The sequence below is a fragment of the Chachezhania antarctica genome (assembly GCF_003646465.1).
In the GTDB taxonomy this organism is placed as follows: Bacteria; Pseudomonadota; Alphaproteobacteria; order Rhodobacterales; family Rhodobacteraceae; genus Chachezhania; species Chachezhania antarctica.
On sequence record NZ_QZEX01000017.1, the window covers coordinates 1 to 57671 of the forward strand.

A 57671-nucleotide genomic window follows, 5' to 3' on the forward strand; every position below is an offset into this window, starting at 1 on the left:
CTGTTCAGCCGCCACGACCTGGCCCAGATCTCGGTCTCGGTGGCGTTGCCCTATCTTGCCTACATTGTCGCGGAACAGGGCGCGGGCGCGTCCGGGGTGATCGCCGTGGTCGCCGCCGGGCTGACGGTGAACCTGACGGCGCCCGTGCGCCTTCCCCCGCAATCCTGGGCGAACCTGCGGGAAATCTGGGACGTGCTGGCCCATTGGGCCGGGGCGCTGATCTTCATTCTCGCGGCACTCCTGATCCCGAGGATGCTGGAAGAGATCCGCATCGGCGATTTCGTCCTTGTGGGAGTCGTGATCCTTTCGGCCGTCGTCGCCAGGGCCGCGATCCTGTTCGTGCTGATGCCCCTCATGTCGGCGTTGAAGCTGTCGCCGGTCGTCGAACGGCCCTACCGGGCGGCCATCCTGTGGGGCGGGCTCAGGGGGGCGGTGACGCTGGCGCTGGCCCTTACCGTGACCGAAAGCGTGCGCGTGCCGTCGGATATCCAGCGGCTGGTCGGTATCCTTGCCACCGGGTTCACCCTGTTCACGCTGCTGGTGCAGGGCACGACGCTGCGCTGGGTGATCGGGCGGCTGGGGCTCGACCGGCTCTCGCCCATCGACGAGGCGCTGTCGCGGCAGGTGGTGGCCGTCGCGCTGCAGACCGTGCGCGAGGACGTGGCCCGCACGACCGAGAACTACGACCTGAACCACGACATCGTCCGGTCCGAGGCCAAGCGTTTCGGGGAGCGGCTGGATACGGCGGTGAAGACAGCGGAAGAGAACGCCGGTATTCTTGACCGCGATCGCATCGCCCTGGGCCTGATCGCGCTGGCCGGTCACGAACGCGACACGATCATGGCCCGGATGCGGGAACGGACGATTTCCGCCCGGATGGCGGAACGGGTCCTGTCGGATGCGGACCGGCTGATCGAAGGCGCCCGGACGCAGGGCCGCAGCGGCTACCAGAGGGTGGCCCGACAAAGCATTGCCTATGGCTGGCATTTCCGTTTCGCCGTTCTGCTGCACGGCCGCCTGGGCCTGTCCGGCCCGCTGGCGCGGATGACGGCCGACCGGTTCGAACTGCTGCTGTCGCAACGCCTGATCATGCGCGATCTGGGGACCTTCATCGACGGTCGCATCCGGCGCATTCATGGCCGTCGGGTGGCCGAGCTGCTGCACGAACTCCTGTCGCGGCGGATCGAGGCGGTCGAAACCGCGCTGGAAGGGCTGCGGCTGCAATACCCGGGATATGCCGAAGTGCTGGAACGCCGATTCATCCGCCGCACCGCGCTTCGGATGGAAGAACGCGAATACGTGGCCATGCGCGAGGACGGCCTGATCGGCGCCGAGGTCTACATGGCGCTCATCCAGGACCTGGCCAAGCGACGCACCGCGGCCGAGGATCGCCCGCGCCTCGACGTCGCCGTTCAGCGGCACGCCTTCGTCCGGCAGTTCCCGCTGTTCGCCGATCTCGACAGCGGTGCCTACAAGCGGCTGGGGCGGTCTTTCATGACCCAGTATGTCGATGCAGGCGAAGTCATCATTCGCAAGGACAGCCCGGCCAAGAGCGTCTTCTTCATCGCGCCCACCACGCTTCTGGTGCTGGACGAGGAACGGTTCCGGCGGCTGCTGACCCGCAGCGTGGCCCTGCGCGACGCGGTTCTGGCAAGTGCCGAGAAGCGCGGCATAGATCCCGAAGGCCTTCTGCCAAGCGACGCTGCCTGACCCGGCACGCCGGATCTTCGCATCCGCATATTTTTGCCGCGATTGCCCGGAAGTTCGAAATCGTCGGGCCACCCTATCGCAATTGCGATGTCTTGCTGTCGCTGCACATCGTACTGGGGCAATGTGCAGCGTCGACCGGACAGGTGGTGACGCACCGCGGGCACTTCGCAGGCCCGCGGCGCCGGATCATTCAGCCCTTGCCCAGAACCTGCGTCACGGCCCGGGCTGTCTTGTCGGCGACCTCGTCGGCCTCGGCGCGGGTCAGGCAGAACGGCGGGGCGAAGCCCAGGATGTCGCCTTGCGGCATCGCCCGGCCAATCACGCCGTGTTCCAGCAGCGCGGCGGCGATGCGGGGTCCGACCTTTTCGGAGGCATCGAAGAACCGGCGCGTATCGCGGTCGGCCACGAATTCGACGGCGGCCATCAGCCCCGCGCCGCGGACTTCGCCGACGTTGGAGTGCGACCCCAGATGGTCGGCCAGCGCTTTCTGGAAATAGGCGCCCGTCTCGCCCGCCGCCTGAACAAGGTTCAGATCGTCGATCAGTTTCAGGTTTGCGACCCCGGCCGCGGCGCCGATGGGGTGGGCGGAGTATGTCCAGCCATGGCCGATGGGCCCATTTTCGTCGGTGCCCTGTTCCAGAACCTTCCACATCTTGTCCGAAACGATCGATCCGGACAGCGGCGCATAGGCCGATGTCAGGCCCTTGGCGATGGTGATCAGGTCGGGCTTCAGGTTGTAATGCTCGGATCCGAACATGATGCCCAGACGGCCGAAACCTGTCACGACCTCGTCCGCGATCAGCAGGATGTCGTGCTTTTCAAGGATCTCCTGGATCGCTTCCCAGTAGCCTGCGGGCGGCGGGACGATCCCGCCGGTGCCCAGCACCGGTTCGCCAATGAAGGCCGCGATGGTATCGGCGCCTTCGCGTTCGATCAGCGCTTCAAGCTCGGCCGCGCAATGGGCGGTGAACTGGGCCTCCGACATCGCCACGTCGTCGCGACGGAAGTAATACGGCGCCTCGGTATGGATCACCTGGCTCAGCGGCAGGTCGAATTTCTTGTGAAACAGCTCCAGTCCCGTCAGCGAGCCCGTCACAAGGCCCGACCCGTGATAGCCCCGCCAGCGCGAGATGATCTTCTTCTTCTCCGGACGACCCAGGATGTTGTTGTAGTACCAGACCAGCTTTACGTTGGTTTCGTTGGCATCCGATCCCGACTGACCGAAATAGACCTTCGACATGTGATCGGGCGCGCGGTCCAGGATCATCTTCGACAGCGTGATCGAGGCTTCGGTGCCGTGCCCCACATAGGCGTGGTAATAGGCCAGCTCGTGCGCCTGTTTGGCGATGGCCTCGGCAATCTCCGTCCGGCCATAGCCCACGTTCACGCAGTAGAGCCCGGCGAAGGCATCCAGCAGGCGGGTGCCGTCGCGGTCTTCGATGTGGCTGCCCGATCCCTTCTTGATCACGCGATGGGGGGCTTCGCCGCGGGCGAATTGGCCCAGATGGGTCGAGGGATGGAAGAAATTCTCCCGGTCCCATTGTTCCAGCATGTCGTTCTTCAGCATCTTGTTCAGTCCTTTTGTATCGGTCCGGCGCGATCAACCCCAGTCGCGGCAGACGTATTTGATGTCGGTAAAGGCCTCGAGCCCCTGGCGCGCGCCTTCGCGGCCCAGCCCGGATTGCTTGACGCCGCCGAAGGGAATCGGCGCGCCGGTGACCTTGGTGCGGTTGACGGCCACCATCCCGAATTGCAGCGCGCGGGTCATGCGGTAGATCCGGCGCGGGTCGTGGCTGTGCAGGTAGGCGACCAGCCCGTATTCGGTCTCGTTGGCCCGCGCGATGACCTCGTCTTCCGTGTCGAAGGCGGTGAGCGGGGCGATGGGCCCGAAGGTTTCTTCGGACATGATCGCCGCACTGTCGGGCACGTCGGCCAGCACCGTCGGGCGGAAGAAAAGCGGGCCCAGCCCCTCATCGACCGAGCCGCCGGTCAGGAGCTTGGCGCCCTTGGCAACGGCGTCTTCGACCTGCTGGGTCTGCTTGTCGATCGCCTTTTCGTTGATCAGCGGCCCGATATCCGGGTCCTCGCGGCCATTGCCCAGGGTCAGCGCTTCCACGGCTTTCGTGAACCGGTCGCAGAATTCCTCGTAGACGGGCCGGTGGATGTAGAAACGGTTGGCGCCAAGGCAATCCTGCCCCGACGTGGCGAATTTTGCCTTCACAGCCTCGGCCACCGCGCGGTCCATGTTGGCGCCCGAGAACACGATGAACGGCGCGTGGCCGCCCAGTTCCAGCACCAGACGTTTGACCGTGTCCGCCGACTGGCGATAGAGAACCCGCCCGATTTCGGTCGACCCGGTGAAGGACAGCGCCCGCACGCGTGCATCCGACGTCCATTCCCCCACGATGGTGGCGGCGTCTCCTATGACGGTGCTCATCACACCGGCGGGAAACTCGGCCCGGCGGGCAAGTTCGGCCAGCGCCAGCGCGGACAGGGGCGTTTCGGCGGAGGGATGGATCACCGCGGTGCAGCCTGCGGCCAGTGCGGCGGCGGCCTTGCGGGTGATCATCGCGACGGGGAAGTTCCACGGCGTGATCAGCGCGGCCACGCCCACGGGTTCGCGCCACAGCTCCATCTCGGCGTCCGGCAGGTGGCTGGTGACGCCTTCGATGTTCGGGCGCAGCGCTTCTTCGGCGTAGAACTGCACGAAGCTGGCGGCATAGTCGATTTCGCCCCGCGCCTCGCCGATGGGTTTGCCCTGTTCGGCGACCATGATCCGGGCAAGATCCTCCTTCGCCGCGACGATCAGATCGTGCCAGCGGTGGAGCAGCGCCGCGCGGTTCTGCGGCAGCATCGTGGACCAGCCAGGAAACGCTGCGTGCGCGGCATCGACGGCAGCCCGCGCGCCGGTGGCATCGCTGAGCGTGACCCGCGCGACAAGCGCGCCGGACGCCGGATCGCGCACGGCCAGACGCCCCTGCCCGGCGAAATCGCCGGCCTCGCGCAGAAGCGCTGCATCGGTGATCCAGGATTCGAGTGTCTTGGGCATGTCGGTCATTGTCGCGGTCTCCCTTCGAGCGCGACTGTCCCATGACCGGGGCAGAGATTTTGCCTTTTCCCACGCCTGCGGGTAGAGAGACTCTCTTTTCTGGCGGGCCGGGACAGAGTTTTCGTCTGCCTGATCGGATCAGCCGTTCAGCAGGCCAAGGGCGGGCGGGACGCTCTTGATCGGCTTGGTGACAATGTAGCTGTAATAGCGGCGGACCCCGGCGCGGCTTTCCAGCAGGTTGTCCATAAGCTCCTGAAATGCGGCGACATCCTGTATCACGACCTGCATTAGGTAATCGTAGCCGCCGCCGATGGCCCAGCATCCGGTCACCGCGTCCAGCGGCGCGACGGTGCGTTCGAACAGCTGGAAATTCTCGGCCCGATGGCTGTCGAGTTCGACGGTGACGAAGACCTGCACATGAGCGCCGATCCCGTCCAGGTCCAGTTCGGCCCGGTAACCGCGGATCAGCCCGGCCTGTTCCAGCCGCTTCATCCGTTCCCAGCACGGCGTGGGCGACAGGTTCACCCGCGCCGCCAGCTCTGTCTTGCTGATGCGGCCTTCACGGCTGAGCGTGGCAAGGATCGCAATGTCCCTGTCGTCGAGGCGGGTCTGCTCCATGTTCCGCTTGTTCCGCCCGTGGCGGGCTTTGTCAACGTCTGGACATGCCCGGCGCGGTAGGGGACGGTTTCCCGCATGTCCCACTGGCCGCTTTCGAAATCCGATATTGTCCGCCCCGCCTATCGCAGCCTGGCGCAGGGCATTGCCGGGGCCATCAGCGCGGGCAGCCTGCGCCCGGGGCAACGGCTTCCGACCCACCGTGAGCTGGCGTTCCAGATGGACGTTTCGGTCCAGACCGTCAGCCGCGCCTACGAGGAACTGATCCGCGCGGGGCTGGTCACGGGCGAGGTCGGGCGCGGCACCTTCGTTCAGATCAGAACGCATGAATACGACATCATGCCCTGGCACACGGCCACCACCCGCCGCGCGGCGACGGACCTGGCGATGATGACGCCGGTGGAACTGCCCGAAATGGCCGAGGCGTGGAGCGCCGCGCTCCACCGCATTGCCGACCGGATGCCGGGGCACATGCTCCACGCGTTGAGCCCCGAGCAGACGGAGGGGCGCTATGCCGACATGGCGGCGACATGGCTGGCACGGTGCGGCCTGGTGGTCAGCCGGCGGCACGTGCTGGTGACCAACGGCGTGACGCCGGCGACGTTCACCGCGCTCGCAGCCGTGACCAATCCGGGCGACGTGATCGCCACCGACCCGTTCACCAGCCACATGCTGTTGCCCGCCGCGCAGCACCTGCATCTTGGCCTCAGGGCCATCGCGGGGGACGACCGTGGCATGATCCCCGAAGCGTTGAGCGACGCGGTGCGGGAATCGTCCGCCCCGATCAAGGCGGTGTTCCTGTTGCCCGCCGGCGGCGGGCCCACCGCGCGCTTCATGGACCGCGACCGGCGCGAGGCCCTGGCGCATGCCGCCGATGCGGCCGGCCTGCGCATCATGGAATGCGATCCGCTGGGGCCGCTTCCCGCCCGCCGTCCGCCGCCCGTGGCCAGCTTTGTCCCGGGATCGGCCTTCTATTTCACCAGCATGACCAAATGTCTGTCCGCGGGCTTGCGGCTGGGGTTTCTTGTAGTGCCCGATGACATGGTCGAACTGACGGTGAACCGGCATCAGTCGGTGTCGTGGATGGCAACGCCGATCGTGGCCGAGATCGCGGCGGACTGGCTGGAAACCGGCACCGCAGACACGATCCTTGCCGCGCACCGGATCGAACTGTCGGCCCGCAACCGCACCGCGCAGCGGATACTTCCGCGATCTTCGGGCGGGCTGCACGGCCTGCACCGCTGGCTACCCCTGCCCGCCGGCACCGACGAGGCGGAATTCGTGGCCGGACTGCTGGATCACGATATCGCGTTGGCGCCCGGCAGCAGCTTTGCCGTGGACACTCGCGATCCGGCAATCCGGATAAGCCTGACCCGGACAGGACGTGGCAATCTGGAGAGCAGCCTGAAAACGATTGCCTCGTTTCTGCCGTCCTGATGCGGGGCCACCCGCACAATCCCCGGCAGAGCGGGCATACGATTGTCATGATTTAATATAAGCATTGACTCCCCAATGCCTACCCGAAACCTTTTGGCAGAGTGCCGCGGGTCAGCCAGCCCGCGGCCGCATTCAGGCTTCTGCGCGGGTCGAACCGCTGCGGGGCAAACGATCAGGGAGCATCACATGACTTACGGAAAACTGGCGGCAACCGGCGCTCTGGCGCTGTTGATGAGCTCGGGTGCCGTCATGGCCGACACATGGCGCTATGCGTTCGAAGAGGCGCTGGAAGAAGTGCAGGGCAAGTTCGCCCAGAAATTCAAGGAAGAGGTCGAGGCCAATTCCGACCACCAGATCCAGCTGTTCCCGTTCGGCACGCTGGGCGAATCCGACAGCATCCTGGAACAGACCCAATCGGGCATCCTTCAGTTCGTCGATCAGTCGCCGGGCTTCACCGGGGCGCTGATCCCCGAAGCGCAGGTGTTCTTCGTGCCGTACCTGCTGCCGCAGGATGAAGAAACGCTCGCCACCTTCTTCGAGGAATCCAAGGCGATCAACGAACTGTTCCCGCCGCTTTATGCCGAACAGGGGCTGGAGCTGCTGACCATGTTCCCCGAGGGCGAGGTCATGATGACCACGACCGAACCTGTGTCGGGCCCGGCCGATCTTGACGAGGTCAAGTTCCGGGTCATGACCAACCCGCTGCTGGTGGAAAGCTACAAGTCCTTCGGCGCAACCCCCACCCCGCTGCCATGGGGCGAGGTCTATGGCGCGCTGCAGACCGGCATCATCCAGGGGCAGGAAAACCCGGCCTTCTTCATCGAGTCGACGAAGATGTACGAGGTGACCGACCACATCACCCGCGCCGGCCATAACAACTTCACCACCGCCGTCATGGCCAACAAGGATTTCTATGACGGGCTGTCGGACGAAGACAAGACCGTTGTGAACAACGCCATCGACGCGGCCTTCGACTACATCATCGATTACCAGTCGGGCCTGACCGAAGAGTCCCTTGCCAAGATCAAGGAAGCCAAGCCTTCGATGACGATCACCACGCTCAGCGAGGAAGAGCGCCAGCCGTTCATGGCGACCGCGGATTCGGTCGAACAGGAATACCTTGAGATCGGCGGCGATCAGGCCAAGGCGATCCTCGACCAGCTGAAGGCGGATCTGAAGGCTGTCGGCGCCAACTGATCCGGCCCGGCGGACTACACCCGGGCGCGGCACCGATTTGCGCCGCGCCCTCCCCTACCCCAGGCCCATGGGCCCGGCCGTCGGACCGGAGCGGCCCGTCGGCACCAATTCGACCCCAAACCAGTTTTCAGGAACGCCGCAATGAAGCCAGACGAAGACCCCGACGCCAAGGTGGACCCGGCGGTCCTGGCCGCGGCGAGAACGCCGGCCGTCGACGAGGACGATATCGACGATTCAGCCTATGTGTCCGGTCTGCCGGGCATTCTTGGCGTGATCGATGTCGGCATCGCCCGGATCGAGGCCCTGCTGCTGGCCATCGGTGTTCTGGCGATGGCGATCAACACGATGGCGAATGTCATCGGGCGCTTCGTGGTCGGGCAAAGCCTGTTCTTTTCGGAAGAGGTCAACCGCGCGCTGATCATCCTGATCACCTTCGCGGGTATCTCCTACGCCGCGCGCCACGGTCGCCACATCCGGATGTCGGCGTTCTTCGATGCCATCGCCCCGCCCATGCGCAAGGTGCTGATGATCATCATCGCCGTGGTCACCGCGGCCGCGATGTTCCTGCTGACATGGTATTCGGTCGATTACCTCATCGCGCAGGCCTCTCGCGGGCGGCTGCTTCCGGCGCTTCAGATCCCGGTCTGGTGGATCATCGTCTGGGCGCCGCTCGGGTTCTTCCTGACCGGCCTGCAATACGCGCTGACGGCTATCAAGAACCTGATCCACAAGGATATCTGGCTCTCGACAAGTACGCTCGAAGGCTATGACGACACCGCAGAAGAGGAAGTGTGACGAATGGCCATCGGTATCTTCTCTGTCATGATCGTTCTGCTTCTGCTGGGCTTCCCGATGATGGTGCCGCTGATCGCGGGATCGCTGATCGGGTTCGTGGCCCTGTTCGGCGGGTTCGGCCAGCTTGACACCATGGTGCAGCAGATCCTTGGCGGCATTCAGCCCGCCAGCCTGATCGCCGTGCCCATGTTCATCTTCGCCGCCGACATCATGACGCGCGGCCAGTCCGCCAACCGGCTGATCGACCTGGTGATGACCTTCGTGGGCCACCTGAAGGGCGGGCTTGCAGTTTCGACCGCCACCGCCTGCACCCTTTTCGGCGCCGTTTCCGGTTCGACCCAGGCGACCGTGGTCGCCGTCGGCGGCCCGCTGCGCCCGCGGATGCTGAAGGCCGGGTACAAGGACAGTTTCGTGCTGGCGCTGATCGTGAATTCCTCCGACATCGCCTTCCTGATCCCGCCCTCGATCGGGATGATCATCTATGGCGTCGTCTCGGGCACCTCGATCTCCGAACTGTTCATCGCCGGCATCGGGCCGGGACTGCTGATCCTGATCCTGTTCTCGATCTATTCCTACATCTACGCGACGCGGAACAACGTGCCGACAGAACCGAAATCCAGCTGGCGCGAACGGGCCTCGGCCGTGCGCCGTGCGCTGTGGCCGCTGGGTTTTCCCGTGATCATCGTCGGCGGGATCTACGGCGGGATCTTTTCGCCCACCGAAGCGGCGGCGGCCTGCGTGCTCTATGCGCTGCTGCTGGAAATGGTCGTTTTCCGCGAGATGAGCTTCAAGCAGCTATATGCCACCGCCAAGTCGACAGGCCTGATCACGGCCGTGGTCTTCATACTTGTCGGCGCCGGGGCCGCGTTTTCCTACGTGATCAGCTTCGCGCAGATCCCGCAGCAGGTGCTGGGCGCAATCGGGATCGACCAGATGGGGCCATACGGCGTGCTGTTCACGATCTCGATCGCGTTCTTCGTGGGCTGCATGTTCGTGGACCCGATTGTCGTGATCCTGATCTTCGTCCCGATCTTTGCCCCTGTCGTTCAGGCGGTGGGGCTGGACCCGGTGCTGGTCGGGACGATCATCACCCTGCAGGTGGCCATCGGCAGCGCCACCCCACCCTTCGGATGCGACATCTTCACGGCCATCGCGGTGTTCAAACGGCCCTATGCCGAAGTCGTGCGCGGCACACCGCCCTTCATCTTCATGCTGCTCACCGTGGCAGTGTTGTTGATCTTCTTTCCGCAGATCGCGCTGTTCCTGCGTGACCTGGCATTCAACAAGTAAGGAGGTCGCCCGATGTACACCAAGATCCTGCTGGCCTACGACGGGTCGCAGGGCGCCGACAAGGCGCTCGAAACCGCGACATCTCTGTGCAAGCTGACCGGCGCCGAACTGGCCGTGCTGACGGTCTATCGTCACCATTCGGTGCTTGAGGCGTCCCTGTCGATGGTGCGCGGGGCCGGCGAAAAGGCCGGCAGCCTGGACGACGCGATGCGCTCGGCCTCCCGCGAAGCCGCTGAACACGCCAAGAAATGGGCGATTGAACAGGGGGTTGCTTCGGTCCATGCTTACATCAAGGGCGGGCAACCGTCGCGGACCATCGTAACCTTCGCCAAGGACCACGGGTGCGATCTGATCGTGATCGGATCGCGCGGCTTGGGGGCTTCGGAAAGCTACATGCTGGGCTCTGTCAGCCACAAGGTGACCAGTATCTCGATGGTCCCGATCCTGGTGGTCTGACGCGGCGCAATGGTCCGCGTGCAGGTCCCGTCCCGTGCCGAATCGATCGCCGCCGCGATTGCTGCCCAAGGGCCCCACCAGAAGAGATCGGAAGGTCCACATGAACAACTTGCAACGAACGCCCGAGCGGTACACCACCGATGAATACCGCGAACGGCTGCAGCGTATCCGCGCCCGGATGGAGGCTCAGGGCCTCGACCTGCTGATCCTCAGCGACCCGTCGAACATGTCGTGGGTGTCGGGCTATGGCGGCTGGTCGTTCTATGTCCATCAATGCGTGATCGTGGGCCCGGTGGGCGATCCAATCTGGTTCGGCCGTGGGCAGGACGCGCAGGGCGCCTATCGCACGGTCTGGGTCAGCCGTGACAACGTCATCGGCTATCCCGACGAATACGTGCAGTCCACCGAACGCCACCCGATGGAATACCTGTGCGCCCGTCTGGCCGACATGGGCTGGGACAAGGGCACCATCGGTGTCGAGATGGACAATTACTGGTATTCCGCCCGCGCCCATGAACGGCTGGGCCACGGGATGCCCAACGCCAAGTTCAAGGATATCACGGGCTGCATCAACTGGCTCCGCGCGGTGAAGTCGGAAAAGGAACTGGAATACATGCGCCAGGCGGCGCGGATCGTCGAACGGATGCATTACCGCATCGCCGAAAAGGTCGATGTGGGCGTGCGCAAATGCGATCTGGTGGCCGAAATCTACGATGCCGGCCTGCGCTTCGACGAATGGCACCAGCATGGCGGCGACTATCCCGCCATCGTGCCGCTGCTGCCGTCGGGCCCCGATGCCGCCGCCCCGCACCTCACATGGGATGACCTGCCCATGAAGGCGAACGAAGGCACCTTCTTCGAGATCGCCGGCTGCTACCAGCGCTACCACGTGCCCCTGTCGCGCACGATCTTCCTTGGCACGCCCCCACAGGAGATGCTCGACGCCGAGGAGGCGGTCATCGAAGGCATGGACGCCGGGCTGGACGCCGCCCGCGCCGGAAATACCTGCCACGACATCGCCGACGCCTTTTTCACGTCGCTGGAAAAGCGCGGCATCATCAAGGACAACCGCTGCGGCTATTCCATCGGTCTCAGCTATCCGCCGGATTGGGGCGAGCGGACCATGTCGCTCCGCCGCGGTGACCGGACCGAGCTGAAACCGGGCATGACCTTTCATTTCATGACCGGGCTCTGGATGGAAAACTGGGGCTACGAGACGACGGAATCCGTCGTCATCACCGACGATGCCCCCGAAATCTTCTGCGACATCCCCCGAAAGATGCTGGTCAAGAGCTAGGCCCGGGCCGGGTTGATCGGGCGCGATACGTTATTGGCAAAGGCTGTCTGCCGCTGCTCTTTCCCGGGGTGACACGCCCGGGAAAGATGCACACTGTCCCGGACGGTCGCAGTGAAGGAACAGGCATGACGTTCGACCCCGATCTTGGCTACGCCTACCCTGCCCGCATCGGCGATCCGGTGCACGCCGTGGCCACGCCCGCGCTGATCGTCGATCTGGCCGCGTTCGAGCGCAACGCGGCCCGGATGCGCGACTTTGCGCAGGCCCGCGGCCTGCGCCTGCGGCCCCATGCCAAGACCCACAAGTCGGCCGATATCGCGCTGTACCAGATGGCCCATGGCGGGGCCTGCGGGATATGCTGTCAGAAGGTCTCGGAAGCCGAAGCACTGGTCGACGCCGGGGTGACAGACGTGCTGGTGTCGAACCAGGTGTGCGGCGCCGCGCGCGCCGACAGACTGGCGCGGCTGGCCGGTCGGGCGACAATCGCTGTCTGTGTCGACGATCCCGCGGGCGTCGCCGAACTGGCCGCGGCCGTGGCGCAGCATGGCACGGAACTGGCCGTTCTGGTCGAGGTCGACGTTGGCACCGGACGCTGCGGCGTGCCGCCGGGACAGGCGGCGGTTGACCTCGCCGATGCCATCGACGCAGAGCCGGGGCTGCGGTTCGAAGGCTTGCAGGCCTATCAGGGCGCGCTTCAGCACATCGCCGACCCTGCGGAGCGGCAGGCCGCCGCCGAAAGCGCAGCGCAGCTGACCAGGTTTGCGGTAGAAAGCCTGATGGCTGCCGGGTTCGCCTGCAACACCATCGGTGGCGCGGGCACCGGATCGTTCCGGATCGACGCCGCGCTGGGGATGGTGAACGAACTGCAATGCGGCTCCTATATCTTCATGGACGCCGATTACGACCGCATCCGGGAGGCCGACGGATCGCGCCCCGGCGGCATGGAGAACGCGCTGTTCGTCCTTGCCGGCATCATGAGCGCCCCGGTCCCCGGCCGGGCCGTCTGCGACGCGGGCCTGAAGGCCATCGCCTTCGATAGCGGCCCGCCCCGGATCGACAGGCCCGGCCTACGCTACACCCAGGCGTCCGACGAACACGGCGTGATAGACGACCCGGACGGCCAGCTGAAACGCGGCGACACGGTGCGCCTGGTGCCCGGCCATTGCGACCCGACCTGCAATCTTTACGACTGGCTGGTCGGCGTACGCGGCAACCGCGTCGAAACCCTGTGGCCGGTGACTGCGCGCGGGAAGCTGTATTGAGCCCCGGCCCCGTCGCAAGACGACAGGGCCGTCAATATAAGTGTTTTAAATCAATGCTTTGAAAGAAACGAAGCGCAGGAGAACCCGCGCTTCGATGCGCAGTTTCCAGGGCCGCGGCCACCTGCCCGTCTATCGGGCGCCTTCGACCCATTGTTCGTCGCGGGCGGTGCCCAGTTGGCGGGCCAGGTGTTTCTCGATCTCGTCGATGGGCATGTTGGTCAGGTTCTTGTCGACCTCGGCCACGACTTTCGAGCTGACCTCGGAATGGATCTCGCTCCGCAGGTTCCCCAGCACGCCGGGCGCCGCAACGATGACGATACTGTCGAACTTGTGCGATTGCGCATAGGTGTACAGAAGATTCGACAGGTCCGCGGCGAACCGTTCCTTTTCCAGCTCGTGCCAGTCGGCTTCGTCGACCGACGACCGCTGCACCTGCGGGCCGTCATTGAACCGACCCGGTTTCTCGGTGCCTTGCTCGTGGGTGGGCGGGTTGTCCTGCGTTTTCTTGCGGACGACCTCGAAATTGAAATCCATTTCGTCACCGTCGTTGCGCAGGAACATCGCCTTTTCGCTGTCGGTCACCAGAATCCATGTTCCAGCTTTGATCGGATGGTCCATTACTTCTCTCCTTCCTCCTCGTCGCTCTTGCGGACGCGTGTCGCGCCGCCGGGGCGTTCCTCGGAGCGTTTAAGTTCGTCCCGCGTGCCGACGTCGCGTGGCAGGCGGCCGCCCTCGCGGCCCTGGTGCGAGACCGTACCATCAGCGCCCAGATAGCCCTTTTCGTTGTCGGTTCCGCCTTCGGCGGCCTTGCGGGCATATGTCTTCTTCGTTGTCATCGGAGTGTGCTCCTATGGTTCGAGGGTGCGGGCGACACGGCGCCTTGCCGCCGCCCCGTCATGGGCAGCAGCGGAAGCCAGTGGCGGCGATGTGGCAGGGTGGCGTCAGATAACCTCCGGACGCTCTTCCGGCGCGGGTTTCTTCGGCTTCTCGCGGCGGGCGTCCCATTCGGGATCGTTACGCTTGATGTAGCGTGCCACCAGGTGTGAGGCCGGGATGCTCAGCACTGCACCAACCGCGGCCGCACCGACGATGGCCCACGGGCTGTAATAGCCAAGCGCCAGTACGATGATGACCAGCGCGCCGGGAATGCCGATGACGCCGGCGAGAAGGACGAAGGGTCCAAGGCGGTCCATGACATGTTCCTTTCTCTGCCTAATCGTGTCGAAGGGACAACGCTTTGAACGGCCGAACGTTCCGGATTGCGGCCACAGATGGCGATTCACCGCCGCGGACCGCCCTGCCCTGAACCCGCGGAACGTTCCCGTGCGGCGTGCGTTCACAAGGCTATGCCCACCCAAACGGAACAGCCCATGACCCCTGGACAGATGCCCCCCCTGCCCTTCCGAAACTGCGCGGAACGACCTTCATCATGATATCGGATCTGTCCCTCCCGCTTCTTCTTCTCCTTTTGAGCTTCAGCGGCGGTGTCATCCTGCTGGCAGGTACGCGCATGACGGCATTGGCCGACCGCATCGCCGACCGGACGGGCCTGGGCGAGGCGCTGATCGGCGGCCTGCTTCTGGGCGCGGCCACATCGCTTTCGGGCACTGTCGTGTCCGTCACCGCGGCGCTGGACGGCCGGGCGTCGCTCGCGTTTTCGAACGCCGTGGGCGGGATCGCGGCGCAGACGGCATTTCTGGCCATTGCCGATCTGCTCTATCGGCGTGCGAACCTTGAACATGCGGCGGCCGAGCTTGCCAATGTGTTTCAGGCGGGGCTGCTGATGCTGATGCTTACCCTGCCCTTCCTTGCCTGGACATCGCCGGAAGCAACCCTGTTCGCAATTCACCCCGTCTCGGTCCTGCTGTTCGCGATCTACGTCGTGGGCATGTATTCATCGCACCGCGTGCGCGAGGAGCCGATGTGGGAGCCCGTCGATACCGCCGAGACGGATCTGGACGAGCCCGACCCCGAGGACCCCGACCCGCGATCCACCTTGAAGCTGTTCGGTGTCTTCGCGCTGTTGCTGGTGCTGATGGGCGTGTCCGGCTGGGTCATCGCCGAAACCGCCGGCACGCTGGCCGACCGATACGACCTGCGGACGGCGCTTGTCGGGGCGTTGATGACGGCGGTCATCACCTCCATGCCGGAACTGGTGACCACGCTCGCCGCTGTCCGGCAGGGATCGCTGCAGCTTGCCGTGGGCGGTATCATCGGGGGCAACACCTTCGACGTCCTGTTCTTGACGATCTCCGACATCGCCTACCGGCCCGGGTCGCTCTTCCATGCTGCTGGGTCCGAGGATTACTTCTGGCTCGCCGTTGGACTGGCGATGACGGCAGTCCTGATGCTGGGCCTCATCTTCCGTCAGCGACAAGGCCCTGGGCAGATCGGGTTTGAAAGCCTGACGATCCTGCTGATCTACGGCGCGTCCGTGGCCATCCAGGCGCTCGCCTGACTACAGGGTCTTGTCCTCGACGATCTTCAGCAGACGGTTGATGGCCAGTGCCGGCACGGTCGCGATCAAGGCCAGCGCCCACAACCCCAGACCGCAGCACAGGCCGACGGAGGCGGCCAGCCATAGGCTTGCGCCCGTTGTCAGGCCCTTGATCTCTCCCTTCGCGAAGACGATCAGGCCGGCGGCCAGAAAGGCCACGCCGCCGGTTACGGCTTCGATCACGCGGATGGGATCCATGCGGACGCTGTCGGGAAGTTCCCCGGTGCGTTGGACAAGTTCCAGCATCAGCAGGCAGTAGACGGTCGAGGCGAGGCCGACGAGCATATGCGTGCGCAACCCGGCGGGGTGGTTCTTGGTTTCCCGTTCCAATCCGATCAGGCCGCACAAGAGGAGGGCGCCGCCGACCCGGATCAGAAGGACTTCGACCGGCCAGTAGCCGACCGACATGAATTCCGACCGTATTTGCTCCAGCATTCTCGTTCTCCCCGGGTTGTTCTGGCTAACCAAATCAATGTTCGCGGCCCGCCTTAGGTTCCTTGCACGCGTTCACCACGGCAATTAACAGCTGTTAAGGCTGCATCCGGCCCCCCGCTTAACAGCTGTTAAGCCGCTCGATTGCGCAGGGCCATGACCATGGGCCCGCACGAGAACCCGCCGTTCGCAGCCTTTCGGCTGAGAGCCCGCAGGTACCCGCCGGGCGACTTGATCTCGCTGAACCGTTCCAGCATGGCCACCACGACGATTGCGGCCTGTTCCGGGCCCATCGCGCGTTGGGCGTCTTCCCAGGCCGATGGCGTGATGCCCATGGCGGGGCTGATCCTTGACGCTGTATTGAACAACTGATGCCAGTGCCGGATAGGGCCTTCGTGGAAATCCAGCGCGGTGGGACAGCAGGCTGTGATCATCTGAAGGGGCAGGCGGGGCGCCTTGTCCCTCTCCGGTGGATCATCCCGTCCTGTCATCTGAAAGACGTGTGCGTCGTCTGAAATACGCCGTGTCTCGTTGCAGGGTTCAAGATCAAGAGAGTCTTTGTTTGAATTATGATGGTGCTGCTCATCCTGACACGCAGTGGTGCTCGGATCGGCTGCGTGGGCGGTATCGACAAGGTCGCGGGCTTCGGTCAGTGCGGTATCGAGTTCACCGCGCAGCGCGTCCAGAGCATCCGTATCGAGCTTCCGGCGCAGCGCCCGGCCCGTCAGGGCGGCAAGGTCGGCGAACCGGTCCCAGATGGCGCGACCGGGCTGCATGTCGTGACCGTACTCTGCCACGGCAGCCAGATCCCGGCGCATCAGGCTGACCATCTCGCGCAAGCGGCGGAGGCGGGTTTCGGACGCGCGTGCATCATCGGCCGCGCGGAAGATCTCCTCCTGCCGGCGGGGCAGGGGGGACAGGTCGAACCCGTAGGCCACCCGGTCATCGCCGTCCCTGCGGCTGTAACGCTTGCCGTTGGGGCTGTCGCGGCGGATGATCAGGCCCGATGCGATCAGGCGCGACAGGTGCCGCCGCATCGTCGAACAGGCCATGCCGTTCAGCCGTTCGCACAGCGCCCGGTTGGACGGGAACACGATCATGCGCGCGGCGGCGCCCAGTTCGTCTTCGGGATGAAAGCTGAGAAGCCCCTGCAGGACCGTCAGTTCCCGTTCGGACAGGCCGAAGGCCGCCTGGGCCTTCGACAGCTCCCGGAACAGGGCCCACTTGTTGACCGGGCGCAGGGGGTCCTGCGTGTCGGGGATCGCCTGCAATTGCGCGCGCGAAATCGGTCGCCGAAACGACGAAAACGGGACGTACTCCATGTTCTTACATCACGAAGACAAAAATCGACCGGCCCGCGAATCGCTTTGCGCTTGCGGGGTAGGGGGCGGCTCGCTATTGTCAGAGGTGCGAAAACTGAGTTTTGTTGCGAGCTCGTCCCGTGACGAAACCTTGAAAAGGTCTCGTGAAGCGTGCTTCTCGGGGCCTTTTTTCTGCCTGTGCCGTGCCTCCTTACTGGTTTCTGCTCTTCCTCAATCTTCCGAACGCTTCCAGCGCTCGTGAAGCTCTGCGATCAGGGCCGGGGCATTGCTGTCCAGCCAGCTGACGAAATCCTTGTCTTGTGCCTCGAGATCCAGCCGAAGCCGTTTCCCCCGGCCGCTGGTCTTCACGCTGGCCGAACCGACGCCCGCGATCTGGGTTCCCGCGGGTTTCGGGGCCGAAGGCGTGGTAGGGTCGCTTTCCAGTGCAACGGCCAGCGCCGCCAGGAACGCGGATTCCGACGCCGCATCGGGCGGGCCATCGCTGCGGTCCCTGGCGTGCAGGGCCGCGCGGATGATGGGCCCGCGTCTGCCCTGGGTGGGCAGGGCGCGCTTCAGCTCCTCCCACCGGGGGCGGCCGATGCCGGGGGCGGCCCCGATCGCATGGATCAGGTCATCGCCAACGCCGCGGACGACGCCCAGCATCTGGGAGACACCGGCTTCGGTCAGGTTCAGCACCTCGGCCACCGCCTTGTTGCTGCGCTGGCCTTCGGGAAGGTGATCCTCCTCGACCAAGGCGGCCGCGACCAGGGCGCGTTCGATGAAGCTCAGATCCCGTCGCGCCTGGTTTTCCAGAAGCTGATCCTTCAGCGCCTGGTCGTCTTCCAGTTCGGTGACGATGGCGCGGACGTTGATGCCCAGTTGCCGGCAGGCTTCCAGCCGCCGCCGCCCGTAGACCAATGTGAACCGGTCACCATCTGCCGGGCGCAGCAGGATCGGAACTCGCTGCCCGTTCTGCCGGATCGAGGCTGTCAGATCGGTCACGTCGATCTGAAGCCGGTCTTCCATGCGGCCCGCAACGTCGATCAGGTCCGGCGAGACGTCGGAAATCCCGCCACGCAGGCGCCGGTTTTCCCGAACATCGGGCGCATTATAAAGCGTGCTCAGCGCGGGGTTTAGTTTTGCCTTCCGTGCCATGGCTATCCCCGTCCCCAAGTTGTCTGGATCAGGCCCGCGATCTCGTCATTCACGGCGTTCATGGATTCCAGCGCGCGGTCGAGCGTGGTGCGGGTGAAATCCCGTCGGTCGACCTCGTACAGCGTCTGTTTCGTCAGGCCAGCATCGGCAATGGCGGTGGATTCGACCATGTGATTGGTCAGCACCGACCGCCCGAACAGCCCGCGGATGAAGGCGATCATCTCTGTCTGCGGCGCATCGCCGACCTTGTACCGGGTCGGCAGGAATTTCAGCCATTCATAGCGCAGGTTCGCGCCCGCATCGCGGATCACGCCCAGAAGGTCGGAGGTCATCCTCAGGAACTGGCTCATCGACATCAGGTCGAGCATCTGCGGATGGACCGTCACCAGCACCCCGGTCGAGGCCGAGAGCGCCGACATGGTCAGGAACCCCAGTTGCGGCGGGCAATCGATCACGACGACGTCGTAATCATCCTCTACCACCGCCAGAGCATCGCGCACCCGGGCAAAGAAAGCCCGCGCGCCGCCGCTCTGGATCGCGGCGGGGGTTTCGTGTTCGAACTCCATCAGTTCAAGGTTGCCAGGGATCAGGTCGAGCCCGGTGATGTAGGTCTTCCGGATCACATCGCGGATCGACACCTGGTCGTCATAGCGCACTGCATCATAAAGCGTGCCGCCTTCCATCAGGTCGATTTCGGGCTGGATGCCGTGGAGCGCCGACATGGAGGCCTGCGGATCCAGGTCCACCGCCAGCACGCGATAGCCTTTCAGGGCAAGCCGCTGGGCAAGGTGCGCGGATGTCGTGGTCTTGCCCGATCCGCCCTTGAAGTTGACGACCGATATGACCTGAAGCGCATCGCCCGCGCGCCGCCCGGGGACGTAGGTGCCGGGTTTCTTGGTATTGGCCTCCAGCGCCTGCCGGATCTCCCAGATATCGGTCAGCTTGTACCGGCGGTGATTGCCGGCGGTCATCTCGACCTCGGGTATCTTGCCCTCGCGGTGCAGCTTGCGCAGGTAAGTGTGATCCACGCCCAGCAGTTCCGCGGCCTCGCCACTGGTCAGCCCGCGCATGGATTTCTTGGCGTCCGGGGGGAAATGTGCTTCCCTCTGGGCATGCAGGTTCGCCGCCAGAAGTTCGGCGTAGTACCCGATGGCCGTGTCGAGGTCCTGCTCTGCGTCGCTCATCTTCTGCCTGATCCGTGGGCGCGTTTTTTATCAAGTCATGCGCTAATTTTCGAGACTATTGCAGGCTGAGCGAGATTCGTGCAAGCGTTTTCCACAGGCAGGGCTTGTGTGCCGGCCTGACGGCATGCGCTAGCTACGGTGGTTCGGAAGGCTCTAGAGCCCCGCTGCCTTGGTCAGGTTCACCCGGAACCTGTCCCGCCGGCGCTGGTATCGGCGGGTCATTTCGGCCGAGGCATGGCCCAGTTGCTTCTGCACATAGCGTTCATCGACCTCGGCACTGCTGGCCAGACCTGCGCGCAACGAATGGCCCGAAAACAGCCCCAGCCGTTCCTTTTCCGGCAGATCCGCCCGAATGCCGGCATCCAGAACGGTCCGCTTGATCAGGCGCGCGACGTGTTTGTCGTTCAGCCGGGACTCCAGCGCGCGCTTGCCATCGCGCGAGGTGCGCACGAAGACAGGCCCGAAGTCGATCTTCGAGAAATCCAGCCATTGCTCCAGCGCATGCACCGGGCAGCTCTGGTCCGATGACCCGCGCCCGATCTCGACCTCGCGCCAGCCGGTCTTGGCGTTCAGGGTCAGCAGCGCGCCATCGTCCATGATCTCGATCCAGCCGCGCCCATCGGGCGTGTCGTCCCGCCGAAAGTCCAGCGCCACGATTTCCGACCGGCGCAGGCCGCCGGCATAGCCCAGAAGCAGCATCGCCCGGTCGCGCATGCCACGCAGGTCGAAGGGCAAGGTGGCGACCATGGCGAGGATATCGTTGGCCAGGATCGCCTCCTTCTGGGTCGGTGGGCGTGCGTGCTTGCGGCGGATCCCGGCCAGAACGCTGGAAATGTGCCTGTCCTTCCGGTCGAGCGTGTGGCCCCGTTGCGTGTAGTTCCAGCCCAGCCCCGACAGCCGCCGTTCTATGGTGCTGACGGTCAGGGCAGGGGCCCCGCTGTCAGGCGCCGCAAGGTCGGCGAGGTACAGCCCTATCATCTCGGGCACGGGCGGCAACGGTTCTGCCCCGCGCATCCGGCACCAGCGGGTGAAATGGGCCCAGTCCCTGCCATAGGCCTTCAGCGTGTTGTCCGACGCCGCCTGCCTTGCATAGTCGCGCGCCGTGTCCACAAGCCGGTCCAGCGTGCCGGAGCCGGGGACGTTATCGGGGAGGTCGATCATGGATCTTGTGTCCTGCTCTGTTGTGACCTATATGTTGGTCATCTTGTTGGGGTTGTTCATGCAGATCGCGATTGCCGAAGCCAAGGCCCAGTTTGCCGAACTGATCCGCCGCGCCGAAGCGGGCGAGGCGATCGAGCTGACGCGCTATGGTCGCCCCGTCGCGCGGATCGTGGCGGCGGAGCGACCGGTGGGCCGGTCGCTGATCGGCGCGATGGAAGGGGCCTTTGCCCTGCCCAAGGACATGGCGGACGGCGATGACGAAATCGCCCGCATGTTCGGGCAGAGCGCGGAGGACTAGGTGCGCGTCCTGCTCGACACCCATGTCCTGCTGTGGGCCGTACTGAACGACCCGCGCCTCACGGGAGCGCAGGCCCGCGCCATTTCCGAGGGCGAATTGTACCTGTCGGCCGCCAGCGTGTGGGAGATCGGGATCAAGCGCGCCATCGGCAAGCTCGACGTGCCGGCGGAACTGTTCGACGTCGCCGTCGACGCGGGCTGCCGGCCCCTGCCGATCTCGTGGACTCATGCCGAAGCGGCGGCGGCGCTGCCCGCCCACCACGCGGACCCGTTCGACCGGATGCTGATTGCGCAGGCGCGCTGCGAAGGGCTGCACCTGGCGAGCTCGGACAGGAAATTCGCGCCCTATGACGTCGAACTCGTCGCTTGACGCCGAGGGATCCGCTCCCCCGTACCACGATTTCCGGTGTTTTCTTGCGATGCAGGCCATGAATTTCATGGAATCACATACAGTCCGATAAGGCAATGTTATTGGACAGTGAAAAGCGTGCATGGGAGAGGCGGTTGGCGCTCTTTTGAATGGCTTCAAGCGCCGCTGCGCGCTAGTCTGGCTACATGACACACGCCGACACCAGCCTCTATCTCGATCCGCCCGACGCGACGGCGTCCGGGCCGTCTCTGGAAGACGCGGCCTTTCACGCCGCGACGATGCTGGAGCGCCTGAACGCCGCGCTGGACGACGCGGATGTGCCGCACGCGTTACTGCGGGACCGCATGGCCCTGCGCGCGGCGGAAGTCTGCGCCGGGTTTTCGGGCCGCCGGGAATCCGCGGCCGACCTGCGCGATGCGGTGCATCTGCTGCGGCCGGGGGATCAACCCGGCCCGGGGGGGGAGATCTTCATGAACTGGCGCCGCGCCGTGGAACGCCCGGTTTCAGTCAAGGCACTGGCCCGGGCCCTGCCCGGCACACCGCGGGAGCGCCTGGCCGTCTGTCTGGATGCGGGGCAGGGGACGCCCGTTGCCTGCGCGGCGATGGTGCTTGAGGCCGTTCTGGAGGACGATCCGCGCGCGGAAACGGTGGCGCTGATCCTGGCCGATGCGACGCTGGCGCGAGGGCTGGGCTGGCGGCATGCGATGCCGCTACTTGGCCTGGCGCTGAAACCGCGGGACCTGCGCAAGCGGGACGACGAGTTGCGGCTGGCCTGTTATCGCGCCGCCCGCGTATCGGCGCGGGACTGTATCCGGGCGGCCGCGGATCTGGCGCGTCGAGCCGAGCGGCTGCGCGCCGTGGCGCCCAAGCTGCGGACGAAGACATCGGACGAGGCGGTGGCGCTGTTCCTGTCCCGCGATGCCGTGGCGCCCGGGGCGCTTTCGGCCCTTATGTCGGACCGCTCGGCCCGCCGGTTCTGCGACCGTCTTGTGACGCTGGGCGTCGCGCACGAGCTGACGGGGCGCGATACGTTCAGGCTGTTCGGGCTCTGACATGGCGAAGGACAGCACCGATACCGACCTCGACCGCGAGCTGGCGGACCTGCCGGCGGACCTGCGCTGGCGCACGTGGATGCGCCGGGTGGAAGCGGTCCTGTTTGCCAGTTCGTCGCCCGTCCCGCGCGAGGCGCTGGCGCGTGTCGTGGGAGGCGGTGTTTCGGTCGATCTGCTGGTGGACGATCTTGCCGCCGAACTGGAAGACCGCGCGTTCGAAGTGGTTCACATCGGCAACGGCTGGATGCTGCGGACCCGGCCGGCCTATGGTCCGACCGTGCGCGCGGCGGCGGATGTGGGGGCGCAGACCCTCGATCTGTCGGAGTTCGACATCGCCGTGCTGGCGGCGATCGCCTATCACCAGCCGATCACGCGCGACGGGCTGAAGGACATCTTCGGCAAGGACATCAACCGCGACCTGATCGGACGGCTGAACGGGCAGGGGCTGATCGCCACCGGCCCGCGCAGCCCCCGGCGGGGCGCGCCTTACACGTTCGTCACCACGGACCAGTTCCTGGCTGTGTTCGGGATGGAGACCCTGCGCGACCTGCCGGACCGGGAGCAACTGGAAGACGCAGGCCTTGCGCCGCCTGTGGAGCCGTGACCGCTGCGGGACGCGGTCCAGCGCCGGACCGTGCCCGGGGCGGGCCCGCCCGCCCGCCCCGCCGGACCCCTGCGGGATCCGGCGGCCCGCCACCGGGCACCGGTCCTCGCCGCGGACGCGCCGATGGACGTTGACATCCATTCCGGGATAAAATTATTTCAGAAGATGAAATAACTTGGCGTCAGCCGCCACGGGGGAGCATCACGTGTATCTGGGGTTTGATCTTGGCACGTCCGGGCTGCGGGCCCTTCTCGTGGATGGTGACGGCGCGGTCATCGGGTCGGCGGAAGCCGCGTTCGACGTGTCCCATCCCCGTCCCGGGTGGTCGGAACAGGACCCGGCCCACTGGATCGCCGCGTGCGATAAAGCGATGGCAGCCCTCAAGGCCGCTCACCCGGCCGAGCTTGCGGCGTTGCGCGGCATCGGCCTGAGCGGTCACATGCATGGCGCGACGCTTCTGGACGCCGCGGGGGCGGTGCTGCGGCCCTGCATCCTGTGGAACGACACCCGCGCCCATGTGGAGGCCGCCGCGCTGGACGCCGCGCCGGGCGTGCGGGAGCTGTCGGGCAACATCGTCTTTCCCGGCTTCACCGCGCCGAAACTGGCCTGGGTCCGCACGCAAGAGCCTGAAATCTTCGACAAGGTCGCCAAGGTCCTGCTGCCCAAGGACTACCTGCGGTACTGGCTGACCGGAGAGCTGATCGGCGACATGTCGGATTGTGCCGGCACCTCGTGGCTGGATGTCGGCGCGCGGGACTGGTCGGACAGGCTGCTGGAGGCCGGGGGCATGCGGCGCGATCAGATGCCGGGGCTTGTCGAAGGCTCCGCGCCGTCGGGGCAGCTGCGGGCGCAGCTGTGTGCCGACTGGGGGATCGAGGGCACGGTCACCGTGGCAGGCGGTGGTGGCGACAACGCCGTTGCGGCCTGCGGGGTCGGGTGCTTCCGGGAAGGCGACGGGTTCGTTTCGCTGGGAACCTCAGGCGTGCTGCTGGCCGCGAAGGACAGCTATGCGCCGGCACCCGAAACCGCCGTTCACACGTTCTGCCACGCGGTGCCGGACACGTGGTACCAGATGGGCGTTATACTGGCCGCGACCGACTGTCTGAACTGGCTGTCGCGCAATCTTGGCCGGTCGCCGGCCGAGCTTTCGGCCATGGTGGGAAACACGGCTGCGGGACCGTCTTCGACCCTGTTCCTGCCGTACCTGTCGGGCGAACGGACACCACACAACGACAGCGCCATCCGCGGCGCGTTCATCGGGCTGGACATCGCGTCGGAGCCTGCGGATCTGGCGCAGGCGGTGATGGAAGGGGTGGCCTTCGCGCTGAGAGACTCGCTGGAGGCGCTGAAGAGCACGGGTACCGATCTGTCGCGGGTTCTGGCCATCGGCGGCGGTATGCAATCTGCCTTCTGGGTGGACATGCTGGCCAATGTGCTGAACTTGCCGCTGGACATGCCGGACAAGGGCGAATTCGGTGCAGCGCTTGGCGCGGCGCGGCTGGGGATGGCGGCCGATACGGGCGGCGATCTGGCCGCGATCATGACCCGCCCGGCGGTCGCGCGCACGGTTGAGCCCAGGCCCGGCCTCACTGCGCAGTACGACGAAAGCTATGAACGGTACCGGGCGCTTTATCCGGCGCTGTCGAGCGACGTCAGTCGGCGGTGACGGGCAGGTCGCGGATCTTCATTTCCAGAATGCCTTCGATGGCGTAGGCCGCGGCGCCTTTCGCCCACATCACATCGCCCCACTGATGCTCAAGCACCTGCGGGCGGGGGCCTTCGATCTGGATGGCGTAGTTGACCGTCTGGGCGATGACCTTGTCGGCCTCCAGCTGGTCGAAGGCGGCGCGGCGGCCGGCGAGGATGATCATCTCAGGGTCGAAAAGGTTGATGACGTTGGCCATGCCAAGGGCCAGCATCCGGCGGGCGCGCTCGAAAATCGCCCGGGCGACGGCATCCCCGTTCTGGGCCGCCTGCCATAGCGCGTCGAGGCTGGATTTGGGGCCGTCATGGGACATGATGTTGGCCTCGCGCAGAAGTGCGTAATCGCCGACGTAAGCCTCAAGGCATCCGCGCTGGCCGCATTGGCAGAGCGCGCCGTCCAACTGCACCTTGGTGTGGCCGATCTCGGCCCCGCAGCCGCGCGCGCCGCGGTAAAGTTCGTTCTTGATGACGATGCCCATGCCCACGCCATGTTCCAGCGTGATCACGATGAAATTGGGAATGCCGCGGCCGACGCCGAACAGTTGTTCGGCTTTCGCCACCAGGTTGGCGTCGTTGTCGAGAAAGACCGGGCAGCCGAAGCATTCGTCAAGGATTGCGCCCATCGCCACGCTGCGCCGGTTGAGCGACGGCGACCAGTGCACGAAGCGTTTCTGCGCATCGACAAGACCGGCCAGCCCGATCCCCACGCCCGAGATGTCGCTGACGGAAAGCCCCGCCTTCCCGCAGGCCTGCGCCAGCGCATCGCGAATCGTTTCGGCCAGCGTGCGGGCGTCCATCGACGGCTGGTCCAAAGGGGCCACGTGGCTGGCAACCTCGTTGCCTTCGAAATCGACGATGGTGGTTGAAATGGTCCGCCGCGCGACTTTCGCGCCGGCGATCAGGTGCGCCTCGCCCCGGACCTTCAGGGCGACGCGGGGCCGGCCACGGCGGGTTTCGACGGGATGGTCTTCGGGAACGACTTCCTCGATCAGGCCCTTGCCCAGTAGCTCGGCCGCGATGGCCGTGACGGTGGCCGGGCTGGCGCCGATCTGCTTGGCGATGTCGATGCGCGCAATGCGGCCCGCCTGCCGGATGGCCTCGAACACCTGCAGGCGACCGTTCTGCTTCTGGTCGCGAACCTGGGAAAATTGCACCGGACGCTTCATCTGCTTCCTTCGATAGAGCTGCTGTCATACGCCCCTGACCCCGGGCGGTGCAACGTCATCCAAGCTTATGCGGCGCGGATCGGGGATGCCAAGCATATTTATTTTGACTGCTAAAAAAATGGTGATACGGTCTGCGCAATCGTGTGAGTCACAAAGCACCACGCAGAAGATCGTGTTTCATAGGGAGGAAAACATGACCCGTTTCAAGATCACTTCAGTGGCCGCCGTTCTGGCCGTTCTGGGCTCGGCCGCGCTGGCCCAGGACATCACGGTCGGCGTCAGCTGGTCGAATTTCCAGGAAGAACGCTGGAAAACCGACGAGGCCGCGATCGTCGAGGCGCTGAAGGCCGCCGGCGCGGAATACCTGTCGGCCGACGCGCAGTCGTCGTCGTCCAAGCAGCTGTCGGACATCGAAAGCCTGATCGCACAGGGCGCCGACTCGCTGATCATCCTTGCGCAGGACAGCCAGGCCATCGGCCCCGCCGTGCAGGCGGCGACGGACGAAGGCATCCCGGTCGTGGGCTACGACCGTCTGATCGACGATCCCCGCGCCTTCTACCTGACCTTCGACAATGTCGAGGTCGGCCGCCTTCAGGCCGAGGCCGTGTTCAAGCAGGCGCCCACCGGCAATTACGTGATGATCAAGGGTTCGCCCACCGATCCGAACGCGGATTTCCTGCGCGGCGGTCAGCAGGAAGTGCTGCAGGCGGCCATCGACGCGGGTGACGTGACCATCGTGGGCGAGGCCTATACCGACGGCTGGCTGCCCGCCAACGCGCAGCGCAACATGGAGCAGATGCTGACGGCGCAGGACAACAAGGTCGACGCGGTCGTGGCCTCGAACGACGGGACCGCCGGCGGTGTCGTCGCGGCACTGACGGCGCAGGGCATGCAGGGCATACCGGTGTCGGGTCAGGACGGCGACCACGCCGCGCTGAACCGCGTGGCCAAGGGCACGCAGACCGTTTCCGTCTGGAAGGACGCGCGCGATCTGGGCAAGGCCGCAGCCGAAATCGCCGTGGCACTGGCCGAAGGTCAGAAGATGGCCGAAGTCGAGGATGCCGAAACGTGGACCTCGCCCTCGGGCAAGGATCTGACGGCGAAGTTCCTGGCCCCGGTGCCGATCACGGCAGACAACCTGACGGCCGTCGTCGATGCCGGCTGGATCACGCAGGAATCCCTGTGCCAGGGCGTGACCGACGGCCCCGCTCCCTGCAACTGATCAAGACCCGGGCCTCCTGCCGCGATGGCGGGGGCCCGGCCCTGACCTCTAACCGAGAGGTTTGGCCATGGCCGACACAACTTCCCCAACAGCAGCGACCGTCGTGACAAAAAGCAAGTTCCAGGAACTAGAACTCGATCTGCGTCTGCTGGGCATGATCGGCGCGTTGGTCCTTTTGTGCATCGGGTTCAACCTGATGACGGACGGGCGCTTCCTGACGCCGCGCAACATCTTCAACCTGTCGATCCAGACCGTTTCGGTCGCAATCATGGCGTGCGGAATGGTGTTCATCATCGTCACCCGCCATATCGACCTGAGCGTCGGCGCGCTGCTGGCGACGTGTTCCGCCATCATGGCGATGCTGCAAACCCAGTGGCTGCCGCAGACGCTGGGGCTGGGCCTTGGCAACCCGATGATCTGGGTGATCGCCATCGTGCTGGGCCTTGTCGCGGGGACGGCCATCGGCGCCTTTCAGGGCTGGCTGGTGGGCTATCTGACCATCCCGGCCTTCATCGTCACGCTGGGAGGGTTCCTCGTCTGGCGGAACGTGGCGTGGTACCTGACCGACGGGCAGACGATCGGCCCGCTCGACGCGAATTTCCTGAAGCTGGGGGGAATCAACGGTACCCTGGGCACGACATGGTCGTGGGTCCTGGGCGCGGTGGCCGCCGCGGCGGCGGTCTGGGCGCTTGTGAACGCGCGCCGGGCCAAGGTGAACTACGGCTTCCCGACCAAGCCCGTCTGGGCCGAGGCGGTGATGGCCACGATCTCGGTCGGTGCGATCCTGGGCTTCATCGCCACGCTGAATGCCTACACCATTCCCGAACGCCGCCTTGAACGCATGTTCGAGGCCCGCGGAGAGATCATGCCCGAGGGCCTGATCGTGGGCTACGGCGTGCCGATTTCCGTCCTGCTTCTGCTGGCCGTGGCGCTGGTGCTGACGGTCGTCGCCCGCAAGACTCGGTTCGGCCGGTACATCTTTGCAACTGGCGGCAACCCTGACGCGGCTGAATTGTCCGGCATCAACACCCGCTGGCTGACGGTGAAGGTCTTCGCGCTGATGGGTTTCCTGTGTGCGCTGTCGGCGGTTGTGGCATCGGCCCGGCTGGCGAACCATTCGAACGATATCGGCACGCTCGATGAATTGCGCGTCATCGCCGCCGCCGTGATAGGCGGGACAGCGCTGGCTGGGGGCTCCGGCACCATCTACGGCGCGATCCTTGGCGCGCTGATCATGCAGGCGCTGCAATCGGGCATGGCGATGGTGGGCGTGGATGCGCCGTTCCAGAACATCGTTGTCGGCTCGGTCCTCGTGCTCGCCGTGCTTCTGGACATCGTCTACCGCAAACGCGTGGGGGTGAAGTGATGGCAACGCCGCTTGTAGAAATGAAGGACATCTCGATCTCGTTCGGCGGGATCAAAGCTGTCGACCATGTGTCGGTGGATCTGTACCCGGGCGAGGTCGTGGGCCTTCTGGGCCATAACGGCGCCGGGAAATCGACGCTGATCAAGATCCTGTCGGGCGCCTACAAGGCCGACGCGGGCGAGATCCGGGTGAACGGCGAGAAGGTGGAGATCCACAATCCCCGCGAGGCCCGCGACCTGAACATCGAAACCATCTACCAGACGCTGGCGCTGGCCGATAACCTCGACGCCGCATCGAACCTGTTCCTTGGGCGCGAGCTGATCACGCCCATGGGCCTGATCGACGACGCCGCGATGGAGGCCGAGTGCCGCAAGATCATGGGCCGGCTGAACCCCAACTTCCGCAAGTTCGCCGAGCCTGTGTCGGCCCTGTCGGGCGGGCAGCGGCAATCGGTGGCAATCGCGCGGGCGGTCTATTTCAACGCCAAGATCCTAATTATGGACGAACCGACCGCAGCACTTGGCCCGCACGAAACACAGATGGTGTCGGACCTGATCCAGAAGCTGAAGGCCGAAGGCATCGGCATCTTCCTGATCGACCACGACGTTCACGCCGTGATGGAGCTGTGCGACCGTGCCTCGGTCATGAAGAACGGCGAACTGGTCGGCACCGTCAATATCGACGAGGTCACCGATGACGATCTGCTGTCGATGATCATTCTTGGCAAGAACCCCGCCGCAGCGGCCTGACGGCCCCTGTCCACCCTGTTGCGGCGCGCGTCTCTGGCGCGGCCTTTCCGATGACGGAGATTCCCATGTCCATTTTCAACGCGATTTCGCCCGCCACCTACCAGGGCCCCGATAGCACCGATCCGCTGGCGTTCCACCACTACAACCCCGACGAAATGGTCATGGGCAAATCGCTGAAGGACCATCTGCGCTTTGCCGTCGCCTACTGGCATTCCTTCGCGTGGGAAGGCGGCGATCCGTTCGGCGGGCGTACCTTCGACCGTCCGTGGTACCCGCAGGACAGCATGGAGAACGCGAAGCTAAAGGCCGACAACGCGTTCGAGATGTTCCGCATCCTTGGCGTGCCGTATTTCTGCTGGCACGATGTCGACCTGCGCCCCGAACAGGGCAGCTTTGCCGACAATGCGTCCACGCTGGACGAGATTACCGATTACATCGCGCCCAAGATGGAAGAGACCGGGATCGGCTTGCTGTGGGGTACGGCGAACATGTTCACCGACCGGCGCTACATGTCGGGCGCGGCCACCAACCCCGATCCGGATGTCTTCGCCTTTGCCGCGGCGACGGTGAAATCCTGCATGGACGCGACGCTGAAACTGGGCGGCCAGAACTACGTGTTGTGGGGCGGGCGCGAAGGGTATGAAACGCTTCTGAACACCGATCTGGGGCAGGAGCAGGACCATCTTGCGCGTTTCCTGTCGATGGTCGTCGACTACAAGCACAAGATCGGCTTCAAGGGTCAGATCCTTGTCGAACCCAAACCACAGGAGCCGTCGAAGCATCAATACGATTTCGACGTCGCGACCTGCATCGGCTTCCTGCGCAAGTACGGGCTGGAAAACGAGGTGAAGCTGAACATCGAACAGGGTCACGCGATCCTGGCCGGGCACAGCTTCGAACACGAACTGGCGCTGGCCACGTCCGAAGGGATGCTGGGTTCGATCGACATGAACCGGAACGACTACCAGTCGGGCTGGGACACGGACCAGTTCCCCAACAACGTGCCCGAAGTGGCGCTGGCCTATTACTACATCCTGAAGGCGGGCGGCTTTACCTCGGGCGGGACGAACTTCGACGCCAAGCTGCGCCGCCAGTCGCTGGACGCCGAAGACCTGATCGCCGCACATGTCGGCGCGATGGATGTCTGCGCCCGCGGCCTGAAAGCCGCAGCCGCGATGCTGGAGGGCGGAGAGCTCGATGCCGCACTGTCCGACCGCTATGCCGGTTGGGAAAGCGACACCGCGCAGGCCATGCTGACCAGCGATCTGGACAGCATCGCCCAACGGGTGATCGATGAAGACATCCGGCCCGAGCCGAAATCCGGCCGGCAGGAGCGTCTGGAAAACATCGTCAACCGCTACGTCTGACGGGCCTTCAGGCAACCACGCCTACTTGGTGGGCGTGGACTTTCTTGTCTCACGATGTTAGCGCTAACGAAGCGGAAAGCGCAGAAAGGGACTCGCGCCATGGCCCAGATGGTTGTTATCGACGGAACGGAAGCCGCGGCTCGGCTGTTCCCTCTCCGATCCGCCCGGACTGGAGACTGACTTCATGGTATCGCGCGTCATTCCCGTCGACCCGTTCGACCTTGTGCTGTTCGGGGCGACGGGTGACCTCGCCCGGCGCAAGATCCTGCCGGGGCTGTTTCACCGTTTCGCGGTCGAACAGATGCCGCCCGATGCGCGGGTCATAGGCTCGGCCCGGTCCGAGATGGACAGGGCGGCCTTCGTCAACATGGCGCGCGCCTGCCTGCTGGAATTCGCCGGCCCCACGGCTGAAGACACCGAAAAGCTGGAGGCCTTCCTTGGCCAGCTCGACTACGTGAAGGTCGATGCGACGGGGGACGAGGGCTGGGCGCCGCTGAAGGACATTCTGCGCACCGATGCCGTGCGCGCGTTCTATCTTTCGGTCTCGCCGTCTCTTTTCGGCGCGATTGCCACGAACCTGACGCAGCACGGCATCGCGACACCGGAGAGCCGGATCGTCGTGGAAAAGCCGTTCGGGCACGATCTGGCATCGGCGCGCGCGCTGAACGCCGACCTGCGCAAGAATTTCACCGAACGGCAGATCTACCGGATCGACCATTACCTGGGCAAGGAAACGGTCCAGAACCTCATGGCGCTCCGGTTTGCCAACGCGCTGTGGGAGCCCTTGTGGAACGCGACCCATATCGATCACGTGCAGATCACCGTGGCCGAAACCGTGGGCGCCGAAGGGCGCAGCGAATATTACGACCGCTCCGGCGCGATGCGGGACATGGTGCAGAACCATCTGATGCAGCTTCTGTGCCTGACGGCGATGGAGCCGCCCTCGCGCTTCAACCCCAACGCCGTCCGGGACGAGAAGGTGAAGGTGATCGAGGCGCTGGAGCCCGTGGCCCAGTCCGACATCGTGCGCGGGCAGTACCGCGCGCTTCATGGCGACGACAGCTATGCCGATCACGCGGGCGTGCCCAACAGCCGCACGGAAAGCTATGTTGCGATGAAGGTGAACATCGGCAACTGGCGATGGGCCGGCACGCCGTTCTACCTGCGCACGGGGAAAAAGCTGCGGGCGCGCAGTTCGGAGATCGCGGTAGTCTTCCGCGATCCGCCGCACATGATCTTCCCCGAGATGAAGGGCCTGAAGGGCAACGCGATGGTCATTCGCCTGCAGCCCGACGAAGGCATCAAGCTGCGCAACACGATCAAGGAACCGGGGCCGGGCGGCTTCCGTCTGGTCGAGGTCACGATGGACATGACGTTTGCCGACGCACTGGACGAAGACGCTGTCCCGCAGGATGCCTATGAACGGCTGATCATGGACGTGATACGGGGCGACCAGACCCTGTTCATGCGCGGGGACGAAGCCGAGGCCGCCTGGGCGTGGGTAGACCCGATCATCGCCGCGTGGGAAGATGCAGGCACCCGGCCCGACATGTACGATCAGGGCTCGTCCGGGCCCGAAGACGCGCTGATGCTGCTGCACCGGGACGGTCGGCGCTGGCGCGAGATAAGCTGAAAGGCAGGATGACATGACCCTGAACGACACCGTCAGGCGCGTGACCGACCGTATCATCGACCGCAGCCGCGACACCCGCGGCCCGCATCTGGACCGCATGGCCGCAGCCAGGTCGAAAGGGCCCGCACGAGGGCACCTGTCATGCTCGGGCCAGGCGCACGCCTATGCCGCGACGGGGGGCGACAAAGACAGGCTGGCCGAAGGCACGGCCGGAAACCTTGGCATCGTCACGGCCTACAACGACATGCTGTCGGCCCATCAGCCGTTCGAACGCTACCCCGACCTGATCCGCCGCGCCGCTCGCGATGTCGGCGGCACCGCGCAGGTAGCCGGTGGCGTGCCCGCGATGTGCGATGGCGTCACCCAAGGAGAGGCGGGGATGGAGCTCTCGCTCTTCTCCCGCGACACGATCGCCCTCGCGGCGTCCGTGGCGCTCAGCCACAACACGTTCGACGCGGCGGTCTTCCTTGGCGTCTGCGACAAGATCGTGCCGGGGCTGGTGATCGCGGCGCAGGCCTTCGGCCATCTGCCCGCCGTCTTCGTGCCTGCGGGGCCGATGGAAAGCGGGCTTGCCAATGACGACAAGGCCAAGGTGCGCCAGAAATTCGCCTCCGGAGAGGTCGGGCGCGATGCGCTGATGGCGGCGGAAATGGCGGCCTATCACGGGCCGGGCACCTGCACGTTCTACGGCACCGCCAACACCAACCAGATGCTGATGGAGTTCATGGGCCTTCACTTGCCCGGGTCCAGCTTTGTTTCGCCAAATACCGAGCTTCGCGATGCCCTGACCCGCGAAGGCGCGCAGCGGGCGCTGGCGCTTTCGGCGCTTGGCAACGACTACACGCCGGTCTGCGATATCCTTGATGAACGCGCCTTCGTGAACGGGATCGTCGGGCTGAACGCCACGGGCGGGTCGACGAACCTGTTGATCCACCTGATCGCCATGGCGCGGGCCGGCGGCATCGTGCTGGACTGGCAGGACTTTTCCGACCTGTCCGACGTGACCCCGCTGCTGGCGCGGGTCTATCCCAACGGGCTGGCCGACGTGAACCATTTCCACGCGGCCGGTGGGCTGGGCTACATGATCGGCGAATTGCTGAAGACGGGCCTGCTGCACCCCGACACCCGCACCGTCGCGGGCGAGGGTCTGGAGCATTACACGCAGGATCCCAAGCTGAAGGACGGTGTGCTGAGCTGGGAGCCGGGGCCGGAGGCGAGCCTGAACACCAAGATCCTGCGCCCCGCGTCCGAGCCGTTCCAATCCACTGGCGGGCTGAAGCGGATGACCGGTTCGCTGGGCACCGCGGTGATGAAGGTCTCGGCCGTGGCATCGGAACATCACGTGATCGAAGCCCCCGCCCGCGTCTTCGCCGATCAGGAAGAGGTCAAGGCCGCCTTCAAGGCCGGGACGCTGACCGAGGATGTCGTCGTCGTCGTCCGGTTCCAGGGACCGAAGGCCAACGGCATGCCGGAACTTCACAGCCTCACGCCCATCTTGTCGATCATGCAGGGCAGGGGACAGCGCGTCGCATTGGTCACGGACGGACGCATGTCGGGCGCGTCGGGCAAGGTGCCGGCGGCGATCCATGTCTCTCCCGAAGCGCTCAACGGCGGGCCGATTGCGCAGTTGCAGGACGGGGATATCGTCCGCGTCGATGCCGTACAGGGCGTGCTGGATATCCTGACGTCCGGCGTGCTGGATCGCGAACCGGCCACGGCCGACCTGACGGGGAACCAGCACGGCGTGGGCCGCGAACTCTTCGCCGCTTTCCGCGCGAACGTGGGCAGTGCCGAGACAGGGGCCGCCGTTTTCTGAGGCCGGGAGTCCAATGCCTGCTCGGTCATAGGCTGTCCCGGACATTGTTCGCGGCGGTCGTGGCAAGGCAATTTGATTTACGTCGATCAAGTCAGTCTAGGAATATCGCCTCCATGTAGGAGGCCTCGCCTATACCCGGCAGCAACTTCTTGTAATAAAATGTAATTCCCGGAATCCCACCGCTAACCTCACATTGTTTCAAAATGCTTGAGGACAATCATTCCGATTGTTATCGTTACCATGTTCCGGATCAGGAGAATCCGGAGCGTGGGGAGGAACATGCGAAGCCCGACGCTCAATGACGTCGCGCGGCTGGCCGGTGTCAGCTACGCGACCGCTGATCGCGTGGTGAACCACCGTGGCAACGTGGCCGACAAGTCGGTGCGCAAGGTGCTGACGGCGGTGGAGCAGCTGGGCTATGTCCGCAATGTTGCGGCCGCTAACCTGTCGCGAAGCCGGACCTACCGGCTGGCGTTCCTCATGCCCGGCGGCAGCAATCCTTTCTTCGAGCGGATGCATGCACATCTGGAAAAGGCCGCGTCGCATCTGAAACATTCGCAAGTGTCCATCAATATCGTCATCGTCGATGCCTTCGCCGTCGAGGCGCTGGAGCAGGCGATCGAGGTGGTGGCGGGTGCCGATTATGACGGGATAGCCATCGTTGGTCTTGGCAATGATCGGTTGGTGGCGCCGCTGAATGCTCTGCGGGATCGCGGCACGCGGATCGTTTCGCTGGTGTCTGACCTGCCCGACAGCTGCCGCGAACATTATGTCGGGATCAACAATCTGAAAGCCGGACGTTCGGCCGCGCGGTTGATGGGCATGGCCCATGCGGGCGGGCCGGGGCGCGCTCTCGTGGCCGTCGGATCATTGGATGCGCCGGACCATGCCGACCGATTGCAGGGCTTCCGTACCGTGCTGGAAGAGGACTTCCCGGAAATCGAAATCGCCAGCGTGATCGAGATGCGCGACCAGTCCGCTCTCATGCACCGGATGATGATGGAGGCCTGGTCTACCACCGAAGGTGTCAGCGCCGTCTACAACGTGGGCGCGGGCAACGAAGGGCTGATAGATGCGCTGCGGATCATGGATCGTCCGCGCCGGTTCTGCAGTATCGTTCACGATCTGATCCCGCCGACCCGCCGGGCGCTGGAAGACGGCACGCTGGACGCGGCGATAGATCAGCGCCCCGAAATCGAGATCAACCGGGCGCTGACGCTGCTGCGGGCCATCGTCGACGATCTTCCGCCACCGCCCATGCCCGAGCTGATCCCCGCCATCTTTGTCCGGGACAATCTTCCGGACGAAACCGTTTGAAGCGAAAGGCCCGAACCCGATCCGGCGCAGACCGGACGGATATCACAAGACCACCGCCAGCCGCTGCGTAAAGCCGGCGCCAAGGGAGGACCATCATGAAGACAATCAAGGGACCCGCGCTGTTTCTGGCGCAGTTTGCCGGTGACGACGCCCCGTTCAATTCGTGGGATGCGATCACCAAATGGGCCGCCGATTGCGGCTACAAGGGCGTTCAGGTGCCCAGCTGGGACGGCCGCCTGTTCGACCTGGACCGCGCCGCGGAAAGCAAGGATTACTGCGACGAATTCAAGGGCAAGGCGGCGGAAAACGGCGTGGAAGTGACGGAGCTTTCGACCCACCTTCAGGGCCAGCTTGTCGCCGTTCACCCCGCCTATGATGCCGCATTCGACGGTTTCGCCGCGCCCGAGGTGCACGGTAACCCGAAAGCGCGGCAGGAATGGGCCGTCGATCAGGTGATGAAAGCTCTGTCTGCGTCGAAAAACATGGGGATAGGTGCACATGCGACGTTCTCGGGCGCGCTGGCCTGGCCCTACCTGTACCCGTGGCCGCAGCGCCCCGCAGGACTGGTGGAAACCGCGTTCGACGAGCTGGCGAAACGCTGGACCCCGATCCTGAACCATGCCGAGGAGTGCGGCGTCGACGTCTGCTATGAAATCCATCCGGGCGAGGATCTGCACGACGGTATCACCTACGAGATGTTCCTTGAGCGCACCGGCAACCACGCCCGTGCCTGCATGCTGTACGATCCCAGCCACTACGTGCTGCAATGCCTTGATTATCTTGACAATATCGACATCTACAAGGATCGTATCAGGATGTTCCATGTCAAGGATGCCGAATTCAATCCGACGGGACGGCAGGGGGTCTATTCCGGGTACCAGTCCTGGGTCGACCGGGCCGGGCGTTTCCGGTCGCCGGGTGATGGGCAGGTCGATTTTGGCGCGGTGTTTTCCAAGATGGCGGCTAACGATTTCGACGGCTGGGCCGTGGTCGAATGGGAATGCTGTCTGAAGCACCCCGAAGACGGCGCGCGCGAGGGCGCACAGTTCGTGGCGGATCATATCATTCGCGTGACCGAAAGGGCCTTTGACGATTTCGCCGATGGCGGAACCGACGAGGCCGCAAACCGCAAGATGCTGGGGATCAACTGATGGCACCTATTCGCTTGGGCATGGTCGGCGGCGGGAACGACGCCTTCATCGGCGCCGTGCACCGCATCGCCGCCCGGATGGACGACCGGTTCGAACTGGTGGCCGGGGCATTGTCTTCGACGCCAGAAAAGGCCGCGGCCAGCGCAAAGGCGCTTGGGCTCGCGCGCTCCTACGGTTGTTTCGAGGAAATGGCCGAGGCCGAGGCCGCGCGCGAGGACGGGATCGAGGCGGTCGCCATCGTGACACCGAACCACGTCCATTACCCGGCATCAAAGCCGTTTCTTGAAAAGGGCATTCACGTCATCTGCGACAAGCCCCTGACCGCCACGATGGAAGATGCCGCGGCGATGGAAAAGGTCGTGGCGGACAGTGACGCGCTGTTCATCCTGACGCACAACTACACGGGTTACCCCATGATCCGGCAGGCCCGGGCGATGGTCGAGGCTGGCGATCTGGGCCATGTCCGCATTGTGCAGGTGGAATACGCGCAGGACTGGCTGACGCCGCCGGTCGAAACCCAGGGCGTGAAGCAGGCCGAATGGCGCACCGATCCCGAACGCTCGGGTGCCGGGGGCGCGGTGGGCGATATCGGGACGCACGCCTATATCCTTGCGAATTTCGTCTCGGGCCTGAAGGCCGAAAGTCTGGCCGCCGATCTGCAAAGCTTTGGCGCGGGCCGGACGCTGGACGACAACGCGCACATGATGCTGCGCTTTGCCGGCGGCGCGCGGGGCATGCTTTGGTGCAGCCAGGTGGTGCCGGGAAACGAGAATGCCCTGAAACTGCGGGTCTACGGCGACAAGGGCGGGCTGGAATGGGCCCAGGAAGATCCCAACTACCTGTGGTTCACGCCCCTTGGCGAACCGAAGCGCCTGATCACCCGCGCCGGGGCGGGGTCGGCCGATGCACTTGGTGCCATCACGCGCACCCCGTCCGGGCATCCCGAAGGCTATCTTGAGGGCTTTGCCAACATCTACACCGAAGCCGCGGATGCGATCCGGGCCGTGCAGGGCGGGACGTCGCGGGAGAAGGCGATGGGCTTGTTGCCGGGCATCGCGGAAGGCATGGCCGGGATGGCTTTCATCAATGCCAGCGTGACATCATCGGCACAGGATGCGGCCTGGGTGACGCTCTGACAACGGCTCCTTGGTTCGGCCTTTCGCGCTGGCCCCGGGTGTTTGCTGCGTGGTGCTGTTTCGCGGGGGCAGTCCGGGCCGCGCCTACGCGGCTCGGACTGGCTCGCGACTTCGACCGATGTCGGAACGCGATGTGACGTCGGGCGGCTGAGCGGTATCCCGTCGTAGGGTGCGTGGTTCCCACGCACCGCACCTCAGCGAATGCTGACAGGTGCCGTGAAGGTGTACCCCACGCCATAGACCGACCGGATCGGCGCCTCCAACCCCGTGCCTTCACCGATCTTGCGGCGCAGGCGGCTGACCACGGCATCCAGATGGCGATTGTCGAACTTGACCGTGGGGCGGTCGAGCCGTTCGACCAGATCCTCGCGGCGGGCGACGTCGTCGGTCGACGAACACAGGGCGTTCAGGAAAGCGAATTCCGTCGCCGTCAGCTTCAGCGCCTGACGGTCGGGCGCGAAGAGCGTCCACTCCCGGCTGTCCAGCACCCAGACGGGTTTCGCATCGCTGGCCGTTTCCGCGCTTTCCCCGGTGCGCCGCAAGAGGCTGCGCACGCAAGCCTCGATCTCGCGCAGCGGCGTGTCCTTGACAAGATAGACATCGGCGCCGCTGTCGAAGCCACGGATCCGGTTCTCGCTGCCTTCAAGCCCGGTCAGCATGACGATACCGCAGGTATGGTGGGCCCGGATCTCGCTTGCCAGGTCGAACCCGTCGCCGTCGGGCAGGCCGACATCAAGGATGATCACGCGCGGGGGCATGTCCTCGGCCATTGCCGCCCTGAGGTCCGCTGCCGACCCCGCGCCAGAGGCATTCAGCCCGGTCAGGCACAGGAAATCGACGATGTCCATGCGCAGGCGGTCTTCGTCCTCGACGACAAGGATACGGCTCATGGGCATGCGGGGTCCTCCTGTCGTGCCGCGCTCCCGGCCGGTGCGGCGGGCAGCCTGATCTCGGCCATGGTGCCGCCGCCATCGGCCGGGGCAAGCACAAGGTCGCCGTCGTGATAGGCCACCAGACGCCGCGCCGCATAGAGCCCCATACCCGTCCCGGTCCCCGGCGTGGCGTTCGAGGCACGGAAGTACCGCCGGCCGATGCCCGCCCGGTCGGCTTCGGGAATGCCGATGCCCCGGTCGGTCACCCGGATGACGGCTCCGTCCGCATCGGCCTGCGCTGTCAGGACGACAGGAGTGTCGGCGGGAGAGTATTTCAGCGCGTTGTCGACCAGGTTGATCACGGCGGTCAGCAGCATGTCCGGGTCGGCCACGACCTGAAGCCCAGTGTCCCGCATGTCGATCTGCAGCCGTTGGCTGCCGCCTGTCATGTCGAAATGCAGCATCACGTCGGCCATCAGGTCCGTCAGCGGCAGCGGCTCGGGATGAAAGCCGCCTTCCCGGTCGCCGGTCAGGAAACGGTCGATCAGCGCCGACAGGCGGTCCAGCGACTGCCCGATCCCGGCCAGCCGGTCGCGCGCGGCGGGGTCGATGCCCTGGCCTGTCAGCACGATCATCTCGGCCGCGTTGCGGATGGTGGCGATGGGGGTGCGGAATTCGTGGCTGACGAAGCGGTTGAAATCGGCCTGCTCCTCGCGCAGCAGCCGCTCGGATTCCAGGCTGGCGCTCAGCTTGCCTTCCAGGCGTTTGCGCTCCTCCACTTCCAGCCGCAGGGCCGCGTTGTTGGCCCGCAGGTCGGCCGACAGGCGCCAGCTGACCATCAGGATCAGGCTGGCGAACAGGGCGGTGACAAAGACGATGCCCTGCATGATGTACCATGCGTTCCGGTCGCTGAGCACGACAAGCCCGGTGCCGGGCGGGTCGCGGTATTCCATCGCCGTGGCCCCGATGCTGACGACCATGTAATAGCACAGAACGCCCACGGTGAAGCCGCGCAACAGGCGCGGCACGGTTCGGTCGCGCAGCAGCGACAGGCTCATCAGCGACATCACCGCGACGGTAAAGATCGTGGCCATCAGGAAGCGCAGGGCGACGTTGCCGGGCACGAAGAGGATCGCGGCCACCCAGCCGGCCAGAAGGGCCGCCAGCAGCCCGACCATCAGCCGCGTACGCGGCGGCTGGCCCAGGAAGCGCGCCAGGCCGATGGCGATCAGGACGGTCCCCACCCGGATCAGCATGATATCGGTCACGATCCACCACGGCGGCGCGTCGCCGCCCCGCAGGGTCATCATCAGGATCCCCAGCGACATGGCCGAAAACCCCGACGCAAAGTACTTGAGCGCGTCGAGCTGGCGCCACGCCAGCCAGAACAGCACCCATGTGACCGCTTCAAGAGCGGCCACACCAACGCCCACGGCGAAGATCGTCGTCAGATCCAGCATTCCCGTCATCTTGTCATGACGCCGTTTTCCCATCTTCGACGCCACACGTAACGCAAGTCGACCGATATTGGCGAGCTTTCGACGCTGACTGCGGGCAGGTCTTCAGGGATGAGACGGGGCTGGCTTCCTCAGGTTGGGCTGAGCGGACCCATGGTCGCCGCAACGGGCGGGCGCCCGCAAACGGACGCGGCCCGCAAGACGATGTCTTGCGGGCCGCTACGGCTGAGCCGGCAATCAGCCGGACCTACAGGTGGCACAGCGCGCGACGGGCGCTGACGTCACCTTATTCCTTGAAGAGATCGATTTCGGCGATCGAGTCGCTGCGTTCGGAGCCTTGAAGCTTCTGCTGGATCTCATCGTTGTCGACCAGCAGGATGATCATGCCGTCGTTAATTGCAACGGTCCCCTGCTCGGCCTTGACGTTGATCGTGTCACGCTGGAGATTTGCGTCCTGTGCGACCTCGATCATGAAATCCGCCGTGTTTGCATCCAGATCGACGTCCTTGACGGTGCCCAGAGCCTGGCCATCGATGGTGTAGACGTCACTGCCTTTGAAGCTGTCGAAAACGGACACGTCGGTGAAGTCTGTGGGCGTGTAGCTGCCCTGCGCGACGGCGATCGTCGAAGAAAGCATAGCGGCGGAGGCGATTGCAAGAACCTTGCTCTTGATTGTCATGGGATAGCCTTTCCTTGGCGTGTCTAGGTATGGAGGGTTAACCGCTGTAGGCTCTTCTGGTTCCACAACTTCTTTGGATTACAGTTTGACATGGGCGTCTTTTCGCACACCGGTCCGTGTGTGGAGGCGGGTACGCTGAATGTCCCAAGGCGCCTGTCAGCACAGCCGGGTCCGCAGACCAGACCCCCGACGTCGGGCAGCGGCCGAAAGCGATCCGGGCAATGGTGCCAAGAAAGTTGTCCATGAAACGTGCAGCGTGTTTGCCGCGCGTAAAATTTCATGTTCTAAGTGATTATCGCTTTAAAAAAACAGGGAGTAAGCATTACATGTCGGAAGATGAAAAATTAAGCGATATGCATCAGTCGCGAAGCGACCCCGATGCCATTACATTCGATACAGAATACGAACTGGGGCAGGACAATATCCGGCCCCTTGGACTTGATATTCACAACCCCGTTTTCGTGATTTCCGGCGCGGCGATCGTTCTTTTCGTCGTTGTGGCGCTGCTCAATCAGGAATCCACCGCGACCCTGTTCGGCTGGCTACGCCCGTGGCTGACCAGCACGTTCGACTGGTTCCTGATGATGTCGGTGAACATCATCTTCCTGTTCTGCATCGTTGTGGCGATCTCGCCCCTTGGCAAGGTCAGGATCGGCGGGCAAGGGGCCACGCCCGATTACGGCTACCTGTCGTGGATCGCGATGCTGTTTTCCGCAGGCATGGGCATCGGGCTTCTGTTCTTCTCGGTGCTCGAACCGATGTATTACTCCCTGCCCGAACTGAATGCTCTGCCGCTGGGCGTCAACCCGATGAATGACGATGGAACCATCGGAAATTCGGGGCTTGCCGCCACGGTCTTTCACTGGGGCTTCTCGGCCTGGGCGGTTTACGTTGTCGTGGCGCTCAGCCTTGCGATCTTTGCCTACAACCTCGGTCTGCCGCTGACGCTGCGGTCGGCCTTCTATCCTATCCTGGGCGAAAAGGTCTGGGGCTGGTGGGGCCATGCGATCGACATCCTCGCCGTCTTTGCCACGCTCTTCGGCCTGACCACGACGCTGGGACTGGGTGCGCAGCAGATCGCCGCCGGCCTGACCGACGTGTTCGGGATCGAGATGGGGCAGACCGGGATCGTCATCCTGATCATCATCATCACCATGGCTGCGCTGGTCTCGGTGCTCCTGGGGATGGATGCAGGCGTGAAACGGCTGGCCGAAATCAACATGTGGCTGGCATTCGCCCTGTTCCTGTTCGTGCTCTTCGTCGGCCCGACGATGGTCCTGCTGGGCCGGTTCGCCGACACGATGGTGGAATATGTCCGCGACTTCGCCGCCCTGTCGAACCCGTTCGGGCGTGAAGACACCGGATACATGCATGGCTGGACGACCTTCTACTGGGCCTGGTGGATCGCTTGGTCGCCCTTCGTCGGCATGTTCATTGCGCGGGTTTCCCGCGGGCGGACCGTGCGCGAATTCATCATCTGCGTGCTGGTCCTGCCGTCGCTGGTCTGCGCCCTGTGGATGAGCGTGTTCGGCGGCATGGCGCTGGAGCAGCTGGCAGCCGGGTATGAAGGCGCGAAGGAAGTCGTCGTGGCCTACAAGCCCGAATTGTCGTTCTTCCGCATGATAGACCAGTTCCCGCTCTACAACCTCGTGGCGCCGCTTTGCCTTGTGCTGATCGTGGTGTTCTTCGTCACCTCGTCGGATTCCGGGTCGCTGGTGATCGACACGATCACGGCCGGCGGCAAGATGGACGCCCCGGTCGCGCAGCGCGTGTTCTGGTGCACGTTTGAAGGCCTCGTGGCCATCGCCCTGCTGCTGGGCGGCGGGCTGAATGCGCTTCAGGGAGCGGCCGTGTCGATGGGCATTCCGTTCACGCTGGTGGTGCTGGCAATGTGCTACTGCCTGTACCTTGCGCTGAAATCCGAACGGCGCCTGATGGGTCAGCCCGAGGGGTCCGGCGCGACCCCGCCGCACGAGGTGGAGCACAACGAAGACCCGCGCGGCAAGCACTGGTAACAGTCCCGCAGGATCCCTGCCGCAGCGCGGTGGGGGTCCTGCACACCCCGTGGGGCGGGTAGGTCGCGCACGTGACGGGTACCGCGGCCCGACCTGACTTCGCACTGAAACAAGGCGACTGGGCAGCCTCTGTGCAGTCGACCCGGTGCCGGCAGAAACGGGGCTGCCGGACACCTTGTTGCGACAATGCACAGGCTGCGCTTCCCACAGATTACCTGAGGGAATGCCGCGCTGCGGCTGGTTGGGAATCCTCCTGGCCCCGCGTGCCGCGACCCTTGATCCACCGTCCTTCGTTGCGCATGGTTTCATCTCTTTTTCGATGACAAGCGCCGCAAGGTGCCTAATCCTTGATCGGCCGCATTCCAACGCGGGACTGCAATCAGGTTCGCGCACGCAATGGGACGATCACGGATGGATGTCGGCCTGTCTCCGCCGCACAAAGTCTGCGCAAACCCGGACATGTCGCCGGGAAAATCCCAGAAAAAATGACCGGCAAGGAGAGACAGTTCCAATGATGAAACAGAAAACCATGAAAGCGGCCCTTTCGGCGCTGGCCGTCGCGGTAAGCGCGCAAAGCGCGGCCGCGCTCGATGAAATCACCGTCGGCTACTTCCTGGAATGGCCGATGCCGTTCGAATACGCCAAGGCCACCGGCCGTTATGACGAAGAGTTGGGAATGAAGGTCAACTGGGTGTCCTTCGATGCCGGCACCGCGATGTCGGCGGCGATGGCGTCGGGCGACGTTCAGCTTTCCGTCAGCCAGGGCCTGCCGCCGTTCGTCGTCGGCGTGTCGGCTGGTGTCGATCTGCAGATCGTCGACATCGCGGTCAGCTATTCGGAAAATGACAACTGCGTCGTGGCCGAAGCGCTGGAGATCGACAAGGACAGCGCGAAGGAGCTGGAAGGCAAGAAGGTCGGCGTGCCGATCGGCACCGCGGCTCACTATGGCTTCCTCAAGCAGATGAGCCATTTCGACGTCGATATCACCACGATGGAAATCGTCGACATGGCACCGGCCGAAGGGGCTGCTGCCTTCGCGCAGGGCAACCTCGACATGGTGTGCGGCTGGGGCGGTGCGCTGCGCCGCATGAAGGAACACGGCAACGTCCTGCTGACCGGCGCCGAGAAGGAAGACCTGGGCATTCTCGTCTTCGACGTGACGTCGGGCCCGTCGACCTTCATCGCTGAAAACAGCGAAGTGGTGACCAAGTTCCTGCAGGTGACGGCCGACGCGAACGAGATGTGGGCCGCGGGCTCGAACACGCAGGAAATGATCGACGTGATCGCCAAGGACGCCGGCATGGACCCGGCCGATGCTGCGGCCTCGCTTGAAACCTTCACCTTCCCGACGGTGGAAGAGCAGCTTGGCCCGAAATGGCTTGGCGGCGGCGCGCAGGAATTCATGCTTGGCGTGGCACAGGTCTTCAAGGACGCGGGCTCGATCCCCGAGGCGCTGGAATCCTATGACGATACGGTCAACACCGGCCCGCTGTCCGATGTGAGCAAGTAAACCAGTAGCCGGGCGCGGGGCCTGCGCTTCGCGCCCGGACCAGTAACAAGGAACAAGCGTCATGGGCGGCTTGCATATCGAAAACCTATCCATGCGGTTCGACCTGCCCAACGGGACCAGTGTCCAGGCGCTTCAGGACGTCTCGCTCGACATCGGATCGGGAGAGATGGTGTCGATCCTCGGGCCGTCCGGCTGCGGGAAGACGACGCTTCTGAACATCGTCGCGGGCTTCCTGGCGCAGACGTCTGGCAAGGTGATGATGAACGGCCATACCGTGACCGGGCCGGACGCGGAACGCGGGATGGTGTTCCAGAAGGGCGCGCTCTTCGAATGGATGAACGTGCGCGACAATGTCGAATTCGGCCCCAGGATGAAGGGCATGCCGGCGTCGGAGCGAAAGGCGATCGCCGACCGGCTGCTTGAAACGGTGGGGCTGCGCGATTTCAAGGAAAAGGCAGTCTACGAATTGTCGGGCGGGATGCAGCAGCGCGTGGCGCTGGCCCGCTGCCTTGCCAACGATCCCGATCTGATCCTGATGGACGAACCGCTGGGCGCGCTGGATGCGCTGACCCGCGAGAAGATGCAGGGCCTCGTCCTGAAGCTGTGGAAGGAGACCGGGAAGACGGTGGTGCTGATCACCCACTCGGTCGAAGAGGCATTGCTGCTGGGCGAACGCCTGATCGTGATGGCCCCGCGCCCGGGCCGGATCTACAAGGAATACCGCCTGCCCTTCGCCGAACGGGGCGTGAATGCCGACCTGCGCGAGGTCAAGAAAAGCGAAGGCTTCGCCGAAACCCGCGATGAAATCCTGTCGATGATCTGGGAAATGGAAGAAGAGATCATGGGCCGCGCGGAGGCAAGCGCATGACTGGCTGGATCGTCCTTCTCCTTTACATTCTCCTGTTCGCCGGCGCTTTCGTCCTAATCAACTTCGTCCGCCGGATGTCTGCCAAGACCAGCGATTATACCTCGCTCAAAACGGTGACCTTCGGCGACGAAAGCGCCATCCGCCCGGACCGCGCGGCCTCGATCCTGTCGGTGCTGGTTATCTTCCTGATCTGGGGCGCCTTCACCGGCTCCAAATGGGCGCCGTTCCACGTGCCCGGCCCCTATAGCGGCACGACCGAGTTCACCTATACTGCCACCGCCGCCGACGGCACGACCGACGATGCAACGGTGCGGGTGGTGGTCCACGGCCCCGACGAAGACCCGGATGCGCCCGAGATCGACCCGGGTGAGGGGATGGCCAGGAACGATTCCGACACGGTGCAGATCTGGAGGTCGACCCTGATCCGCGCGCATGCGAACGATACACCGGCTGTCGAGGACGACTACAACGTCACCGCCGTCGATGGCCAGCCCATCGCGCCGGGTGAAACCGTCAAGGTGAACGATGGTACGGTCACGATGACGGCCAAGGGCTCGCTCAGCTTCGAGCCCGCGAAGGGCCTGCAGATGGAGCCGATCTGGATGCCCTCGCCCGAGGCGGTGGTCAGCCGGTTCATCGAGATCGCATCCTCCGGCTACCAGAACTTCACCCTGTGGCAGCATCTGGGCTGGTCGCTGTTTCGTGTCCTGCTGGGCTTTGCCTGCGGCGCGCTGCTGGGCATTCCGCTGGGCTATGCGATGGGCCTTTCGGGCTGGTTCCGCGGCTGGTTCGATCCGATCGTAGAATTCATGCGGCCCGTTCCGCCCTTGGCGCTGATCCCGCTGGTGATCATCTGGTTCGGGATCTGGGAAACGGGCAAGATCGTCCTGCTGTTTCTTGCCGCGCTCTGGGTCATGACCATCGCCGCGCGCGCCGGGGTTTCGGGCGTGAACATCACCAAGGTCCACGCCGCCTATTCGCTGGGCGCTTCCAAATCGCAAGTGCTGCGCTACGTGATCGTGCCGAACTCCCTGCCCGAGATCTTCACGGGGGCCCGCGTCGCCATGGGCGTCTGCTGGGGCACCGTGGTCGCGGCCGAGCTTGTGGCCGCGCAGAAGGGCGCGGGCATGATGATCATCGCGGCGTCGAAGTTCCAGCTGACGGATATCGTGCTGATGGGCATCATCCTGATCGGCATCATCGGCTATGGCATCGACATCCTGATGCGGATGGCGGAAAAGGTGCTGGTTCCATGGAAAGGGCAATCCTGACGCCCGGAAAGGGCCGGATGACCACGCTTTACATCGATGCAGACGCCTGCCCGGTGAAAGACGAAGCCGAACGCGTGGCGACGCGCAAGGCGGTGCCGATGATCCTTGTCAGCAATGGCGGGCTGCGCCCCTCGCGCAACCCGCTGGTGTCGAACGTGATCGTCGATGCCGGGCCAGACGTGGCCGACCAGTGGATCGCCGACCGCTGCGGGACGGGCGACGTGGTGATCACCTCCGACATACCGCTGGCCGATGCCTGCGTGAAGGCCGGCGCACAGGTCCTGACACCGACGGGCGAGGCCCTGACCCCGGCCAATATCGGTCAGCGCCTCGCCTCGCGCGACCTGATGAAGGACATCCGCGCCGCGGATCCCTTCCACCGCGGCGGCGGCCCGTCGTTTTCGAAGACAGACCGGTCCCGCTTCCTTCAGATGCTGGACACGACGCTGACCAGGGCCATGAAAGAGGCCGGGTGACGCCGCCGTAGGGTGCGTGGTCTCCACGCACCGCCCGGGCCGGGTTACGGTGCGTGCAGAGCACGCACCCTACGATCGCTTCGACCTTTGCGCACAAGCATCGCACATGGAAATGTGAAACAACGGCCTTGACCCTCCAGTGGCTGGAGACCCTAGATCACTGATCCAGATCCTCGCCCGAAGGAAAGGACAGGCCATGGCCGATACGAGCGCCCCTGCGGAAAACACCCCCATCCTGCGCGATCCCGTCTGCGGCATGACGGTGGACCCGGACGCGGGCAAACCCACGGCGGAGCATGACGGCCACCTCTATCACTTCTGCTCGGACGGGTGCCGCACCAAGTTCCTGAACGACCCGGATGCCTACCGCAACGCGACCGACCCGGTCTGCGGCATGAGTGTCGACCGTGCCGATGCGGCCCACATGGCCAAGCACAAGGGCGAGAGGTTCTATTTCTGCTCCGCCCGCTGCCAGGAGAAGTTCGAGGCCGAGCCCGACACCTATCTCGGCGACCGCCCGGAACCGGAACCCATGCCGGCGGGCACGCAGTACACTTGCCCGATGCACCCCGAGATCGTCACCGACCACCCCGACGACTGCCCGAAATGCGGCATGGCGCTGGAGCCCATGACGCCCTCGGCCGATAGCGGTCCAAACCCGGAATATGTCGATTTCAAGCGACGGCTATGGATCACGGCGCCTCTCGCACTGGCGGTCTTCATCCTCGAAATGGGCTCCCACATCGGCATCCCCTTCGCCGACTGGATCGGCCACACCGCCTTCGGCTGGCTGCAATTCGCGCTGGCGACGCCCGTCGTCTGGATCTGCCGGACCTTCTTCAAGCGCGGCTGGTCGTCGATCGTGAACCGCAGCCCCAACATGTGGACGCTGATCGCGCTGGGGACCGGAGCGGCCTACCTGTTTTCCATCGTTTCGCTTCTGGCGCCGGGCCTTCTGCCCGCGCAGATGCAGGACGGCATGGGCATGACGCCCGTCTATTTCGAAGCGACGGCGGTGATCCTCGTCCTTGTCCTGCTGGGCCAGGTGATGGAGCTGGCCGCCCGCGAAAAGACGGGCGACGCCATCCGCGCGCTGATGGATCTGGCGCCCAAGACCGCCCGGCGGGTGACCGACGGCGCGGAAGAGGACGTAGAGCTGGACCAGCTGAAGACGGGCGACATCCTGCGGGTCCGACCCGGTGAAAGCGTGCCGGTGGACGGCGTCGTGACGGAAGGCCGGTCGTCCATCGATGAAAGCATGATCACGGGCGAGCCCGTCCCGGTGGAAAAGGTGGCGGGCGAACCCGTCACCGGCGGCACTTTGAACAAAACCGGCAGCTTTTTGATGGAGGCGCAGAACGTGGGCGACGACACCACGCTCTCCCGCATCGTGCAGATGGTCGCCAATGCACAGCGGTCCCGCGCGCCGATCCAGGCGCAGGCCGACCGGGTGGCGGAATACTTCGTGCCTGCGGTCGTCTCCTGCGCGCTGCTGGCCTTCATCGCATGGTGGCTGTTCGGCCCGGCGCCGGCGCTGTCCTACGCCTTCGTGGCGGCGGTCTCGGTCCTGATCATCGCCTGCCCCTGCGCGCTGGGGCTGGCCACGCCGATGTCGATCATGGTGGCCACGGGGCGCGGCGCAAATGCGGGTGTCCTGATCCGCGATGCCGAGGCGCTGGAGCGGTTTTCCAAGGTGGACGCGCTGATCATCGACAAGACCGGCACGCTGACCGAAGGCAAGCCGACCCTAACAGACGCCGAACCGGTGGAGGGCGTGACGGAGGCCGACCTCCTGTCCCTCGCCGCAGCGCTTGAACGGGGGTCGGAACATCCGCTGGCCGAGGCCATCGTTGCCGGAGCCGAGGATCGCGGGGCCGAACGCCGGGACAGCACCGAATTCGAAGCGGTCACGGGCAAGGGCGTTACCGGCACGGTCGATGGCCGCAAGGTGGCGCTGGGGAACGCGGCGCTGATGAAGGACCTGGGCATCGAGACGGGTGACCTCGCCACGCGTGCCAGGGCGCTTCAGGAGGACGGGAAGACAGCCATGTTCATTGCGGTCGACGGCAAACCGGCGGGCCTTGTCGCGGTGGCGGACCGCGTGAAGGAGACGACACCTGACGCCATCCGCGCGCTTCACGATCTGGGCCTCAGGATCATCATGGCCACCGGCGACGCCGAAGCGACGGCGCAGGCGGTAGCGCAACAGCTGGGCATCGACGAGGTCCACGCCGGTGTCAGCCCCGAGGACAAAAACGCCCTTGTCCGCAAGCTGAAGGACGAAGGCCTGTCCGTCGCCATGGCCGGGGACGGCGTGAACGATGCCCCCGCGCTGGCCGAAGCGGACGTGGGCATCGCCATGGGCACGGGCGCCGACGTGGCGGTGGAAAGCGCGGGCATTACGCTGGTGAAGGGCGATCTGGGCGGCATCGTGCGCGCCCGGAAACTGGCCGAAGCCACGATGCGCAACATCCGCCAGAACCTGTTTTTCGCCTTCGTCTACAACTCGGCCGGCGTACCGATAGCGGCGGGGATCCTGTACCCTTTCCTGGGCATCCTGTTGTCGCCCATGGTGGCCGCAGCGGCGATGAGCCTGTCGTCGGTGTCGGTCATCACCAACGCCCTGCGGCTGCGCGCGCAGAAGCTGTGAATGGGTCTACGCGGATCCGTGTGAGTGTGCTTTGACTGCTACTTGTCGTCTCGCCCGGGGCTCCGCAGGCAGCGCCACCCAGGGTCGGGCGCTGCCCTTATCACATTCGATGTCCGGATCTTGACCTTCCAGTTACGGGATCCCTTATCTTGCAGTTGAAGGGGCGCCACCATGAACATCGGACATGTCGCGAAGCAGACCGGGCTGACGGTCAAGACGATCCGCTATTACGAGGAAATCGGCCTGATCCAAGCCGACCGGAACGCCAACGGCTATCGCGATTTCGGTGACGGCCAGATCTCCCGCCTGAGGTTCCTCGCGCAGGCCCGCCACATGGGTTTCGGGCTGGAGGAATGCCGTCGTCTGCTGGAGCTCGAGGACGATCCTGACCGCGCCAGCCGTGACGTGCAGGCACTGGCGATCCGCAATCTGGAGGCGGTCCGGTCGAAGATCCGGCAGCTTCAGCAGCTGGAGGGGGAGCTGGAAACCCTGATCCGCCAGTGCCACGGCGACGACGCGCCCGATTGCGCGATACTGGACGAACTTGGCCGGACCCAGAACGCCTGAGCCCCGCCCTGGGTCACCCCATTGTCAGCCGAAGGATCGACGCGTTCAGCAACGCGGCGAAGCCGACCCAGAGCGCGTAGGGCACGAACAAAACGGCCGATAGCCTGTCAATGCGCGCGGCCCGGACGATGAAGGCCAAGACCGCCACCAGCATGGCCACGACGACCACCAGCCCCAGACCGATGCTGTGCAGCCCGAAGAAGGCGGGCGTCCAGAGCCAGTTCAGGCCGATCTGCACGATCCAGAGCAGCTTGAGCTGGCGATCGTCGGCACGGAACCATGTCCGCCACCCGGCGATGCCGATCAGAACGTACAACACGGTCCACACCGGGCCGAAGATCCAGTCGGGCGGGTTGAACGGCGGTTTCGTTAGGTCTTCGTACCAGGTGCCGGGCTGAAAGCCCAAACCGATGGCTGTGCCCATCAGGAGTGTCAACGCGACGAAGCCCGCCAGCGCGCGTTTTTCTTTTCCGATCATGTGGCTTCCTGAAATGTCGTTCGAAATGTCTGGTGTGATGCAGGGGCAACGCATGGAACGCCAAGGCGATCCCGTGACCCAGAAAGATCTGCTCGGGCCGCGGGCGCGCCTTCAGGGCTATTCTTCAGGCAGACGGCCCCGGACAGGTGCACCGTCGGATCGCCGATGACCTTTCGTAACCGGGGCGGGAGGAAACGCCTATGATCCGCGCGCGCAGTCGGGGGGCAACGGGGCGCGCCTCACTCGGCGGGGGAGCGTTGCGGTTCGGGGTAGGCGCGGCGCAGCCCTTCGACAAGATAGTAGGCCACCGGCGTCACGAAGAGCGTGAGCACGAAGGCGAAGCTGAGCCCGCCGGTGATGACCAGCCCGATCGCGACGCGGCTTTCGGCACCGGCTCCGGTGGCCGTTGCAAGGGGCATGGCGCCCAGAATGGTTGCGATGGTGGTCATGGTGACGGGGCGCAGGCGGGTGACCGCGCCTTCCAGTGCCGCCTCGCGCAGGGCCATGCCGCCTTCACGCAGCTGGTTCGAAAATTCGACCATCAGGATGCCGTTCTTGGCCATCAGCCCGACCAGCAGGACCAGCCCGACCTGGCTGAAGATGTTGACTGAAAGCCCCGCCAGCCACAGCGACAGCACCGCGCCGCCAAGGCCCAAGGGCACGGTCAGAAGGATCACAAGCGGCGTGCGGAAACTTTCGAACTGGGCCGCCAGCACAAGAAAGACGATGGCCAGCGCAAGGCCGAAGACCATCAGCATGTCCCCCGACGACCGCTGGAAATCGGCTGCCTGCCCGTCCCAGGCCAGCGTCGCTCCGGCCGGGAGCGTCGCCACGGCAGCTTCGACCCGGGACATGACCTGCGCCAGGTCCGCGCCTTCGACCATGTCGGCCTCGACCGGGACGGAATGGACGCGGTTGAAGCGTTCGATAGCCGGCACGGTGGCGGTCGCGTCGATGCTGGCAAAGGCCGACAGCGGGATCAGGTCGCCCCGCGTGTTGCGCAGCAGGACCGACAGCAGATCGTCGGGATTGTCCCGGTCTTCCAGCCCGGCTTGCAGGATGACCGGATACTGCCGTCCTTCGCTCGAATATTCCCCGACGGTGCGCGACGCGACGAGCGTCTGCAGTGTCGACGACACGACCTCTGCATCCAGACCCAGGTCCTGCGCGCGCAGTCGATCCACCGATACGGTGGCGCCGGGCTGGTTGGCGGCATAACCGACCTCGATACCCGACAGGTCCGGATCCTGTTCAAGGATCGCGGCCAGTTCGTTGGCCCATTCGGCGGCGCGTTCGATATCCGGGCCGCCCAGCATCAACTGCAAGCCACCACGACCCCCGCCGATGCCCAGGCCGCCGGAGGGACGGATCCATGTCGAAATCTCGGTCACCTGCGACAGCGGTCCGCGCAGGTCGGAGATGACCTCCTGCACGCTCTGGTCGCGCTCCTCCCACGGGGCAAGGTTCACGAACAGCATCGCGCGCCGCAATTCGCCCCACATGCCGACGATGGTGGTGATGTTCTCGACCACGCCTTCATCGGCCAGCGTACCGACCACGTCTTCCACCTTGCGCACGGCGGCATCGGTGTAGTCGAGGTTCGCGCCCTGTGGCGCGGTGATGTAGATGCGAAGCTGGCCGCGATCTTCCTGCGGCACCACTTCCTGCGTCAGCAGCGGATAGAGCGCGAGGCACGCGGCGACCGCGAACCCGGCCAGGGCCAGCGGCACTTCGGACGCCCGCAGCGCGAGGTTGAGCGTGGCGCGATAGGCGGCCTCGGTCCGGGCGACGATCCTGTCGACGGTGCGGGACAGAAGGTTGGGCCGGTTCTCCCGCGGCAGAAGTCTTGCCGCAAGGACCGGCGACAGGGTCAGCGCCACGAAGCCGGAAACCGACACGGCAACGGCAAGAACGATGCCGAATTCGCCGAAGATCCGGCCCACTTCGCCGTCCATGAAGCTGACAGGCAGGAAGACGGCGACCAGCACGGCCGTGGTCGCGATCACCGCGAAGTTCACCTGGTTGGCGCCCGCCCGCGCCGCTTCGGCCCGGCTGGCCCCACGCGCGCGATGCCGCTGGATGTTTTCCAGCACGACGATGGCGTCGTCGACCACCAGCCCGATCGACAGGATCATGGCAAAGAGCGTCAGGATATTGATGGAGAAGCCCAGGAACAGCATCGCCATGGCCGAACCCAGGATCGACACGGGGATCGTGACGATGGGCACCAGCGACAACCGGGCGGAGCCCAGGAACAGGAAGATCACCGCCGTCACAAGCGCCACCGCCTCGACAAAGACGCGGATGACCTCGTTCAGCGTCGTCTGGATGAACAGCGCCTCGTCCGACGTGATCTTCAGTGTCATGCCGTCCGGCAGGGAAGGGCGGATCAGCTCCAGTTCCCGCTGGACGGCCTGCGAAATTGCCACCGTGTTGGCCTGCGCCTGCGGCTGGATCCCGATCCCCAGCGCGGTTTCGCCGTTGGACCGGAAGTAGCGTTCCGTGGCTTCCGGCCCCTGTTCCACCCGCGCCACATCGCCCAGCCGCAGGGGCCGTGTGCCGGTGTCGCGAATGGCGAGGCCCTCGAATTCCTCGGCCGAGGTGAAGCGCGTCCGGGCCAGAAGCTGAAGCTGCCGTGCGCCGGTCTCGATTTCTCCGGCGGGCAATTCGATGTTGTTGGCCTGCAGCGCCGAGGTGATGTCCGTCGTCGTGACCCCGTGCGCGGCCATCAGATCGGAATCGAGCCAGATCCGCATGGCGGGCAGCCGCTCGCCGTAGATCGAGGCATTGGCCACCCCGGGCAATCGCGCCAGCCGGTCAAGCACGTAGCGGTCGGCATAATCCGACAGTTCCAACGGTGACATCCCGGAGGAAAACAGGCTGAGCCGCACCACCGGGTCGCCTTCATCGTCGTTCTTTTCCACCTCGGGCGCCTTGGCGCCTTCCGGCAGATCCTCGATCACGCGATCGATGGCGGTGCGGACGTCATTGGTGGCGCTGTCGATATCGCGCGAGGTGTCGAAGATCAGGACGGTGCGCATCCGGCCCCGTTCGCTTTCGGTGCTCATGCTTTGCAGGCCCGAGATCCCGGCCAGCGCACCTTCGACCACGCTGGCGATCTGGTTGTCGACGACATCGGGCGCGGCGCCGGTATAGGAGACGCGCACCGTTACCTCGGCCGTGTCGACCTGGGGCAGTTCGCGGACGGGCAGGCGGGTCAGCGCCATCGCCCCGATCAGGACGATCAGAAGGTTCAGGACAGCCGCCAGAACCGGCCGCCGGATCGACAGGTCCGGCAGGCTCATTTCGCGGCCTTCGTGGCGACGACATGTTCAATCTTGCTGCCGTCGGACACCTTCTGGAGGTTCGTCACGATCACCTGCGCGTCGTCCGGCAGGCCCGTCACGATCTCGATCATGCCATCGCGCTGGCGGCCGGTCGTCACCTCGATGCGGCGCGCCGTTCCGTTTTCGGCCACGTGTACGTAGGACTGCGCGCCAGCCACCGTCAGCGCACGTTCCGGCACGGCCCGCGCCTGACCTTCGTTCAGGACCAGACCCACCCGCATGAACATGCCTGCCTTCAGACGGCCGTCGGGATTGGGCACCTCCGCCCGCATGGCGATGGACCGCGTGGACCGGTCCACCCGCGTGTCCATCGACCCGATGGTACCGGTCAGGACCTGATCGGGATAGGCGGGCGAGGTCAGCTGCACCTTCTGCCCCATCTCCAGCCGCGCGAGGAACCGTTCGGGCACGCTGAACTGGACCTCGACCACCGACAGGTCATCGAGCGTCGCGATGGCGGTGGAGCTGTCGATGAGCTGGCCCGGTGCCAAGTCCGTCAGGCCCACGATCCCGTCGAAGGGCGCGTTCAGCACCCGGTCGTTCAGGGTGTTGGTCGCGATGTCTTCTTCCGCTTCGGCCCGCAGAAGGGCGGCACGGGCGGATTGCAGCGTCGCTTCGGCGGCGCTGCCCAGTTTTTCCAGCCGCTCCTGCCGCTCGAAGGCCGCCTGCGCCTCGGCCACGGTGGCCTGTGCCGCGGCAAGCCCCGCGCGGGCTGCTGCGTCGTCTAGGCGGAGCAAGGGTTGTCCTTCGCGCACACGGTCACCGGAATCGAACATGATCTCGGCCACGCGGCCCGACGCCATCGGCCGCAGCGTCACCGACTGCCGCGCGAGCGTGGTGCCGACCGCATCGACCGTTTCGGTGAAGGTCAGCGTCTCGACGCCGCTCGACTCGACCGTGACCGCCCCGCTGCCGCGCGTGCCGCCGCCCGGCGCCTGCGTCGCCGTAAGCACCGTGCCCGTGAATTCGAACCCACCGACGACGGCGGCCGCGAGCACAAGGAAGCCGAACAGAATTCGAAGCGATTTCATTCATGGCTCCCAGGGGCCGGTTTCGGACCCGTTGGCCCCCGCGACCTGATCCTGACCGGAATGGTAGGGTTGGCGCTGCGATGCAGCAAGGCACTTTACCGTGTGGTCACGACGGTTCAGGAGCAAGTAGTGCTCATTCTGATCATATCTAGAGGCGGACTGGCGCCAGGTGCCGCGGTCCGTCCGGCAGAACGTGGATCGGCGGACAAACCGGGCAGTATCGCTCGGGCTGCGGAGGGTATATGGGGGGGAAACGTCGCAAAGGACACAAGAATGCCCAAGTCGAAAAAACCCAAGGCCAAACGCGCAGGCGCCAACCCCGCACAGAAGCCCGCCTGGTACCAAGCGCTGAACAGCAACGCACCGGGGCAGCATGGCGAGCGGCCGACCAAGACCGGCAAGAAAGCGCAGAACAAGACAGCCTAGGGGCCAGGGCGGCCCGGATTGAGGGCGGACGTGGTGCGTCTGCCCGGAAACGGTAGTCGCAAGCCATCAGAAAGGCATCTGTCAGGGGATGTCATCGGACACCTGCGCGATGGTCATGTTCCGTACGGTCAGCGATTGGTCCGGCGCGAAGTCGAAGACTACGTCGTCGCCGATCTCCTCGGCCGATCTCAGGACCTTCCTGGTTCCGCCCAGTTTCGTGAAATCGATCCCGTCGCGCCCATGCCGGAAATCGGTGATGACGTCGTGGCCATCGTTCGTGCCGAAGCGGAAGGTATCCATGCCGCCGCCGCCAGACATGACGTCGTCACCCTTCTGGCCGTCGATGATGTCCCAGCCCTTGCCGCCGTCCAGCTTGTCGCGACCGCCGTTACCCAGAAGCGTGTCGTTCCCGCCCTGACCCTTGATCGTATCGTCTCCGGCCTGGCCCTTGATCCCGTCTTCGCCGTTGCCGCCCTTCATCAGGTCGTCGCCGGCGCGGCCCAGCATCACGTCATCGCCGCCGCCGCCCAGCATCTTGTCGTCCCTTCGTGTGCCGACCAGCCTGTTGTCGCCGCCGTTGCCCACGATGCCTTCCGGCGCATTCGCCACGGCGACGGTGATCGACGCGCTGTCTTCCGGCCCGCCCGGCAGCAGGCGATCGTTGATCGGGACCCTGACGTCGAGCTTCGGGTTTGTCTCGAAATCCAGCGCGGCGTTCTGTTTCAACAGAAGCGCGCCGTCCTTAAGGCGGAAGAGACCGGCATCGGCGCCGGTCAGCGACAACACATTCGCGCCGGTCCCGTCATCGGCGACCGAAACATCCGCGATCTTGATGTCCGACGTGGCCTTGAACGCCTCGCTGATGGACGCGCGGACCTGCGTGACGGTCAGGACAGGCTCGGTGTTCACGTCCCGGACGGCGACGGTGATAGCGGACGTATCGTCCGGGAACCCGCCGATCGCACTGTCATCGACACGGACGGTCACGTCGAGCGACCGGTCGCGGTCGAAATCCAGCGCCGCACCAGCCCGCAGGAACAGATCGCCGCCAGCGATCCGGAACAGTCCCGCGTCGGCGCCTGACAGGCTCAACCGGTTGATCCCGAGCGCATCGTCAAGGATCACGATGTCGGCCATCTTGCGCCGGGTCGCGGTCGAGACGTCCTCGGACAGCGCGAATACCCTGTTGCGGACCGAAAGGACGGGTGCCTCGTTCGCATCGGCCAGGGAGAGGTCGAACGAGGCCGTGGCGTTGGGGCTGGGCGCCAGCGACGGGTCGTTGACCGATACCGAAACGTCGAGATTCGGGTTCGTTTCGAAATCGAGCGCAGCACCAGCCTTCAGGAATAGGTCGCCCCGAAAGATCTCGAACAGGGACGCATCCGCACCTGACAGGCTCAGCGCGGTCGTGCCAAGGCCATCGTCGGTGACCGTGATATCGGCCACCTTGCGGCGGGTGTTGGTCGAGACATTCTCGGCGAGCGTTCTAGACGTCGCCGACAGCGCTACCGTGGGCGGTCCGTTGTCGTCGTTCAGGATCGTGATGTTGGCTGTTCGCTCTCCCATCCCGACGCTTTCGCCGGGAACAGGCTCAAAGCTCGAAATTTTCAAGGACGCGGTTTCGTCAGTTTCCGAAAGAGAATCCCGATCCAGGCCAGGAACGAACTCCCTTTGGGTATCCTTCCCGCCAGACTCGAAACTAACAGCTATATCTTTCCGGAATTGGAAGGCGAAATCGTCCGAAGTCACCGTGTTCGGGAGACCGGACCCGTCGACAGTGAGAAAGAAGATCACGCTGGAGCTGCTATCTCCGATCCGGACAATATATCGACGGGCAGCGGTGTCGATGCACTCGGACCGCCGGTGCCTTCCAGGATTTCGGGCGTGCCCTCATGAAGGAAATAGACGGTGTCCGCGAAGAGATCGCCCGTCGAACCGGCCGCGTCGCCGACATTCACGATCATGCCGCCCGATTGCTCGCTGCCCCCGAAGAGGCCGGACTTGTTGGCAGGAGAGAGGCCGGGGCCGCCATCCCCGAACTTGAAATCCCCCTCTCCCGATAAACCGCCCGCCGCGGCCTCGTCGGCGGTATAGGTTGTCCCCGGCGCGCCGCCATCGCCTCCCGCCGAAAACAAGGTGCCGATCGATCCGACATTGGCCCCGTCGAAGATGACCGAGCCATAGTTCAGAATGCCTTCCGCGGCTTGGCCGCCATCGCCGCCATCGCCCGTCGTTC

At 64.9% G+C, this 57671-nt stretch carries 51 protein-coding genes (1 of these 51 running past the window's edge); 31 read left to right on the top strand and 20 right to left on the bottom strand.

Annotated elements, in window-relative coordinates:
- Positions 1–1710: cation:proton antiporter (locus tag D4754_RS21665; protein WP_121068026.1), on the top strand; the 1710-nt coding region annotated here is incomplete at its 5' end.
- 190 nt (positions 1711–1900) lie between these two features.
- Here the strand turns inward: D4754_RS21665 and D4754_RS21670 are convergent.
- The 3 genes from D4754_RS21670 to D4754_RS21680 all read right to left on the bottom strand — a co-directional run bounded on the left by D4754_RS21670 (position 1901) and on the right by D4754_RS21680 (position 5377).
- Positions 1901–3277: an aspartate aminotransferase family protein gene (locus D4754_RS21670; protein ID WP_121068028.1), complete on the bottom strand. Its 1377-nt coding sequence runs from the start codon at positions 3275–3277 to the stop codon at positions 1901–1903.
- A gap of 33 nt (positions 3278–3310) precedes the next feature.
- The gene (locus D4754_RS21675) at positions 3311–4768 is read right to left on the bottom strand and encodes an NAD-dependent succinate-semialdehyde dehydrogenase (RefSeq protein ID WP_121068030.1); all 1458 of its coding nucleotides are present in this window, start codon (positions 4766–4768) and stop codon (positions 3311–3313) included.
- 129 nt (positions 4769–4897) lie between these two features.
- Positions 4898–5377 (bottom strand): Lrp/AsnC family transcriptional regulator, encoded by a 480-nt coding sequence (locus D4754_RS21680; protein WP_121068032.1) that lies wholly within the window; start codon positions 5375–5377, stop codon positions 4898–4900.
- Positions 5378–5452: 75 nt separating this feature from the next.
- Here D4754_RS21680 and D4754_RS21685 point away from each other — a divergent pair, with 75 nt between their 5' ends.
- The 7 genes from D4754_RS21685 (at position 5453) to D4754_RS21715 (ending at position 13108) form a co-directional block, all read left to right on the top strand.
- Positions 5453–6811, top strand: a complete 1359-nt coding sequence (locus tag D4754_RS21685) for an aminotransferase-like domain-containing protein (protein ID WP_121068034.1) — start codon at positions 5453–5455, stop codon at positions 6809–6811.
- A gap of 186 nt (positions 6812–6997) precedes the next feature.
- A complete protein-coding gene (locus D4754_RS21690; protein WP_121068036.1) occupies positions 6998–8008 on the top strand; it encodes a TRAP transporter substrate-binding protein in 1011 nt (336 codons plus the stop codon).
- 141 nt (positions 8009–8149) lie between these two features.
- Complete coding sequence (locus D4754_RS21695; protein ID WP_121068038.1) at positions 8150–8803, top strand: TRAP transporter small permease; 654 nt, start codon at positions 8150–8152, stop codon at positions 8801–8803.
- A gap of 3 nt (positions 8804–8806) precedes the next feature.
- Positions 8807–10093, top strand: a complete 1287-nt coding sequence (locus tag D4754_RS21700) for a TRAP transporter large permease (RefSeq protein WP_121068040.1) — start codon at positions 8807–8809, stop codon at positions 10091–10093.
- Positions 10094–10105: 12 nt separating this feature from the next.
- Positions 10106–10549, top strand: coding sequence for a universal stress protein (locus D4754_RS21705; protein ID WP_121068042.1), 444 nt, complete (start codon positions 10106–10108; stop codon positions 10547–10549).
- A gap of 100 nt (positions 10550–10649) precedes the next feature.
- The gene (doeA, locus tag D4754_RS21710) at positions 10650–11846 is read left to right on the top strand and encodes an ectoine hydrolase DoeA (protein WP_121068044.1); all 1197 of its coding nucleotides are present in this window, start codon (positions 10650–10652) and stop codon (positions 11844–11846) included.
- Between the two features lie 125 nt (positions 11847–11971).
- A complete protein-coding gene (locus D4754_RS21715) occupies positions 11972–13108 on the top strand; it encodes a DSD1 family PLP-dependent enzyme (RefSeq protein ID WP_121068046.1) in 1137 nt (378 codons plus the stop codon).
- Positions 13109–13237: 129 nt separating this feature from the next.
- On the opposite strand, the gene D4754_RS21720 is transcribed toward D4754_RS21715, so the two are convergent.
- From D4754_RS21720 to D4754_RS21730, 3 genes are all read right to left on the bottom strand, one after another.
- Positions 13238–13726: a baeRF12 domain-containing protein gene (locus D4754_RS21720; RefSeq protein ID WP_121068048.1), complete on the bottom strand. Its 489-nt coding sequence runs from the start codon at positions 13724–13726 to the stop codon at positions 13238–13240.
- Positions 13726–13944 (bottom strand): hypothetical protein, encoded by a 219-nt coding sequence (locus D4754_RS21725; protein ID WP_121068050.1) that lies wholly within the window; start codon positions 13942–13944, stop codon positions 13726–13728. The genes D4754_RS21720 and D4754_RS21725 overlap by 1 nt, the downstream gene beginning before the upstream one ends.
- 105 nt (positions 13945–14049) lie before the next feature.
- Complete coding sequence (locus tag D4754_RS21730) at positions 14050–14301, bottom strand: hypothetical protein (protein ID WP_121068052.1); 252 nt, start codon at positions 14299–14301, stop codon at positions 14050–14052.
- Between the two features lie 236 nt (positions 14302–14537).
- Between D4754_RS21730 and D4754_RS21735 the strand changes: the two genes are divergently transcribed.
- Positions 14538–15566, top strand: a complete 1029-nt coding sequence (locus tag D4754_RS21735; protein WP_121068054.1) for a sodium:calcium antiporter — start codon at positions 14538–14540, stop codon at positions 15564–15566.
- Here D4754_RS21735 and D4754_RS21740 read toward each other — a convergent pair whose 3' ends face one another.
- The 5 genes from D4754_RS21740 to D4754_RS21760 form a co-directional block, all read right to left on the bottom strand.
- The gene (locus D4754_RS21740; protein WP_121068056.1) at positions 15567–16040 is read right to left on the bottom strand and encodes an MgtC/SapB family protein; all 474 of its coding nucleotides are present in this window, start codon (positions 16038–16040) and stop codon (positions 15567–15569) included. It lies immediately after the preceding gene.
- Between the two features lie 128 nt (positions 16041–16168).
- Positions 16169–17359, bottom strand: coding sequence for a plasmid replication protein RepC (gene repC / locus D4754_RS21745; RefSeq protein WP_121068058.1), 1191 nt, complete (start codon positions 17357–17359; stop codon positions 16169–16171).
- Positions 17360–17569: 210 nt separating this feature from the next.
- Positions 17570–18493: a plasmid partitioning protein RepB gene (repB, locus tag D4754_RS21750; protein ID WP_121068060.1), complete on the bottom strand. Its 924-nt coding sequence runs from the start codon at positions 18491–18493 to the stop codon at positions 17570–17572.
- Positions 18494–18495: 2 nt separating this feature from the next.
- Complete coding sequence (gene repA, locus D4754_RS21755) at positions 18496–19677, bottom strand: plasmid partitioning protein RepA (protein ID WP_121068062.1); 1182 nt, start codon at positions 19675–19677, stop codon at positions 18496–18498.
- Positions 19678–19830: 153 nt separating this feature from the next.
- The gene (locus tag D4754_RS21760; protein ID WP_121068064.1) at positions 19831–20838 is read right to left on the bottom strand and encodes a tyrosine-type recombinase/integrase; all 1008 of its coding nucleotides are present in this window, start codon (positions 20836–20838) and stop codon (positions 19831–19833) included.
- On the opposite strand from D4754_RS21760, the gene D4754_RS21765 reads away from it, so the two are divergent.
- The 5 genes from D4754_RS21765 (at position 20837) to xylB (ending at position 24827) form a co-directional block, all read left to right on the top strand.
- Positions 20837–21136, top strand: a complete 300-nt coding sequence (locus tag D4754_RS21765) for a type II toxin-antitoxin system Phd/YefM family antitoxin (protein WP_205589689.1) — start codon at positions 20837–20839, stop codon at positions 21134–21136. The genes D4754_RS21760 and D4754_RS21765 overlap by 2 nt on opposite strands.
- The gene (locus D4754_RS21770) at positions 21137–21505 is read left to right on the top strand and encodes a type II toxin-antitoxin system VapC family toxin (RefSeq protein WP_121068066.1); all 369 of its coding nucleotides are present in this window, start codon (positions 21137–21139) and stop codon (positions 21503–21505) included. It begins immediately after the preceding gene.
- A gap of 185 nt (positions 21506–21690) precedes the next feature.
- Positions 21691–22557, top strand: coding sequence for a DUF1403 family protein (locus tag D4754_RS21775; protein WP_121068068.1), 867 nt, complete (start codon positions 21691–21693; stop codon positions 22555–22557).
- Position 22558: 1 nt separating this feature from the next.
- The gene (gene scpB / locus D4754_RS21780; protein ID WP_121068070.1) at positions 22559–23161 is read left to right on the top strand and encodes an SMC-Scp complex subunit ScpB; all 603 of its coding nucleotides are present in this window, start codon (positions 22559–22561) and stop codon (positions 23159–23161) included.
- 205 nt (positions 23162–23366) lie between these two features.
- Positions 23367–24827, top strand: coding sequence for a xylulokinase (xylB, locus tag D4754_RS21785; protein WP_121068072.1), 1461 nt, complete (start codon positions 23367–23369; stop codon positions 24825–24827).
- Here xylB and D4754_RS21790 read toward each other — a convergent pair.
- Entirely contained in the window at positions 24814–26031 is a 1218-nt protein-coding gene (locus tag D4754_RS21790; protein WP_121068074.1) for an ROK family transcriptional regulator, read from the bottom strand. The two genes, xylB and D4754_RS21790, sit on opposite strands and share 14 nt — an antisense overlap.
- 193 nt (positions 26032–26224) lie before the next feature.
- On the opposite strand from D4754_RS21790, the gene xylF reads away from it, so the two are divergent.
- The 9 genes from xylF to D4754_RS21835 all read left to right on the top strand — a co-directional run bounded on the left by xylF (position 26225) and on the right by D4754_RS21835 (position 37788).
- Complete coding sequence (xylF, locus tag D4754_RS21795; protein WP_121068076.1) at positions 26225–27253, top strand: D-xylose ABC transporter substrate-binding protein; 1029 nt, start codon at positions 26225–26227, stop codon at positions 27251–27253.
- A 67-nt stretch (positions 27254–27320) separates the two neighbouring features.
- Positions 27321–28619 (top strand): sugar ABC transporter permease, encoded by a 1299-nt coding sequence (locus D4754_RS21800; protein WP_121068078.1) that lies wholly within the window; start codon positions 27321–27323, stop codon positions 28617–28619.
- Positions 28619–29368 (top strand): ATP-binding cassette domain-containing protein, encoded by a 750-nt coding sequence (locus D4754_RS21805; RefSeq protein WP_121068080.1) that lies wholly within the window; start codon positions 28619–28621, stop codon positions 29366–29368. Before D4754_RS21800 ends, D4754_RS21805 begins: the two co-directional genes overlap by 1 nt.
- Positions 29369–29433: 65 nt before the next feature.
- Positions 29434–30735 (top strand): xylose isomerase, encoded by a 1302-nt coding sequence (gene xylA, locus D4754_RS21810; protein ID WP_121068082.1) that lies wholly within the window; start codon positions 29434–29436, stop codon positions 30733–30735.
- Between the two features lie 184 nt (positions 30736–30919).
- A complete protein-coding gene (gene zwf / locus D4754_RS21815) occupies positions 30920–32368 on the top strand; it encodes a glucose-6-phosphate dehydrogenase (RefSeq protein WP_121068084.1) in 1449 nt (482 codons plus the stop codon).
- Between the two features lie 13 nt (positions 32369–32381).
- A complete protein-coding gene (gene edd / locus D4754_RS21820) occupies positions 32382–34184 on the top strand; it encodes a phosphogluconate dehydratase (RefSeq protein ID WP_121068085.1) in 1803 nt (600 codons plus the stop codon).
- Between the two features lie 279 nt (positions 34185–34463).
- Positions 34464–35501 (top strand): LacI family DNA-binding transcriptional regulator, encoded by a 1038-nt coding sequence (locus D4754_RS21825; RefSeq protein WP_163026020.1) that lies wholly within the window; start codon positions 34464–34466, stop codon positions 35499–35501.
- 95 nt (positions 35502–35596) lie between these two features.
- Positions 35597–36652 carry a sugar phosphate isomerase/epimerase family protein gene (locus tag D4754_RS21830; protein ID WP_121068090.1) on the top strand — a complete coding sequence of 352 codons (1056 nt, stop codon included), beginning with the start codon at positions 35597–35599 and terminating at the stop codon, positions 36650–36652.
- The gene (locus tag D4754_RS21835; protein WP_205589690.1) at positions 36652–37788 is read left to right on the top strand and encodes a Gfo/Idh/MocA family protein; all 1137 of its coding nucleotides are present in this window, start codon (positions 36652–36654) and stop codon (positions 37786–37788) included. Before D4754_RS21830 ends, D4754_RS21835 begins: the two co-directional genes overlap by 1 nt.
- A 194-nt stretch (positions 37789–37982) precedes the next feature.
- Here the strand turns inward: D4754_RS21835 and D4754_RS21840 are convergent, their stop codons facing one another.
- From D4754_RS21840 to D4754_RS21850, 3 genes are all read right to left on the bottom strand, one after another.
- A complete protein-coding gene (locus D4754_RS21840; protein ID WP_240453974.1) occupies positions 37983–38684 on the bottom strand; it encodes a response regulator transcription factor in 702 nt (233 codons plus the stop codon).
- Entirely contained in the window at positions 38675–40153 is a 1479-nt protein-coding gene (locus D4754_RS21845; protein ID WP_163026021.1) for a sensor histidine kinase, read from the bottom strand. The genes D4754_RS21840 and D4754_RS21845 overlap by 10 nt, the downstream gene beginning before the upstream one ends.
- A 250-nt stretch (positions 40154–40403) precedes the next feature.
- Positions 40404–40796, bottom strand: a complete 393-nt coding sequence (locus D4754_RS21850; protein WP_121068095.1) for a PRC-barrel domain-containing protein — start codon at positions 40794–40796, stop codon at positions 40404–40406.
- A gap of 353 nt (positions 40797–41149) precedes the next feature.
- On the opposite strand from D4754_RS21850, the gene D4754_RS21855 reads away from it, so the two are divergent.
- The 7 genes from D4754_RS21855 (at position 41150) to D4754_RS21885 (ending at position 50153) form a co-directional block, all read left to right on the top strand.
- A complete protein-coding gene (locus D4754_RS21855) occupies positions 41150–42811 on the top strand; it encodes a BCCT family transporter (protein WP_240453975.1) in 1662 nt (553 codons plus the stop codon).
- Positions 42812–43322: 511 nt separating this feature from the next.
- Positions 43323–44321 (top strand): taurine ABC transporter substrate-binding protein, encoded by a 999-nt coding sequence (locus D4754_RS21860; protein ID WP_121068099.1) that lies wholly within the window; start codon positions 43323–43325, stop codon positions 44319–44321.
- 61 nt (positions 44322–44382) lie between these two features.
- Complete coding sequence (locus tag D4754_RS21865; protein WP_121068101.1) at positions 44383–45189, top strand: taurine ABC transporter ATP-binding protein; 807 nt, start codon at positions 44383–44385, stop codon at positions 45187–45189.
- Complete coding sequence (locus D4754_RS21870; protein ID WP_121068103.1) at positions 45186–46460, top strand: ABC transporter permease; 1275 nt, start codon at positions 45186–45188, stop codon at positions 46458–46460. Before D4754_RS21865 ends, D4754_RS21870 begins: the two co-directional genes overlap by 4 nt.
- Positions 46461–46477: 17 nt before the next feature.
- Positions 46478–46936, top strand: coding sequence for a YaiI/YqxD family protein (locus D4754_RS21875; protein WP_121068140.1), 459 nt, complete (start codon positions 46478–46480; stop codon positions 46934–46936).
- Positions 46937–47132: 196 nt separating this feature from the next.
- Positions 47133–49586, top strand: coding sequence for a heavy metal translocating P-type ATPase (locus D4754_RS21880; RefSeq protein ID WP_121068105.1), 2454 nt, complete (start codon positions 47133–47135; stop codon positions 49584–49586).
- 171 nt (positions 49587–49757) lie between these two features.
- Positions 49758–50153 (top strand): MerR family DNA-binding protein, encoded by a 396-nt coding sequence (locus tag D4754_RS21885; RefSeq protein ID WP_121068107.1) that lies wholly within the window; start codon positions 49758–49760, stop codon positions 50151–50153.
- Positions 50154–50166: 13 nt separating this feature from the next.
- Here D4754_RS21885 and D4754_RS21890 read toward each other — a convergent pair whose 3' ends face one another.
- The 3 genes from D4754_RS21890 to D4754_RS21900 form a co-directional block, all read right to left on the bottom strand.
- Positions 50167–50631, bottom strand: coding sequence for a TspO/MBR family protein (locus D4754_RS21890; RefSeq protein WP_121068109.1), 465 nt, complete (start codon positions 50629–50631; stop codon positions 50167–50169).
- A 239-nt stretch (positions 50632–50870) separates the two neighbouring features.
- The gene (locus D4754_RS21895) at positions 50871–53936 is read right to left on the bottom strand and encodes an efflux RND transporter permease subunit (RefSeq protein WP_121068111.1); all 3066 of its coding nucleotides are present in this window, start codon (positions 53934–53936) and stop codon (positions 50871–50873) included.
- Complete coding sequence (locus D4754_RS21900) at positions 53933–55009, bottom strand: efflux RND transporter periplasmic adaptor subunit (protein WP_121068113.1); 1077 nt, start codon at positions 55007–55009, stop codon at positions 53933–53935. The genes D4754_RS21895 and D4754_RS21900 overlap by 4 nt, the downstream gene beginning before the upstream one ends.
- 273 nt (positions 55010–55282) lie before the next feature.
- On the opposite strand from D4754_RS21900, the gene D4754_RS24150 reads away from it, so the two are divergent.
- Positions 55283–55435 (top strand): hypothetical protein, encoded by a 153-nt coding sequence (locus D4754_RS24150; RefSeq protein WP_163026022.1) that lies wholly within the window; start codon positions 55283–55285, stop codon positions 55433–55435.
- 81 nt (positions 55436–55516) lie between these two features.
- Here the strand turns inward: D4754_RS24150 and D4754_RS21905 are convergent, their stop codons facing one another.
- Both D4754_RS21905 and D4754_RS24480 read right to left on the bottom strand, forming a co-directional pair.
- Positions 55517–57001 carry a calcium-binding protein gene (locus D4754_RS21905; RefSeq protein ID WP_163026023.1) on the bottom strand — a complete coding sequence of 495 codons (1485 nt, stop codon included), beginning with the start codon at positions 56999–57001 and terminating at the stop codon, positions 55517–55519.
- A gap of 224 nt (positions 57002–57225) precedes the next feature.
- Positions 57226–57671, bottom strand: the end of a protein-coding gene (locus D4754_RS24480; protein ID WP_163026024.1) for a nidogen-like domain-containing protein. It continues 2020 nt past the right edge of the window; the window shows 446 of its 2466 coding nt (coding positions 2021–2466); its start codon lies off the right edge, out of view; its stop codon occupies positions 57226–57228.

Bases quoted from the DNA above. Each gene is read 5' to 3' on its own strand.
- D4754_RS21835 (WP_205589690.1), top strand. From the start codon at position 36,652: ATGGCACCTATTCGCTTGGGCATGGTCGGCGGCGGGAACGACGCCTTC.
- doeA (WP_121068044.1), top strand. From the start codon at position 10,650: ATGAACAACTTGCAACGAACGCCCGAGCGGTACACCACCGATGAATAC.
- D4754_RS21725 (WP_121068050.1), bottom strand. From the start codon at position 13,944: ATGACAACGAAGAAGACATATGCCCGCAAGGCCGCCGAAGGCGGAACC.
- D4754_RS21800 (WP_121068078.1), top strand. From the start codon at position 27,321: ATGGCCGACACAACTTCCCCAACAGCAGCGACCGTCGTGACAAAAAGC.
- D4754_RS21695 (WP_121068038.1), top strand. From the start codon at position 8,150: ATGAAGCCAGACGAAGACCCCGACGCCAAGGTGGACCCGGCGGTCCTG.
- D4754_RS21850 (WP_121068095.1), bottom strand. From the start codon at position 40,796: ATGACAATCAAGAGCAAGGTTCTTGCAATCGCCTCCGCCGCTATGCTT.
- D4754_RS21885 (WP_121068107.1), top strand. From the start codon at position 49,758: ATGAACATCGGACATGTCGCGAAGCAGACCGGGCTGACGGTCAAGACG.
- D4754_RS21875 (WP_121068140.1), top strand. From the start codon at position 46,478: ATGACCACGCTTTACATCGATGCAGACGCCTGCCCGGTGAAAGACGAA.
- edd (WP_121068085.1), top strand. From the start codon at position 32,382: ATGACCCTGAACGACACCGTCAGGCGCGTGACCGACCGTATCATCGAC.
- xylF (WP_121068076.1), top strand. From the start codon at position 26,225: ATGACCCGTTTCAAGATCACTTCAGTGGCCGCCGTTCTGGCCGTTCTG.
- D4754_RS21790 (WP_121068074.1), bottom strand. From the start codon at position 26,031: ATGAAGCGTCCGGTGCAATTTTCCCAGGTTCGCGACCAGAAGCAGAAC.
- D4754_RS21890 (WP_121068109.1), bottom strand. From the start codon at position 50,631: ATGATCGGAAAAGAAAAACGCGCGCTGGCGGGCTTCGTCGCGTTGACA.
- D4754_RS21720 (WP_121068048.1), bottom strand. From the start codon at position 13,726: ATGGACCATCCGATCAAAGCTGGAACATGGATTCTGGTGACCGACAGC.
- D4754_RS21760 (WP_121068064.1), bottom strand. From the start codon at position 20,838: ATGATCGACCTCCCCGATAACGTCCCCGGCTCCGGCACGCTGGACCGG.
- D4754_RS21690 (WP_121068036.1), top strand. From the start codon at position 6,998: ATGACTTACGGAAAACTGGCGGCAACCGGCGCTCTGGCGCTGTTGATG.
- D4754_RS21765 (WP_205589689.1), top strand. From the start codon at position 20,837: ATGGATCTTGTGTCCTGCTCTGTTGTGACCTATATGTTGGTCATCTTG.
- D4754_RS21685 (WP_121068034.1), top strand. From the start codon at position 5,453: ATGTCCCACTGGCCGCTTTCGAAATCCGATATTGTCCGCCCCGCCTAT.
- D4754_RS21715 (WP_121068046.1), top strand. From the start codon at position 11,972: ATGACGTTCGACCCCGATCTTGGCTACGCCTACCCTGCCCGCATCGGC.
- D4754_RS21870 (WP_121068103.1), top strand. From the start codon at position 45,186: ATGACTGGCTGGATCGTCCTTCTCCTTTACATTCTCCTGTTCGCCGGC.
- D4754_RS24150 (WP_163026022.1), top strand. From the start codon at position 55,283: ATGCCCAAGTCGAAAAAACCCAAGGCCAAACGCGCAGGCGCCAACCCC.
- scpB (WP_121068070.1), top strand. From the start codon at position 22,559: ATGGCGAAGGACAGCACCGATACCGACCTCGACCGCGAGCTGGCGGAC.
- repA (WP_121068062.1), bottom strand. From the start codon at position 19,677: ATGAGCGACGCAGAGCAGGACCTCGACACGGCCATCGGGTACTACGCC.
- zwf (WP_121068084.1), top strand. From the start codon at position 30,920: ATGGTATCGCGCGTCATTCCCGTCGACCCGTTCGACCTTGTGCTGTTC.
- repC (WP_121068058.1), bottom strand. From the start codon at position 17,359: ATGGAGTACGTCCCGTTTTCGTCGTTTCGGCGACCGATTTCGCGCGCG.
- D4754_RS21900 (WP_121068113.1), bottom strand. From the start codon at position 55,009: ATGAAATCGCTTCGAATTCTGTTCGGCTTCCTTGTGCTCGCGGCCGCC.
- D4754_RS21840 (WP_240453974.1), bottom strand. From the start codon at position 38,684: ATGCCCATGAGCCGTATCCTTGTCGTCGAGGACGAAGACCGCCTGCGC.
- D4754_RS21905 (WP_163026023.1), bottom strand. From the start codon at position 57,001: ATGGGAGAGCGAACAGCCAACATCACGATCCTGAACGACGACAACGGA.
- D4754_RS21895 (WP_121068111.1), bottom strand. From the start codon at position 53,936: ATGAGCCTGCCGGACCTGTCGATCCGGCGGCCGGTTCTGGCGGCTGTC.
- D4754_RS21865 (WP_121068101.1), top strand. From the start codon at position 44,383: ATGGGCGGCTTGCATATCGAAAACCTATCCATGCGGTTCGACCTGCCC.
- xylA (WP_121068082.1), top strand. From the start codon at position 29,434: ATGTCCATTTTCAACGCGATTTCGCCCGCCACCTACCAGGGCCCCGAT.
- D4754_RS21700 (WP_121068040.1), top strand. From the start codon at position 8,807: ATGGCCATCGGTATCTTCTCTGTCATGATCGTTCTGCTTCTGCTGGGC.
- D4754_RS21670 (WP_121068028.1), bottom strand. From the start codon at position 3,277: ATGCTGAAGAACGACATGCTGGAACAATGGGACCGGGAGAATTTCTTC.
- D4754_RS21730 (WP_121068052.1), bottom strand. From the start codon at position 14,301: ATGGACCGCCTTGGACCCTTCGTCCTTCTCGCCGGCGTCATCGGCATT.
- repB (WP_121068060.1), bottom strand. From the start codon at position 18,493: ATGGCACGGAAGGCAAAACTAAACCCCGCGCTGAGCACGCTTTATAAT.
- D4754_RS21880 (WP_121068105.1), top strand. From the start codon at position 47,133: ATGGCCGATACGAGCGCCCCTGCGGAAAACACCCCCATCCTGCGCGAT.
- D4754_RS21675 (WP_121068030.1), bottom strand. From the start codon at position 4,768: ATGACCGACATGCCCAAGACACTCGAATCCTGGATCACCGATGCAGCG.
- D4754_RS21845 (WP_163026021.1), bottom strand. From the start codon at position 40,153: ATGGGAAAACGGCGTCATGACAAGATGACGGGAATGCTGGATCTGACG.
- D4754_RS21680 (WP_121068032.1), bottom strand. From the start codon at position 5,377: ATGGAGCAGACCCGCCTCGACGACAGGGACATTGCGATCCTTGCCACG.
- D4754_RS21825 (WP_163026020.1), top strand. From the start codon at position 34,464: ATGCGAAGCCCGACGCTCAATGACGTCGCGCGGCTGGCCGGTGTCAGC.
- D4754_RS21830 (WP_121068090.1), top strand. From the start codon at position 35,597: ATGAAGACAATCAAGGGACCCGCGCTGTTTCTGGCGCAGTTTGCCGGT.
- D4754_RS21775 (WP_121068068.1), top strand. From the start codon at position 21,691: ATGACACACGCCGACACCAGCCTCTATCTCGATCCGCCCGACGCGACG.
- D4754_RS21805 (WP_121068080.1), top strand. From the start codon at position 28,619: ATGGCAACGCCGCTTGTAGAAATGAAGGACATCTCGATCTCGTTCGGC.
- D4754_RS21735 (WP_121068054.1), top strand. From the start codon at position 14,538: ATGATATCGGATCTGTCCCTCCCGCTTCTTCTTCTCCTTTTGAGCTTC.
- D4754_RS21740 (WP_121068056.1), bottom strand. From the start codon at position 16,040: ATGCTGGAGCAAATACGGTCGGAATTCATGTCGGTCGGCTACTGGCCG.
- D4754_RS21860 (WP_121068099.1), top strand. From the start codon at position 43,323: ATGATGAAACAGAAAACCATGAAAGCGGCCCTTTCGGCGCTGGCCGTC.
- D4754_RS21705 (WP_121068042.1), top strand. From the start codon at position 10,106: ATGTACACCAAGATCCTGCTGGCCTACGACGGGTCGCAGGGCGCCGAC.
- D4754_RS21855 (WP_240453975.1), top strand. From the start codon at position 41,150: ATGCATCAGTCGCGAAGCGACCCCGATGCCATTACATTCGATACAGAA.